This is a genomic window from Enterobacter cloacae complex sp. I2, from assembly GCF_014896205.1.
Lineage (GTDB): Bacteria > Pseudomonadota > Gammaproteobacteria > Enterobacterales > Enterobacteriaceae > Enterobacter > Enterobacter quasihormaechei.
Genome location: NZ_JADBRA010000028.1, coordinates 1 through 52,050, shown reverse-complemented (window position 1 = coordinate 52,050; position 52,050 = coordinate 1). Strand labels below are relative to the sequence as shown.

General features: G+C 54.5%; 46 protein-coding genes. 31 read left to right on the top strand and 15 right to left on the bottom strand.

Annotated elements, in window-relative coordinates; translation table 11 throughout:
- Positions 1-183 precede the first annotated feature (183 nt).
- The 6 genes from IM300_RS20700 to IM300_RS20675 all read right to left on the bottom strand — a co-directional run bounded on the left by IM300_RS20700 (position 184) and on the right by IM300_RS20675 (position 6,203).
- Positions 184-936 carry a DNA-binding transcriptional regulator YciT gene (locus tag IM300_RS20700; RefSeq protein WP_107535470.1) on the bottom strand — a complete coding sequence of 251 codons (753 nt, stop codon included), beginning with the start codon at positions 934-936 and terminating at the stop codon, positions 184-186.
- Between the two features lie 37 nt (positions 937-973).
- A complete protein-coding gene (locus tag IM300_RS20695; RefSeq protein WP_063867062.1) occupies positions 974-1,156 on the bottom strand; it encodes a hypothetical protein in 183 nt (60 codons plus the stop codon).
- A 419-nt stretch (positions 1,157-1,575) separates the two neighbouring features.
- Positions 1,576-3,510 (bottom strand): exoribonuclease II, encoded by a 1,935-nt coding sequence (locus IM300_RS20690; RefSeq protein ID WP_063866567.1) that lies wholly within the window; start codon positions 3,508-3,510, stop codon positions 1,576-1,578.
- A gap of 88 nt (positions 3,511-3,598) precedes the next feature.
- Positions 3,599-4,585, bottom strand: coding sequence for a CMD domain-containing protein (locus IM300_RS20685; protein WP_193038145.1), 987 nt, complete (start codon positions 4,583-4,585; stop codon positions 3,599-3,601).
- 152 nt (positions 4,586-4,737) lie between these two features.
- On the bottom strand, positions 4,738-5,526 hold the full coding sequence (fabI, locus tag IM300_RS20680) for an enoyl-ACP reductase FabI (protein WP_193038144.1): 789 nt from the start codon (positions 5,524-5,526) through the stop codon (positions 4,738-4,740).
- Between the two features lie 260 nt (positions 5,527-5,786).
- Positions 5,787-6,203 (bottom strand): RidA family protein, encoded by a 417-nt coding sequence (locus tag IM300_RS20675; RefSeq protein WP_063866569.1) that lies wholly within the window; start codon positions 6,201-6,203, stop codon positions 5,787-5,789.
- A gap of 133 nt (positions 6,204-6,336) precedes the next feature.
- On the opposite strand from IM300_RS20675, the gene IM300_RS20670 reads away from it, so the two are divergent.
- The gene (locus IM300_RS20670) at positions 6,337-6,927 is read left to right on the top strand and encodes a TetR/AcrR family transcriptional regulator (RefSeq protein WP_193038142.1); all 591 of its coding nucleotides are present in this window, start codon (positions 6,337-6,339) and stop codon (positions 6,925-6,927) included.
- Here the strand turns inward: IM300_RS20670 and sapF are convergent.
- The 6 genes from sapF to pspF form a co-directional block, all read right to left on the bottom strand.
- Positions 6,924-7,730: a putrescine export ABC transporter ATP-binding protein SapF gene (sapF, locus tag IM300_RS20665; RefSeq protein WP_003856838.1), complete on the bottom strand. Its 807-nt coding sequence runs from the start codon at positions 7,728-7,730 to the stop codon at positions 6,924-6,926. The two genes, IM300_RS20670 and sapF, sit on opposite strands and share 4 nt — an antisense overlap.
- Before the next feature lies 1 nt (position 7,731).
- Positions 7,732-8,724: a putrescine export ABC transporter ATP-binding protein SapD gene (gene sapD, locus IM300_RS20660; protein ID WP_193038140.1), complete on the bottom strand. Its 993-nt coding sequence runs from the start codon at positions 8,722-8,724 to the stop codon at positions 7,732-7,734.
- A complete protein-coding gene (gene sapC, locus IM300_RS20655) occupies positions 8,724-9,614 on the bottom strand; it encodes a putrescine export ABC transporter permease SapC (protein ID WP_063452289.1) in 891 nt (296 codons plus the stop codon). The genes sapD and sapC overlap by 1 nt, the downstream gene beginning before the upstream one ends.
- Positions 9,601-10,566 carry a putrescine export ABC transporter permease SapB gene (sapB, locus tag IM300_RS20650; protein WP_063452290.1) on the bottom strand — a complete coding sequence of 322 codons (966 nt, stop codon included), beginning with the start codon at positions 10,564-10,566 and terminating at the stop codon, positions 9,601-9,603. The genes sapC and sapB overlap by 14 nt, the downstream gene beginning before the upstream one ends.
- The gene (gene sapA / locus IM300_RS20645; RefSeq protein WP_193038138.1) at positions 10,563-12,203 is read right to left on the bottom strand and encodes an ABC transporter substrate-binding protein SapA; all 1,641 of its coding nucleotides are present in this window, start codon (positions 12,201-12,203) and stop codon (positions 10,563-10,565) included. The genes sapB and sapA overlap by 4 nt, the downstream gene beginning before the upstream one ends.
- An 88-nt stretch (positions 12,204-12,291) precedes the next feature.
- The gene (gene pspF / locus IM300_RS20640) at positions 12,292-13,284 is read right to left on the bottom strand and encodes a phage shock protein operon transcriptional activator (RefSeq protein ID WP_180979062.1); all 993 of its coding nucleotides are present in this window, start codon (positions 13,282-13,284) and stop codon (positions 12,292-12,294) included.
- A 151-nt stretch (positions 13,285-13,435) separates the two neighbouring features.
- On the opposite strand from pspF, the gene pspA reads away from it, so the two are divergent.
- The 15 genes from pspA to IM300_RS20565 all read left to right on the top strand — a co-directional run bounded on the left by pspA (position 13,436) and on the right by IM300_RS20565 (position 27,856).
- Positions 13,436-14,104 (top strand): phage shock protein PspA, encoded by a 669-nt coding sequence (gene pspA / locus IM300_RS20635; protein ID WP_063452293.1) that lies wholly within the window; start codon positions 13,436-13,438, stop codon positions 14,102-14,104.
- A gap of 49 nt (positions 14,105-14,153) precedes the next feature.
- Positions 14,154-14,378, top strand: coding sequence for an envelope stress response membrane protein PspB (pspB, locus tag IM300_RS20630; RefSeq protein ID WP_063452294.1), 225 nt, complete (start codon positions 14,154-14,156; stop codon positions 14,376-14,378).
- The gene (gene pspC / locus IM300_RS20625; RefSeq protein WP_193038135.1) at positions 14,378-14,737 is read left to right on the top strand and encodes an envelope stress response membrane protein PspC; all 360 of its coding nucleotides are present in this window, start codon (positions 14,378-14,380) and stop codon (positions 14,735-14,737) included. The genes pspB and pspC overlap by 1 nt, the downstream gene beginning before the upstream one ends.
- 12 nt (positions 14,738-14,749) lie before the next feature.
- Entirely contained in the window at positions 14,750-14,974 is a 225-nt protein-coding gene (gene pspD / locus IM300_RS20620; RefSeq protein WP_063866575.1) for a phage shock protein PspD, read from the top strand.
- A gap of 184 nt (positions 14,975-15,158) precedes the next feature.
- Positions 15,159-16,856, top strand: coding sequence for a sugar phosphorylase (locus IM300_RS20615; RefSeq protein ID WP_193038133.1), 1,698 nt, complete (start codon positions 15,159-15,161; stop codon positions 16,854-16,856).
- 13 nt (positions 16,857-16,869) lie between these two features.
- Entirely contained in the window at positions 16,870-18,162 is a 1,293-nt protein-coding gene (locus tag IM300_RS20610) for an ABC transporter substrate-binding protein (RefSeq protein ID WP_193038131.1), read from the top strand.
- Positions 18,163-18,183: 21 nt separating this feature from the next.
- Positions 18,184-19,065: a carbohydrate ABC transporter permease gene (locus IM300_RS20605; protein WP_102750156.1), complete on the top strand. Its 882-nt coding sequence runs from the start codon at positions 18,184-18,186 to the stop codon at positions 19,063-19,065.
- On the top strand, positions 19,052-19,894 hold the full coding sequence (locus tag IM300_RS20600) for a carbohydrate ABC transporter permease (RefSeq protein ID WP_063866579.1): 843 nt from the start codon (positions 19,052-19,054) through the stop codon (positions 19,892-19,894). Before IM300_RS20605 ends, IM300_RS20600 begins: the two co-directional genes overlap by 14 nt.
- 28 nt (positions 19,895-19,922) lie before the next feature.
- On the top strand, positions 19,923-20,975 hold the full coding sequence (locus IM300_RS20595) for a zinc-binding alcohol dehydrogenase (RefSeq protein ID WP_193038129.1): 1,053 nt from the start codon (positions 19,923-19,925) through the stop codon (positions 20,973-20,975).
- Positions 20,976-20,992: 17 nt separating this feature from the next.
- Positions 20,993-21,781: a sugar phosphate isomerase/epimerase gene (locus tag IM300_RS20590; RefSeq protein ID WP_193038127.1), complete on the top strand. Its 789-nt coding sequence runs from the start codon at positions 20,993-20,995 to the stop codon at positions 21,779-21,781.
- Between the two features lie 11 nt (positions 21,782-21,792).
- Positions 21,793-22,851: a Gfo/Idh/MocA family protein gene (locus IM300_RS20585; RefSeq protein WP_193038125.1), complete on the top strand. Its 1,059-nt coding sequence runs from the start codon at positions 21,793-21,795 to the stop codon at positions 22,849-22,851.
- Positions 22,845-25,124, top strand: a complete 2,280-nt coding sequence (locus tag IM300_RS20580; RefSeq protein ID WP_193038123.1) for a glycoside hydrolase family 65 protein — start codon at positions 22,845-22,847, stop codon at positions 25,122-25,124. The genes IM300_RS20585 and IM300_RS20580 overlap by 7 nt, the downstream gene beginning before the upstream one ends.
- The gene (pgmB, locus tag IM300_RS20575) at positions 25,114-25,779 is read left to right on the top strand and encodes a beta-phosphoglucomutase (RefSeq protein ID WP_193038120.1); all 666 of its coding nucleotides are present in this window, start codon (positions 25,114-25,116) and stop codon (positions 25,777-25,779) included. The genes IM300_RS20580 and pgmB overlap by 11 nt, the downstream gene beginning before the upstream one ends.
- Before the next feature lie 13 nt (positions 25,780-25,792).
- Entirely contained in the window at positions 25,793-26,875 is a 1,083-nt protein-coding gene (locus IM300_RS20570; RefSeq protein WP_063866585.1) for an ABC transporter ATP-binding protein, read from the top strand.
- Between the two features lie 66 nt (positions 26,876-26,941).
- Positions 26,942-27,856 (top strand): OmpG family monomeric porin, encoded by a 915-nt coding sequence (locus tag IM300_RS20565; RefSeq protein ID WP_193038118.1) that lies wholly within the window; start codon positions 26,942-26,944, stop codon positions 27,854-27,856.
- Positions 27,857-27,889: 33 nt separating this feature from the next.
- Here the strand turns inward: IM300_RS20565 and IM300_RS20560 are convergent, their stop codons facing one another.
- Positions 27,890-28,900, bottom strand: coding sequence for a LacI family DNA-binding transcriptional regulator (locus IM300_RS20560; RefSeq protein WP_193038116.1), 1,011 nt, complete (start codon positions 28,898-28,900; stop codon positions 27,890-27,892).
- A gap of 155 nt (positions 28,901-29,055) precedes the next feature.
- Here IM300_RS20560 and IM300_RS20555 point away from each other — a divergent pair, with 155 nt between their 5' ends.
- From IM300_RS20555 to tyrR, 3 genes are all read left to right on the top strand, one after another.
- On the top strand, positions 29,056-30,453 hold the full coding sequence (locus IM300_RS20555; RefSeq protein ID WP_112791805.1) for a YcjX family protein: 1,398 nt from the start codon (positions 29,056-29,058) through the stop codon (positions 30,451-30,453).
- A complete protein-coding gene (locus tag IM300_RS20550; protein WP_193038114.1) occupies positions 30,450-31,502 on the top strand; it encodes a YcjF family protein in 1,053 nt (350 codons plus the stop codon). The genes IM300_RS20555 and IM300_RS20550 overlap by 4 nt, the downstream gene beginning before the upstream one ends.
- Positions 31,503-31,613: 111 nt before the next feature.
- Positions 31,614-33,155 (top strand): transcriptional regulator TyrR, encoded by a 1,542-nt coding sequence (gene tyrR, locus IM300_RS20545; RefSeq protein ID WP_063452310.1) that lies wholly within the window; start codon positions 31,614-31,616, stop codon positions 33,153-33,155.
- Positions 33,156-33,189: 34 nt separating this feature from the next.
- Here tyrR and tpx read toward each other — a convergent pair whose 3' ends face one another.
- Positions 33,190-33,696 (bottom strand): thiol peroxidase, encoded by a 507-nt coding sequence (tpx, locus tag IM300_RS20540; protein WP_193038112.1) that lies wholly within the window; start codon positions 33,694-33,696, stop codon positions 33,190-33,192.
- 106 nt (positions 33,697-33,802) lie between these two features.
- Between tpx and ycjG the strand changes: the two genes are divergently transcribed.
- Positions 33,803-34,768 carry an L-Ala-D/L-Glu epimerase gene (ycjG, locus tag IM300_RS20535; RefSeq protein ID WP_193038110.1) on the top strand — a complete coding sequence of 322 codons (966 nt, stop codon included), beginning with the start codon at positions 33,803-33,805 and terminating at the stop codon, positions 34,766-34,768.
- On the opposite strand, the gene mpaA is transcribed toward ycjG, so the two are convergent.
- Positions 34,759-35,472 carry a murein tripeptide amidase MpaA gene (gene mpaA, locus IM300_RS20530; RefSeq protein WP_063452313.1) on the bottom strand — a complete coding sequence of 238 codons (714 nt, stop codon included), beginning with the start codon at positions 35,470-35,472 and terminating at the stop codon, positions 34,759-34,761. The genes ycjG and mpaA overlap by 10 nt on opposite strands.
- Positions 35,473-35,655: 183 nt before the next feature.
- On the opposite strand from mpaA, the gene IM300_RS20525 reads away from it, so the two are divergent.
- The 11 genes from IM300_RS20525 to IM300_RS22725 all read left to right on the top strand — a co-directional run.
- Positions 35,656-37,272: an ABC transporter substrate-binding protein gene (locus IM300_RS20525; protein WP_193038107.1), complete on the top strand. Its 1,617-nt coding sequence runs from the start codon at positions 35,656-35,658 to the stop codon at positions 37,270-37,272.
- A 610-nt stretch (positions 37,273-37,882) separates the two neighbouring features.
- Positions 37,883-38,374, top strand: a complete 492-nt coding sequence (gene tssB, locus IM300_RS20520; protein WP_063452315.1) for a type VI secretion system contractile sheath small subunit — start codon at positions 37,883-37,885, stop codon at positions 38,372-38,374.
- Between the two features lie 40 nt (positions 38,375-38,414).
- Positions 38,415-39,950, top strand: coding sequence for a type VI secretion system contractile sheath large subunit (tssC, locus tag IM300_RS20515; RefSeq protein ID WP_063867064.1), 1,536 nt, complete (start codon positions 38,415-38,417; stop codon positions 39,948-39,950).
- A 15-nt stretch (positions 39,951-39,965) separates the two neighbouring features.
- Positions 39,966-41,306 (top strand): type VI secretion system baseplate subunit TssK, encoded by a 1,341-nt coding sequence (tssK, locus tag IM300_RS20510; RefSeq protein WP_193038105.1) that lies wholly within the window; start codon positions 39,966-39,968, stop codon positions 41,304-41,306.
- Positions 41,303-41,995: a type VI secretion system protein TssL, short form gene (tssL, locus tag IM300_RS20505; protein ID WP_193038103.1), complete on the top strand. Its 693-nt coding sequence runs from the start codon at positions 41,303-41,305 to the stop codon at positions 41,993-41,995. The genes tssK and tssL overlap by 4 nt, the downstream gene beginning before the upstream one ends.
- Positions 41,992-43,698, top strand: coding sequence for an OmpA family protein (locus tag IM300_RS20500; protein ID WP_193038101.1), 1,707 nt, complete (start codon positions 41,992-41,994; stop codon positions 43,696-43,698). The genes tssL and IM300_RS20500 overlap by 4 nt, the downstream gene beginning before the upstream one ends.
- Positions 43,699-43,703: 5 nt before the next feature.
- On the top strand, positions 43,704-44,195 hold the full coding sequence (gene hcp / locus IM300_RS20495; protein ID WP_009653685.1) for a type VI secretion system effector Hcp: 492 nt from the start codon (positions 43,704-43,706) through the stop codon (positions 44,193-44,195).
- A gap of 172 nt (positions 44,196-44,367) precedes the next feature.
- The gene (gene tssH, locus IM300_RS20490; protein WP_193038099.1) at positions 44,368-47,013 is read left to right on the top strand and encodes a type VI secretion system ATPase TssH; all 2,646 of its coding nucleotides are present in this window, start codon (positions 44,368-44,370) and stop codon (positions 47,011-47,013) included.
- The gene (locus IM300_RS20485) at positions 47,010-49,442 is read left to right on the top strand and encodes a type VI secretion system Vgr family protein (protein ID WP_226842391.1); all 2,433 of its coding nucleotides are present in this window, start codon (positions 47,010-47,012) and stop codon (positions 49,440-49,442) included. Before tssH ends, IM300_RS20485 begins: the two co-directional genes overlap by 4 nt.
- A 14-nt stretch (positions 49,443-49,456) precedes the next feature.
- On the top strand, positions 49,457-51,625 hold the full coding sequence (locus IM300_RS20480) for a M23 family metallopeptidase (protein WP_193038097.1): 2,169 nt from the start codon (positions 49,457-49,459) through the stop codon (positions 51,623-51,625).
- Positions 51,626-51,634: 9 nt separating this feature from the next.
- Positions 51,635-52,050, top strand: a 416-nt coding sequence (locus IM300_RS22725) for a hypothetical protein (RefSeq protein WP_226842390.1), incomplete at its 3' end; no start/stop codon positions are given.

Genomic DNA, 52,050 nt, shown 5'->3' with positions numbered 1-52,050 from the left:
CCGTGAAAGCTGGTCGCGCAGGCGTTTCATCATCACGCAGGTGATAGTCACTTCCTGTTATATCGCTAATATTAATTGTACGTATTTAGAAAGGTTTCAACAGGTAAAAACTCTTAAAGGAGGGATCGGAATAATCTCAGAGAAAGGTTTAAGTGCGCCCTTTATTCGGGCGCAGCAGGATAATCAGGCCGTTTTTTTCACAATATCGACAGTCAGGCCGTCCTGTTCTAATTGCTGGCGGTATTCCTCGCGCAAACGCTCATCCGTAATTACGCGGCTGAAGCGCGAAGCAGGCCCCATCGTATACGGGTGCACTGCTCCAAACTTAGAGCTGTCGGTCAGCACAATCGCTTCACACTCTTTGGCGAGCACGGCGTTAACCACATCGGAGCGCATCATGTCGCGGCCGGTAAAACCGGTGTCAGGCTGCCAGCCGTCAATACCAATAAAGGCTTTGCTGAAGTGAACCTGCTGAACGTATTGACGCGTTAAAGGCCCGACCATGCTTTCGCTTTTCTTCTGGTAAATACCGCCCAGCAGGATCACCTCGCAGCGAGTTTCCTTCAACAGGTGGGCGATATAGCTGCTGACGGTGATGATGGTAATATCTTTTTGATCGGCAAGCGTGCGTGCCAGAAGGGCGTTACTGCTGCCATTTTCAATAAAGACGGTCTCACCGTTATTCACTAAGGATGCCGCAAACTCCGCCAGCTCCCGCTTGAGCGCATAATTGTTCATCATACGGGTTTCGACGTCGTCACTGTCCAGTGGAACGGCATAACCGTGCGCACGACGCAGGTAGCTCTGTTTTTCCAGAAGATTCAGATCCTGACGGATGGTGACTTCAGAAACGCCGGTGGCTTTAGCGAGATCGACCACGCTAACGCGTCCCTGATCGATCACCATCTGCAAAATGATTTGTTGTCGGGAATTCATAGCATCCATTTAAAAGACAAAGGCGGAAACGACGTGGTTACACTTCCCACGGGGCTTTTGGTTGAGTGGAGTCTGGTGCGTTATCGGCGCCGTTCTCAGCCAGCAGTTCAGACTTGAGGATCTCAAGATTACGGATAGCAGAGTGATAATCGCCCGCGACAAGAATATCCAGCACGGTATCGATACGCTGTGCCACGGCTGCTGCATCAATGTTAGACATAAACTCACCCTGAAGCGAAAAGTTAATATTATCAATGATGCAGAAAATTGATTCAAAAGAGAAGGTAAAAAATGCAATAACCAAATTCGTTAAATGAAAGTGAGAAATGTAAATCCCGCAGGCTGCGGGTTGTAGGGGGGATTAGTCTAAAATTGCCCTAACGGGCATTCCTGGCCTGATAGTGCTTTAGCCATCGCTCGAATTCGGCAGCAGGCATGGGCTGAGCTAAAAGATAACCCTGCCGTTCGTTGACGCCGTTCTTCGTCAGAAAGGCGTCTTCTTTCGCGCTCTCCACCCCGCGGTATACATGGCGGTGGGAGACTGAAAAGTGTGAGTAAAAACGATGATTTTGCGGGAGATACTACGGGAGAGAAGTATCGGCCATCCATTAAGAAGATGGCCGATATTCCAGGTGATTATCAGGCGACAGGGCGCGCGATAATGCTGCGGGTTTCCATACGAACTTCAGCGATGGTGACATCAATCACGTCAGTGACCTTGTAAACCGTTTCGCCTTTAATTTGCACGGTCCCGTTTTCCTGGCTGCAAACCAGCTCGTCGCGAACGGCATGCAGGAACGGGGCAGGGATAAAGGCTACGGCGCCATTATCCACCAGACGTACGCGCATACCGCCTCGGCTGATGTCGATAATTTCAGCCGGGAAACGGGTGTCAGTTCCTGCCTTATCATTCAGGAAGCGCGCGTATAACCAGTCACCGACATCACGCTCCGCCATACGGTTCAGACGGCGACGCTCTGCCATCTGCAACGTCGTATCATCCTGTGGGCGGGCAACGGATTCCCCTTTAACGATCGCTTTCAGCAGACGATGGTTAACCATGTCGCCGTACTTACGGATCGGGGAGGTCCAGGTGGCGTACGCCTCAAGACCGAGACCAAAGTGCGGGCCTGGCTCGGTGCTGATTTCCGCGAAGGACTGGAAACGGCGAATACGGCTGTCAAGGAACCCTGACGGCTGCGCGTCCAGCTCGCGGCGCAGTTTGCAAAAACCTTGCAGGGTCAGCACTTCTTCAGGATCAACGTGTACGTCATGGGTTTTCAGCAGGGCAGCCAGCGCTTCGGTGTTTGCCGGATCGAACCCGGTGTGCACGTTGTAAATGCCAAAGCCTAATTTGTCGCGCAGCACGCGTGCGGCACAAATGTTGGCGGAAATCATCGCTTCTTCAACGATGCGGTTGGCAATACGGCGTGGCTCAGCGACGATGTTCAGCACTTCGCCTTTTTCACCCAGCACGAAACGGTAGTCAGGGCGATCCTTGAAGACCAGCGCGTGGGTCTGACGCCATTCGCTGCGGCTCAGGCAGACGCGGTGCAGCAGGCGAATTTGCGCGGCAATATTCTCAGAGTCAGGTGTCCAGTTACCGGTGTTCTCCAGCCAGTTGGAGACGTTGTCATAGGCAAGCTTGGCTTTGGATTCGATGGTGGCGGCGAAGAATTCGATATCTTCTTCAATGGTACCGTCAGCCGCGATGGTCATGCGGCACGCCAGTACTGGACGCACTTCATGGGGACGCAGGGAGCAGAGGTCGTCGGAAAGTTCGCGCGGCAGCATCGGGATGTTGAAGCCCGGCAGGTAGTTGGTGAATGAACGCACTTTGGCCATCTCGTCCAGCTTGCTGCCTTCGACAATCCATGCGGTAGGGTCGGCGATCGCAACGGTCAGATGCAGTTTGCCATCCGCGGCTTCTTCCGCGTACAGCGCGTCGTCCATATCCTCGGTGCTGGCGCTGTCGATGGTGACAAAGTCCAGCCCGGTCAGATCGCGACGCTCCAGTCCCTCGTCCTGCATTTCTGTCGCCACGCCATCCGGCGCCTCTTTTTCCAGGTTATGGCGCGCCAGCGTCACCCACCACGGCACGAAGTGGTCGTCGCCAAAGGTGATGAACTGGGTCAGCTCGGCGTAAAAGCCGCGATCGCCTTTTAACGGATGACGGCGCATCTCAGCAACGGCCCAGTCACCCTCTACGAAATCATGCTCAACGCCACGCGCGGCGCGGCACGGAATAGCCTCTTTCAGGAGAGGATGATCCGGCACGATAGAGAGACGATCGTCTTTTTTATGCACTTTCCCGACAAAGCGGGTCAGGAAAGGCTCGATCAGTGCTTCCGGCTCGGCAGACTCTCGTTCCTTTTCGGTATGAATAACGGCCGAAATGCGGTCGCCATGCATCACTTTCTTCATCTGAGGAGGCGGAATGAAGTAGCTCTTTTGTCCGTCAACTTCCAGAAAGCCAAAGCCCTTTTCCGTGGCTTTTACGACCCCTTCTGCACGCGGCGTCTGGGAATGCAGTTGCTGTTTAAGCTGCGCAAGCAGCGGGTTGTCCTGAAACATAATGTTCTATTTTCGTAGCCATTGAGCGGCTGACAGTTTTACGCGATTCTCACTGCTACAGCAAGCGCTCTTTAGGTAAAGAGTACGGTTATTCCTCTCTGCCGAGCGCCACGCGCAGGCGGTCCAGCCAGCCGTAAAACGCGTGCCGGGTGAGCAAATTAATGGCGATTTCTGGCGGGATACCCGACTCGGTTAAAGGCGTTAACTGGGCGGCGCTAAAGCGATCCGGCGAAGCGGCGAGCAGCGTATGGGCGGCTGAGAGCATCGAAGAGGAGGGGCCTTCGCTTTGCGGATGGTTAACCAGAATGTCGCCCGTCAGATTAAGCAGCATCGGTTCATGGCACAGCACCGGCGTGAGCGCCTGTAGCGCCGGTTCCGTCTGCCAGCGTGAGAGTGCCTCAAGCTGAAGCGCGCTGGCATATTTTAGTTCAACCGCAGGTAGCGTGGCGGCCCATCTGCGGAAGCTGACCGGTAGCGTATGGGGCTGAATGTGGTGTCCGGGCAGCCAGCGTACCGGGTGGCCGAGCAGCGCCTGAAACACCGCGACTACGCGTGCCTGAAAACCGATAAAACCGATGATCTGGTTGATAAGCACAATGTCATACGTCGTGAGTCCAACCTCATCAAGCTGGTATTGGGCTTTATCGTCGATGACATCGGGCGAGCTGGATAACTGGCGGGCATACTGGGTGATTTCTGCAAGGCGTCGATTGCTTTCCCGGGAAGAGTCGGGGCCCGGAAGGGGGGCGAGCAGCGCCGCGTAGTGGTTACAGAGCCGCTGGACGCCACACGCCTGCGCAACCGTTAAGGCCGTACTCAGCCTGTCGTAGGCGCTAAGCGTGTGCAGACGGTTAACAGGAGTATCAAGCGGGAACAGGAGGTGACAGAGAGCTCGGGCAGGCGTGAGCCAGCCAGCGCAGCTTGCGAGGATGTCATCAGGCAGGGCTAAATCGAGCAAAAAACGATCGTCGACGTTAGCGGCTTCAGGCACCAGCGGCAGAACATCCGTCTGCGAATGATTCGACTGGGTTTCATGATACCAGTGGCCTTTGCCGGAAAAACGGCGTTGTTCCATGGGCGTTCCTTGATCTCAAAATGGCGATCAATATCCTGGCGTAAGGCGGATGAGGGGAAAAATATTGTTAGGTGATAACAAATAGCAGAACGGAATAACGACGTGCGGGGAGGGAGAAAACTCTCTTCCCTGGCGGGAAGAGAGTTACAGGCTTATTTGATTTCCAGCTCGTTCATTGCAGCGATGTTGAAGCCGCCGTCAACGTGAACCACTTCGCCGGAGATACCCGCGGAAAGGTCAGAGCACAGGAATGCCGCAGAGTTACCCACATCTTCAATGGTAACGGTACGACGAATCGGGGTAACCGCTTCGCAGTGTGCCAGCATTTTACGGAAATCTTTAATGCCGGAAGCGGCCAGGGTACGGATTGGACCCGCAGAAATGGCGTTAACACGCACGCCTTCAGGACCCATTGCGTTCGCCATGTAGCGTACGTTGGCTTCCAGAGACGCTTTCGCCAGACCCATCACGTTGTAGTTAGGGATAGCACGTTCTGCGCCCAGGTAGGACAGGGTCAGCAGGGCTGCGCCCGGGTTCAGCATTGCGCGGCAGGATTTTGCCATCGCAACAAAGCTGTAAGAGCTGATGTCGTGCGCGATTTTGAAGCCATCACGGGTAACCGCGTTCACGTAGTCGCCGTCCAGCTGGTCGCCTGGAGCGAAGCCGATGGAGTGAACAAAACCGTCGAATTTCGGCCATGTTTTTGCCAGTTCAGCAAACATGCCATCAATGCTTTCGTCTTGTGCAACGTCACATTCCAGAACAATGCTGGAACCCAGCTGCGCGGCAAATTCTTCAACACGGCCTTTCAGCTTGTCGTTCTGGTAGGTGAACGCCAGCTCAGCGCCTTCGCGATGCATAGCCTGTGCGATGCCGTATGCGATGGACAGTTTGCTGGCAACGCCAGTCACCAGAATGCGCTTACCGGAAAGAAAACCCATAGCTTTAATCCTTATATTCATTGCTTATTTTGCCTTGTAATTCATAGCGTTACAGGCAGTATTTCAAAATCATTCGAAATTAGCTCGAAATTATAGCCCACTCACAGCCCCTTGTGTCACGATATTTCTCGCTTCAGGGCGTTGACTGGGCTCATGGAAGACGTTGAACTGACGCTTCATCAGGCTGTTTCGTGCGTATTCCAGCAGTATATCACCGGGTGCTGGGTTCGCCTCATCCAACCAGAAGCTGGCCTTCACGCTTACAGGGGCGGATATTCATTCGCTGGCGAGGGGATTCGGGCAATAACCTTAATTTCAAAATCAAATCCGGCCAGCCAGTTAACGCCGATAGCCGTCCAGTTGGGGTAAGGTGGCTGCGGAAAGGCCCGTTTTTTCGCCTCCATGATGACGGGGAACTGGTTTTCAGGATCGGTATGAAACGTTGTGACATCAATCAGATCGTCAAACGTGCATCCTGCGGCGGCCAGAGTCGCCTGTAAATTATCGAATGCGAGCTGCACCTGAGCGGCGAAGTCAGGTTCAGGCGTGCCATCGCTGCGGCTGCCGACCTGACCGGAAACAAATAACAGATCGCCAGAGCGAATGGCAGCCGAATAGCCATGCTCTTCATAAAGGGCATGTCGACTGGCAGGGAAGACAGGATTACGTGGAGGCATGGCATTTCCTTTTCTGTCAGAGGTGTTGTTGTGGTTACTTAAGAGAAGTAACATACGCGATGTATGTGAAAAAAAGGTAATTCACATACGCCGCGTATGTCAAATTAAAAATACCGCTTTTATAGGAAGTTCTATGGCTACAAAACGTCGTGCTGAAACGGCTCAGGAAAATCGCGAAAAAATGATTCAGGCGGCGCGGAAGGCTTTTGCTGAAAAAGGCTATGCCGCAGCGTCGATGGATGAACTGACGGCAAGCGTGGGGTTAACGCGCGGCGCGCTGTATCATAATTTTACCGATAAGAAAGGATTACTGGCGGCGGTGGTCGCGCAGATAGACAGCGAAATGGCGGCCAACGCGAAAGCCGTTGCCGCAGCCGCAGACGATGACTGGGAGCGCCTGCTGGCGGAGGGTATCGCCTACATCAACATGGCGCTCGTTCCGGAAGTTCAGCGCATCGTGCTGCTTGACGGCCCGTCCGTTCTGGGCGATCCGGCGCAATGGCCCAGCCAGAACAGCTGTCTTGAGTCGACTCGCCAGACCATCGAAACATTAATCGAACGCAACGTGCTTAAAAAAATGGATGCGAAAGTCGCAGCCCATTTGCTAAACGGCGCTGCGCTGAATGCTGCTTTGATGATTGCCGCGAGCGATGAGCCGCAGAAGACGCTGCCGCATGCCATTGAGGTGTTTACTCTGCTGGCAAGCGGGTTACGCAACGGCTAACGATCTTTCCGCCACGCGTCCGCCGTCAACGCTTCACCAAAGTGTCCGGCAATCAGGCGTTTTGTCAGATCGTGGAGCGGGGAGGCCAGCACGTCAGCGGTACTGCCGCGCTCAACCACTTCACCCTGGTGCATCACCAGCACCTGATCGCTGATGTGCTTCATCATGCCCAGGTGCTGGGTCACGTAGATATACGAGATCCCCTGCTTTTCCTGTAGCTCCAGCATCAGGTTGATGAGTTGCGAACGCATCGACATATCCAGCGACGCCAGCGCTTCGTCGGCGATAATCACCTTCGGGCGCAGGATCAGCGCGCGGGCCAGACCGAGACGCTGCTTTTGGCCCGGGGCCAGCATGTGGGGGTAATAGCTCACGTGGTCGGGCAGGAGGCCTACCAGACGCAGGGTTTCGACAATGCGCTTGCGACGCGCTTCCGGCTCCAGGTCAGTATTCAACCGCAGCGGGAAGTCCAGGATCTGGGAAATACGCTGGCGCGGGTTGAGGGACGTCGACGGATCCTGAAAAATCATCCGAATGCGCTGACTGCGGAAAGAGTAGTCGCCAAATTCCAGAGGATGATCGTCAATCAGTATTTCACCGCCGCTCGGCTCTACCATGCCCGCGAGCATTTTTGCGAGGGTCGATTTGCCCGAACCATTTTCACCGATAATCGCCAGCGTCTGCTTTTCGCGCAGCGTGAAGCTCAGCGGTTTAACCGCCTCGACGGTCTGACGGTGAAACAGGCCTGTACGATAGCGAAAGGTCTTACTCAGGTTACGCACTTCCAGTAAGGTTTCGACCATTTCACTCTCTCTCCATGTTCAGCGGGAAATGACAGGCAAACAGATGGTTTTTCGGCCCTGTCAGGCGCGGTGTTTCAATACATTTACGCTGAGCATACGGGCAACGCGGACCCAAACGGCAGCCAATGGGCAGCGACTCCAGCAGGGGGATCGCGCCGGGCAGGGTATTCAGACGGCTCTTGTGCGGCATCGCGCTGCCAAAGTCAGGGATCGCCCGAATCAGCGCCTGCGTGTAGGGATGATGCGGCGTCGTCACCAGGTCTTCACTTGGCGCGGTTTCTACCGTCTGTCCGCAATACATCACGTCAATTTTATCCGCCCACTTGCTGAGCATTTGCAGGTCATGGCTGATCAGCAAAATGGTGGTGTTGTTATTCTGATTCAGACGCGTAAGAAGGCGGAAAATCTGCGCCTGGGTCGTTGGCTCCATCGCGTTCGTGGGTTCATCCGCAATCAGCAGACGCGGCTGATTGGCCAGGGCGATAGCTATCATCACTTTCTGGCATTCACCGTCGGTCAGCTCATACGGAAAGCTACGCATTGCGTCTTTATGATCTTTGATCCCGACGCGGTGCAATAGCTCAACGGCACGGCGCTTACGCCAGCCGATACGCTGCCACCAGCGGCCTTTATAGGTCCAGCCGGGGATGTTCTGCATCAGCTGTTTGCCCACGCGCTCGGACGGGTCAAGACAGGATTGCGGCTCCTGGAAAATCATCGAGACGTTATGGCCCACCAGCTTGCGGCGTTCGCGGGGTGAGAGACGCAACAGGTCGATGTCGTCGAAGCGCATACGGTCGGCGGTGACGCGCCAGTTGTCTTTCGACACGCCGCAAATGGCTTTGGCGATCAGGCTTTTACCTGAACCCGATTCGCCCACCAGACCGCGGATTTCGCCTTCTGCAAGGGTAATGCTGATGCGATCCACGGCTTTAACCCAGCCTTCACCCGTTTTGATTTCGATGGTGAGGTTACGGATATCAAGTAACGGCATTATTGCACCCCCGCATTGATTGCGCGGCGGATCCCGTCGCCCAGCAGATTGATAAGCAGAACGCTCACCATAATGGCCGCGCCCGGCAGCATGACCGTCCACGGCGCAACGTAAATCAGCTCCAGCGCATCGCCGAGCATAGCGCCCCATTCCGGAGAAGGGAGCTGCGCGCCCAGGTCAAGGAAGCCCAGCGCCGCGATATCCAGAATCGCCATCGACAGGGCGCGGGTGATCTCCGTCACCAGCCCAGCGGCAATATTAGGCAGCACGGCAAACCACAGAATATTGAACGTGGTGGCACCGTCCAGACGGGCGGCGACGACATACTCTTTCTCCAGTTCGTCATGAACCAGGCTGTAAACCGAGCGCACCATACGCGGCAGAATCGCCAGCCAGACGGCAAACATCGCGTGCGTCAGGTGCGGCCCCGCGAAGGCCACGACGATTATTGCCAGCAGCAGCGAAGGAATAGAGAGCAGGGTATCCAGAATATGGTTAAGCACGGCTGAGCGCAGCCCGTGGGTTGATCCGGCAAAAATACCCAGCGCCAGGCCGCAGATCGCTGCGGCAAGCGTTACCACAAATGCACCGCCCACCGTAGGGGCCGCGCCGCTCAGCAGACGGCTTAGCACGTCGCGTCCGAGATCGTCAGTACCGAGGAAGAAGGAAACCTCCCCGTAGCGCGACCATGACGGCGGTAAAAGCTGGTAACCAAGGAACTGTTGATCGATGCCATACGGCGCAAACCACGAACCCAAAACGCACAGCAACACGAGGCCAATGCAGCCGTAAAAGCCGATCATTGCCGTGGTGTCGCCGTAAAAATTACGCCACACGGTACGTAGCGCACCGGGCGTGCGCTTTTCGCTGTAGACGTTATCGTAAGGCATACCATTCCTTATGCTTCAACGGGTTGGCCATGGCACCCAAAATATCGGAAACAACGTTAACAATAATAACCAGTGAGCCAATCACCATCACGCCGGCGGAGATAGCCGCATAGTCCTGCTGGCGAATCGCGTTGATCATCCAGCGCCCAAGGCCCGGCCAGCTGAAGACCATCTCGGTGATCATCGCCAGCGTCAGCATGGTTGAGAATTGCAGCCCAAGACGGGGGATCACCGGCGGCAATGCATTGTGCAGCACGTGGCGGCGCAAAATCGTCAGACGAGACAGTCCGCGCGTGGCCGCGGCTTTAACATAGTTTTGCTCGAAGACTTCGATGGTGCTGATACGCATCAGGCGGATCACTTCTGTCGTGGGCGCGACGGCCAGCGTGAGCACCGGCAGCACCATGTGGCGCAACGCGCTTACGATCATTTCGTCGCGCCAGACGGAATCAGAAAGCCAGGCGTCAACGATGGCGAAGCCGCTCACCGTTTGCACGTTATACAGCAGATCAAAACGCCCCGACACCGGCAACCAGCCCAGCGTCAATGAGAAGAAGAGGGTTAGCAGCAGCGCCAGCCAGAAGACTGGGATAGAAAAGCCAATTAAGGCAAGCGCGCTGATGAATTTATCCTGCCATTTATTGCGATAAATTCCCGCCAGCATCCCCACCGGGATCCCCACCATAAGGGCAAAGCCGAAGGCGAGTATACACAGCTCCATGGTGGCCGGGAACACCACCTTAAGCTGCTCGGAGATGAGCTGTCCGTTGATGCTGGACACGCCAAAATCCCAGTGCAGCAGGCCGTTAAACCAGAACAGCCAGGCGTCCCAGAGGGAAGAGCCCTGAAGCGGAGCGTGCGGCGTAAAGTAGCTAAGGCTAAAGCCGACAAAGGTCAGCAAGAACAGGGTGACCAGCAGTAACAGCAGCCGACGCAAGGTAAATATAATCATGGCTTTTTCACCTCTTGCTCTTTCTCACGGGTCACGCCCGCGAAGGAGGCGTTACCAAACGGGCTAAGTACCAGCCCTTTAATATCGTAACGGTAGGCCTGAAGGCGCAGGGAAGAGGCAAGCGGCAATACGGGAAGCTCTCTGGCCAGAATATTTTGCGCCTCATCGTAGGCTTCAATGCGTGACGCAAGCTGCTGGGACGCCAGCGCTTTTTGCAGCACGGCATCAAATTCACGGTTACACCAGTGGGCATAGTTGGTCTGGGAATTTATCGCTGCACAGCTCAGTAGCGGACGGAAGAAGCTGTCCGGATCGTTACTGTCGGTAGACCAGCCAGCCAGCGTTAAGTCGTGGTTCATGTCCATCAGCCGCGCCTCCTGGAAACGGCCTTCGACCGGAACGATGATCACCTTAACGCCCACCTGCGCCATATCTGCCTGCAACAGTTCGGCGGTTTTCAGCGGGCTTGGGTTCCACGCCTGAGAGCTGGTAGGCACCCAAAGCTGTAGCGTCAGGTTTTCTGCCCCCAGCGCTTTAAGCTGCTCGCGCGCTTTGGCCGGATTATATTCCGTGATCTTCGCCTCGCCGTCATAGGCCCATGAGGCACGCGGCAGAATCGAGGCGGCGGTTTCCGCGGTACCGTAGTAAATCGACTGCATCAGACGCTGATTGTTGATCGCTAACGCCAGCGCATGGCGCACGGCCGGATTATTCAGCGGCGGCTTATCGGTGTTAAATGCCAGATAAGCGATGTTCATTCCCGGGCGCAGGGTCAGGCGCAGGCGAGGGTCGTCGCGCAAAATCGTTAACTGGCTGGCCGCAGGCCACGCAAGGACGTCGCACTCGCCGGTCAGCAGCTTGGAGAGGCGGCCTGTTCCTCCTGAACCCAGATCAACGATAACCTGCGGCATCAGCGGCTTGCCGCGCCAGAAATTATCGTGACGTTGCAGGCGAATGTATTGTCCGGCGCGGTACTCAGCCAGCTGGAACGGCCCTGTGCCCACGGGCTCTCGATCGAGGCGTTCCTGACGATCCTTTTTCGTCAGCTGATCCGCGTACTCCGCTGACATGACGGAGGCGTAGTGCGTCGCCAGGTGCCAGAGGAAGGAGGCGTCCGGGTGCGTCAGGAGAAACTCAACGGTGCGGTTATCCAGCTTGCGCACGCTTTTGACCGTGTCCGCGAATTGCAGACTGTCGAAATAGGGGAAGTTGCTGCCGTTGACGTTATGCCATGGATGATTGCGGTTGAAGATGCGCTGGAAGGTGAAAACCACGTCATCCGCGTTGAGCTTGCGGGTTGGCGTAAACCACGGGGTGTGCTGAAAAGCAACATCATCGCGTAGACGGAAGCGGTACGTTGCGCCGTTATCCATCACTTCCCAGCTTTCGGCAAGCTCCGGAACCAGCCGATAGGTATAAGGATCGACATCGAGCAGGCGATCGTAGAGCTGTGCGGCCAGCGTATCAACAATCAGGCCGCTCCCCGCTTTTTGCGGATTAAAGGTATCAACTTGCCCGCTGACGCAATAGACGAAACCACTCTCACGGATATCAGGGGGCACAGCGCGATCGGGCGCAGCAAAGGCCAGATTGCTGAACAGACCGAGTGCAAACAGGGACGATAAAACCAGGCGCATAGTTTTTAAGGTTTTTAGATTCGATCTGCAAAGTGTATCGCACTTACGCCTGCTTCGTAAAAATGTCTGGGGGTAAGTGCTGATAATGTCAGCGCATTTGATGTTTTTTGAGCAATGCCCTTAACTGATGGTAGGTCAGACCCAGCAGTTCAGCCGCCCGTTTCTGATTATATTTCGCCTCTTTCAGGCTCTGCTCGAGCAGCTGCTGCTCCTGCTGATGCTGGAACTGGCGTAAATCGAGCGGCAACGCCGGACCCTGCTGGCGCGCTGCCGGGGCAGGGGCCTGTTTAACCTCGCGCCGAAACGGATCGAGTATAATGTTGTCCAGCTCGGACTCGCTGCTGCCATGACGGTAAACGGACCGTTCCACCACGTTTTTGAGTTCACGAATATTTCCCGGCCAGTGGTAACCGAGCAGGGTCTCGGTGGCCTGTTCGCTAAAGCCCGGAAAGAGCGGCAGGCCCAGTTCCCGGCACATCTGAATGGCAAACTGATCGGCCAGCAGCATGATATCGCTACGTCGCTCCCGCAGCGGCGGCAGCTGAACGACATCGAAAGCCAGCCTGTCCAGCAGGTCGGCGCGGAATTTGTCTTCTGCCACCATCGCGGGCAGATCGGCGTTAGTGGCGCACACCAGGCGAACGTTGACCTGGAGCGGCTGACTACCGCCAACGCGTTCCAGTTCGCCATACTCTATGACGCGCAGCAGCTTTTCCTGCACCAGCATCGGCGCTGTGGCCAGCTCGTCGAGGAAAAGCGTTCCACCATCGGCGCGCTCAAAACGGCCAGGATGGCGTTTTTGTGCGCCGGTAAAGGCGCCGGCTTCATGACCGAAAAGCTCCGTGTCGAGCAGATTTTCATTCAGTGCCGCGCAGTTAAGCGAAATAAAGGGACCGTCCCAGCGGCCAGACAGGAAGTGCAGGCGGTTAGCAATGAGTTCTTTACCGGTTCCACGCTCCCCGATGATTAGCACCGGTTTATTCAGCGGCGCGAGGCGTGACACCTGTTCAAGCACTTCCAGGAAGCTGTTCGCTTCGCCAAGCAAATTGTCTTTGTATTCAGCCATGATGAAATTAACCACTCCTTAGTGATATTCACCAGGTGAGAATAGTCTCTGGCAGGATAAATATCAATCAGATTCAATAAAATCAATAGGATAAAAAGTTGGCACGGGAATTGTATTTACTACACAGCAGGGCATCGCCCGATAACAGAACTATGAGGATTGAATTATGGGTATTTTTTCTCGTTTTGCCGACATCGTGAACGCCAACATCAACTCGCTGCTGGAGAAAGCGGAAGATCCGCAGAAGTTGGTGCGCCTGATGATTCAGGAAATGGAAGACACGCTGGTTGAAGTACGCTCCACCTCCGCCCGCGCGCTGGCAGAGAAAAAGCAGTTAACGCGTCGTATTGAGCAGGCGACTGCCCAGCTCAACGAGTGGCAGGAAAAAGCTGAACTGGCGCTGCGCAAAGATAAAGAAGATCTGGCCCGCGCTGCGCTGATTGAGAAGCAGAAGCTGACCGAGATGGTTGCCACGCTGGAACATGAAGTGACGCTGGTGGATGATACCCTGACCCGCATGAAGAAAGAGATCGGTGAGCTTGAAAATAAACTCAGCGAAACCCGTGCGCGTCAACAGGCGCTGGCGCTGCGCCATCAGGCTGCAAGCTCGTCCCGCGACGTGCGTCGCCAGCTGGACAGCGGCAAACTGGATGAAGCGATGGCGCGTTTCGAATCGTTCGAACGCCGTATCGACCACATGGAAGCGGAAGCCGAAAGCCACAGCATCGGTAAGCAGAAAACCCTCGATCAGCAGTTTGCTGACCTGAAAGCCGATGATGAAATTAGCGAGCAGCTGGCTGCGCTGAAAGCCAAAATGAAACAAGATAATCAATAATAATTCCTGCGGCACCTGAGCGTGCCGCATCGCAAAACAAGGAGTACACATGAGCGCGCTTTTTCTGGCAATACCCCTGACAATTTTTGTGCTGTTTGTTCTGCCCATCTGGTTATGGCTGCACTACAGCAACCGCACTTCACGCGGTGAGCTGTCGCAGAGTGAACAGCAGCGGCTGGCGCAGCTCTCTGCTGAGGCAAACAAAATGCGCGAACGTATTCAGGCGCTGGAAGCTATCCTGGATGCGGAACACCCAAACTGGAGGGAGCGTTAATGGCTGGACTGAATCTGAATAAAAAACTGTGGCGCATTCCACAGCAGGGCATGGTACGGGGCGTTTGCGCCGGGCTGGCACACTATCTGGATGTCCCGGTAAAACTGGTGCGCGTGGTCACCGTATTGTCGATTTTCTTTGGCCTGGCCTTTATTACTCTGGTGGCATACATCATTCTGTCGTTTGTACTCGATCCTATGCCGAACGGTGAACTGGATGCAGAGAACACGCCAACCAGCAGCGATCTCCTCAATGCGGTAGACGAGCAGCTGAGCGCAGGGGAGAAGCGATTGCGCGAGATGGAACGTTACGTCACCTCCGATACCTTTACGCTGAGAAGTCGTTTTCGTCAGCTTTAAGAGAGAACATACATGAAACAAAACTGGCAACAGGCCGGTCAGAAGGTAAAACCCGGCCTGAAAATCGCAGGTAAACTGGTTCTGATGACGGCATTACGTTATGGTCCGGCGGGTGTGGCTGGCTGGGCGATCAAGTCTGTTGCCCGTAAGCCGGTCAGAATGGTGCTGGCGGTCGCACTGGAGCCGCTATTAAAGAAACTGGCGAAACGCGTTTCCCGCCGCTACCTTTCACGCTAATCCCTCGCGCAAAAGCCCTTTCTCGCTCAGAGAGAGGGCATGAATTTCCCCTCTGCTTTTTCTCGTTCTTTGCGGCAGCTCACATTACTGCGTTGCGCTGCTTTGAGAATGCCTTTTTCAGCCCACAGGTGCGTTGACAGATATTTTTCATGGGAGTAGATTGCCAGTCCGTGGGACCGCTACCATGGAAAATAAAGTGAACGCAAAAATTAAAAAACTCATCAATCATATTTACGGTGAATCATTTTCAGATGCACACCTGAACGTGTTATTAACGAAGCTTGAACAGGCGGCGGTTAATATTACGGAAAAGCGTAAGTCAGGCTGGGATGAAAAAGACGTCGTTCTGATTACCTATGCCGATCAGTTCTCCGCGAAAGGGGAGAAAGCATTGCCAGTATTTACCCGGTTCTATAATGAATGGCTTTCTCGCACGTTTTCCCATGTCCATCTATTACCTTTTTATCCGTGGTCGTCAGATGATGGATTTTCCGTTATCGATTATCACAACGTTGCACCTGAAACGGGTACCTGGCAGGATGTCGCGGAATTAAAACAGTCAGCCAGCTTAATGTTTGACTTCGTTTGCAACCATATGTCAGCGAAAAGCGAATGGTTTGCTCATTATCTGGCGCAGAAGCCCGGCTATGAAGATTTCTTTATTTCAGTCGACCCCGAAACCGATTTATCCGCGGTGACGCGTCCACGTGCCTTGCCGCTGCTGACGCCGTTTACGCTGCATGATGGCAGCGTTCGTCATCTGTGGACCACATTCAGTGAAGACCAGATCGACCTCAACTTCGCCTCGCCGCAGGTGCTGATTGCCATGGTGGACGTACTGCTCCATTACCTCTCAGAAGGGGCGCGTTACATCCGACTGGATGCGGTCGGTTTTATGTGGAAGATCCCTGGCACGAGCTGTATCCATCTGGAACAAACCCATTGTCTCATCCAGTTGTTCCGCGCCATTACGGATGCCGTTGCACCCGGAACGGTGATCATCACTGAGACAAATGTTCCACACAAAGACAATATCTCTTACTTCGGTGATGGTGAAAATGAAGCCCAGATGGTCTATCAGTTCTCCTTACCTCCGCTGGTGCTGCATGCCGTTCATTGTCAGGACGTTAAAGCCCTCAGCCAGTGGGCGGGATCGCTGGCGCTGCCTTCAACGCACACCACCTGGTTTAACTTCCTGGCCTCGCATGATGGTATCGGTTTGAATCCGCTGCGCGGCATTCTTCCGGAATCAGAGATCCTCTCGCTGGTCGAGAAGCTTCAGCAGGAAGGCGCGCTGGTCAACTGGAAAAATAACCCTGATGGAACGCGAAGCCCCTACGAAATTAATGTCACCTATCTTGATGCCTTAAGTTTACAAGACATTTCAGATGATGAGCGTATTGCCCGGTTCATCCTCGCGCATGCCGTGTTGTTAAGTTTTCCAGGTGTACCGGCCGTTTATATTCAGAGCATTCTTGGTTCGCGTAACGATTATGAAGGTGTTGAACGCCTTGGCTATAACCGCGCGATTAACCGGAAAAAATACACGGCGGGGCAGGTCGATAGCGAACTGAATAATAAGAAGAGTGTTCGTTCTCAAATTTATTCTCGTTTGAGTGAGCTTATCGCTATTCGTCGCGGGGAAAGTGCATTCCATCCAGACAGTCAGGCTGTTTTCGACGCAGTGGGTGAACAAATTCTTAAAATTATCCGCGTTGCTGAAAATGGCGAACGTATTACAGCATTATTTAATTTTAGCAATAAAATGCAGACCGTTTATGAGCAAACGCTATCTGGTAAGGAATTATTATCAGGACAACATATTAGCGGTACGGATCTGACCCTCAATCCATGGCAGGTAATGTGGATTAAAGAAAACTAAAAAGGACCCTAAAATGAAAATGCCCAAAATTGTGCTGTTATCAGCACTGGTTTCGTGCGCCCTGTTATCAGGCTGTAAGGACGATAAAGCATCTCAGGTCACCATTGAGTTTATGCACTCGTCGGTGGAACAGGAACGCCAGGCGGTGATAACGAAACTGATCGAGAAATTCGAGAAAGAAAACCCGACGATTACGGTGAAGCAGGTACCCGTTGAAGAAGATGCCTACAACACCAAGGTCATTACGCTGGCCCGTACCGGTGCGCTGCCGGAGGTGATTGAGATCAGCCATGATTACGCCAAAGTCATGGATAAAGAGCAACTGCTGGATCGTGACGCCATCGGCCGCGCCATCAAGTCGGTGGGCGAAGAGACATTTTACGACGGCATTTTACGTGTGGTTCGCACGGAAGATGGCAGCGCATGGACGGGGGTGCCGGTTAGCGCCTGGCTGTCCGGCATCTGGTATCACAAAGATGCGCTCGGAGCCGCGGGTATTGAAGAGCCGCACAACTGGGAGCAACTGCTGAAAGCCAGTCAGGCACTCAACGATCCGGCTAAAAAACATTACGGTATTGCGCTTCCAACCGCAGAAAGCGTTATGACCGAGCAGGCCTTCTCGCAGTTTGCCTTGTCGGGCGGCGCCAACGTCTTTGATGCAAACGGCAACGTGGAAATCGATACCCCTGAAATGTCGAAAGCGCTGGCATTTTATAAGGCACTGGCCGCGACCACGATGCCGGGTTCGAACGATGTCATGGAGATCAAAGACGCCTTCATGAACGGCTCTGCGCCTATGGCCGTGTATTCCACCTATATCCTGCCTGCGGTCTACAAAGATGGCTCGCCGGCCAACCTTGGCTTCGTGGTCCCGACGGAAAAATCCTCCGCCGTCTACGGCATGATCACCTCGTTGACCATCACCACCGGTCAGACCGAAGAAGAAACGCAGGCCGCCGAGAAATTTGTCACCTGGATGGAGCAGGCTCAGAACGCCTCTGACTGGGTCATGATGTCTCCGGGCGCCGCGCTACCGGTCAACAAACTCGTGGTGGGCACAGATTCCTGGAAAAACAACGACGTTATCAAGGCCTTTGGTCAACTGCCATATGAGCTGATTGCGCAGTTCCCGAACGTCCAGGTGTTTGGTGCCGTGGGCGACAAAAACTTTACCCGCATGGGAGACGTTACCGGGTCCGGCATTATCAGTTCCATGGTGCATAACGTGACGGTGGGACAAAAAGATCTCAATGCGACGTTAAGCAACAGCCAGAAAAAACTGACTGACCTGATATCACAACGATAGGAGCGCTTTGCGAAGGGAATTATGAAGACGTTGTTTTCTGGTCGTTCAGATATGCCTTTCGCCATGCTGCTGTTGGCCCCCAGCCTGATTTTGCTGGGGGGCCTGGTGGCCTGGCCAATGATTTCCAACATTGAAATCAGTTTTTTACGTTTACCGCTGAACCCGCGTATTGATGCGGCGTTCGTCGGCCTGGATAACTACATTCGCATTCTGGGCGATGCCGCATTCTGGCACTCCCTGTGGATGACGTTCTGGTACACGGCGCTGGTGGTGATCGGCAGCACCGGGCTGGGGCTGGCCGTGGCGATCTTCTTTAACCGTGAATTCCGTATGCGGAAAACGGCGCGTTCGCTGGTGATTCTGTCCTACGTGACGCCGTCTATTTCCCTGGTGTTTGCCTGGAAATACATGTTCAACAACGGCTACGGGATTGTGAACTATCTGGGCGTTGACCTGCTGCATCTCTATGACCAGGCACCGCTGTGGTTCGACAATCCGGGCAGCAGCTTTGTGCTGGTGGTGCTGTTCGCCATCTGGCGCTACTTCCCGTATGCCTTTATCTCGTTCCTCGCGATTTTGCAGACCATTGATAAATCACTGTACGAAGCGGCAGAGATGGATGGCGCCAACGCCTGGCAGCGTTTTCGCATCGTCACGCTGCCCGCCATCATGCCGGTGCTGGCTACGGTGGTTACGCTGCGAACCATCTGGATGTTCTACATGTTCGCGGATGTTTATCTGCTGACCACGAAGGTCGATATTCTGGGCGTGTATCTCTACAAAACGGCCTTCGCATTCAATGACCTGGGCAAAGCGGCTGCGATCTCCGTTGTGCTGTTTGTGATCATCTTCGCCGTCATTCTGCTGACCAGAAAAAGGGTAAACCTCAATGGCAACAAATAAACGCGTACTGGGCCGCATCGGTTTTTACCTGGGGCTGGCGGTATTTCTGATTATCACGCTGTTTCCGTTTTTTGTGATGTTAATGACGTCGTTTAAAAGCGCGAAAGAGGCGATATCGCTGCATCCGACCATTCTGCCGCAGGAGTGGACGCTTCAGCATTACGTCGACATTTTTAACCCGCTGATTTTCCCGTTTGTGGATTACTTCCGTAACAGCATGGTGGTGTCGCTGACCTCCTCGGTCATTGCGGTGTTTCTCGGCACGCTGGGCGCTTATGCGTTGTCCAAACTGCGCTTTAAGGGGCGCACGACGATCAATGCGAGCTTTTACACCGTCTATATGTTCTCCGGGATCCTGCTGGTGGTGCCGCTGTTCAAAATCATCACCGCGCTCGGCATTTATGACACCGAGCTGGCGCTGATCGTCACCATGGTGACTCAGACGTTACCGACAGCGGTCTTTATGCTGCGCAGCTACTTCGACACCATCCCGGACGAAATTGAAGAAGCCGCCATGATGGACGGCCTGAACCGCCTGCAAATTATCTTCCGCATCACCGTGCCGCTGGCGATCTCTGGCCTGGTGTCGGTCTTTGTTTACTGCTTCATGGTGGCGTGGAATGACTATCTGTTCGCCTCCATTTTCCTGTCCAGCTCCAGCAACTTCACGTTGCCGGTTGGGCTGAACACGCTCTTCAGTACGCCAGATTACATCTGGGGCCGAATGATGGCGGCATCGCTGGTGACGGCGCTCCCGGTCGTCATTATGTATGCCCTGTCTGAACGTTTTATTAAAAGTGGTTTGACCGCCGGCGGCGTGAAGGGCTGAGGCGGCCGATTTTAACAAGGAGTGAGTCATGAAAAAATTAGTTGCGACAGCGCCTCGTGTAGCGGCGCTGGTGGAATACGAAGATCGTCCCGTTGCTGCGCATGAGGTGAAAATTCGCGCCCGTTATGGCGCACCGAAGCACGGCACCGAAGTCGTGGATTTTCGCGCGGCAAGCCCGTTTATCGATGAAGAGTTCAACGCCGAGTGGCAGATGTTTACCCCACGTGAAGAAGGGGCAGCGCGCGGCATCGAATTTGGCAAATTTCAGCTGGGGAACATGATCGTCGGCGACATCATCGAGTGTGGTGCAGACGTGACGGAATACCAGATCAGCGACAGCGTCTGCTGCTACGGCCCATTGCAGGAGACGGTCATCGTCAACGCGGTGAACAACTATAAGCTGCGCAAAATGCCGCAGGGTGCGTCCTGGAAAAACGCCGTTTGCTACGATCCGGCGCAGTTCGCCATGAGCGGCGTGCGTGACGCAAACGTCCGCGTGGGGGATTTCGTTGTGGTTGTCGGGCTGGGCGCGATTGGCCAGATCGCCATTCAGCTGGCGAAAAAGGCCGGTGCGTCCGTGGTGATTGGTGTCGATCCTATCGAACATCGCTGTGACATCGCCCGCCGTCACGGTGCTGACCACTGCCTGAACCCAATCGGTACCGATGTCGGTCTTGAAATTAAGAAACTGACCGGCAAACAGGGTGCGGATGTGATCATCGAAACCAGCGGTTTTGCGGATGCGCTGCAATCTGCGCTGCGCGGGCTCGCCTACGGCGGCACGATCTCTTACGTGGCGTTCGCAAAACCGTTTGCGGCGGGCTTCAACCTGGGCCGCGAAGCGCATTTCAACAACGCGAAGATTGTCTTCTCCCGCGCGTGCAGTGAACCGAACCCGGACTATCCGCGCTGGAGCCGCAAGCGCATTGAAGAGACCTGCTGGGAACTGCTGATGAACGGTTATCTCAACTGTGAGGATCTCATCGACCCGGTCGTCACCTTCGCCACCAGCCCGGACAGCTATATGAAGTATGTCGATCAGCACCCGGAACTGAGTATCAAAATGGGCGTCACTTTTTAAGCTAAGGACAGCAAATCATGAAGATCGCAACACAAAACCAGGCCTTTTTCCCGACTAACATCATGGAAAAATTCAAATATATCAAAGTGATGGGATTTGATGGCTATGAAATTGATGGCCGCCTGCTGGTGGAAAATCTCGATGAAGTTAAAGCCGCTATTAAAGCCACTGGCCTGCCGGTGACCACGGCATGTGGCGGATACGACGGCTGGATCGGGGATTTCATCGAAGAACGCCGTCTGAACGGTTTACAGCAGATTGAACGCATACTGGGAGCCCTGGCTGAAGTGGGCGGAAAGGGGATCATCGTGCCGGCGGCCTGGGGGATGTTTACCTTCCGTCTGCCGCCAATGACCTCGCCACGCAGCCTGGACGGTGACCGCAAAGCGGTTAGCGCCTCCCTGCGCTGGCTGGATGAGGTCGCCGCGCGTACCGGGACCACCGTCTACCTGGAGCCGCTGAACCGTTATCAGGATCATATGATCAATACCCTGGCCGACGCGCGTCGTTATATCGAAGAGAACGGCCTGAAGCACGTGCAGATCATCGGTGATTTCTATCATATGAACATTGAAGAAGACTCGCTGACGGATGCGCTGCATCACAATCGCGATCTGCTGGGCCATGTGCATATTGCTGATAACCACCGCTATCAGCCGGGCAGCGGCAGCCTCGATTTCGCCAGCCTGTTCGATCGGCTGCGTGCCGATAACTATCAGGGTTATGTAGTGTACGAATGCCGGGTTCGTGCCGACGATCCGGCCAAGGCCTATCAAGACTCACTCAATTACCTGCGTGAATGCTAAGGATGACGAGCGTGATGAGTGCTTCTACACCTTTGCCTCTGCGCGTCGCCATCATTGGCGCCGGGCAGGTTGCAGACAAAGTGCATGCCTCGTATTACGCCACGCGCAGTGATGTTCAAATGGTGGCTGTCATGGACAGCCGCCCTGAACAGGCACAGGCGTTCGCGGAACGTTATGCTATTCCATCGGCATGGCAGGACGCTCACGAGATGTTGCAAACAGTAAGACCGGATGTGGTGAGCGTCTGTTCGCCTAACCGGTTCCATTTTGAACACGTCATGGCGGCCCTCGAAGCGGGTTGTCATGTGATGTGTGAAAAGCCGCCGGCGATGACGCCGGAACAGGCCGACCAGATGCGCATTGCGGCGCGTAAGGCTGGAAAAGTCCTCGCGTATGATTTTCATCATCGCTTTGCCCTGGATACCCAGCTGCTGCGTGATGCGGTGATGAACGGCACGCTCGGCGAAGTTTACTTTACCTCGGCGCAGGCGCTGCGCCGCTGCGGTGTACCGGGTTGGGGCGTATTTACCAACAAATCGCTCCAGGGCGGTGGACCGCTTATTGATATTGGCATTCATATGCTGGATGCCGCCATGTACGTCCTGGGTTTCCCGGCGGTGAAGCGGGTGACCGCGCACAGCTTCCAGAAGCTCGGAAACCAGAAACACAGCGGCCAGTTTGGCGAGTGGGATCCCACGCAGTTTACCGTAGAAGATGCCCTGTTTGGCACGATCGAATTCTGCAACGGCGGCGTTCTGCGTCTGGATACCTCCTTTGCGCTTAACATCCGCGAGCAGTCCATCATGAACGTCTCTTTCTGCGGTGAAAAGGCGTGCGCAACGCTGTTCCCGGCGCATATCTATAACGACGAAGCCGGTATTTTGGAAACCCTTGCCCAGCGTGAAGAGGCGGACGATCGGCGCCATCTGCGCAGCATGGATGCCTTCGTACGGCATGTGCTGGGTGAGCCTGTGATGATCGCTGACGCAGAGCAGGGACTGGTTATTCAACAGCTCGTCGCCGCGCTTTATGAATCCGCAGAAACAGGGGAAAGCGTGACATTATGCTGAACATATCTGTATTAACCGATCCGGGATTTTGTCCTCACAGCCTGAATAAATATGCCTCAGTCATGACCTGCGGTAATGGCTACATGGGCATTCGCGCTGCGCATGAAGAAGATTACACCCTGCAAACCAGGGGCATGTATCTTGCCGGTCTTTATCATCGCGCGGGTCGCAACGAGACCACTGAACTGGTCAACCTGCCGGATATCACCGGTATTGATGTTGAGCTGGACGGCATCAATTTCACCCTCCTTTCAGGGGAAATACTTGAGTGGCAGCGCGAGCTGGCCTTTGCAAACGGCGAACTGCATCGCAACGTTGTCTGGCGTTCACCCAACGGCAAACGCTATCGGCTGGAGAGCCGTCGTTTTGTGTCGCTGGACCAGCTGCCTTTAGTGGCTATGCAGCTTGCAATCACCCCCCTTGATGCCCCCGCGCAGGCCGTGCTGAAAACCGGTATTGATGCGACGCAAACGAACAGCGGCAGACAGCATCTGGATGAAATCTCGGTCAGGGTCTTTGACCAGCATTACATGCAGGGCGTGTATGAAACGCAGGACCGGGCGTCTGAGATTGTGGTTTCGGCGTTTTGCCAGCTCTCGACGAAGAGCGACAGCTGCTTCACCGCCAAAAATCGTCGGCTCAGCGTGCATCATTCGCTGACGATTGCTCAGGGTGACACTGTCACGCTTGAGAAAATCGTCTGGGTAACGCATCGCAGCGATAAAGCGCTATCGCAGGAAACTTTCGCGCGCAACGCGCTGGCCGATCTCAAAGTCTGTGCGGCAAGAGGCTACGAGGCGTTGCGTGAGAGCTCAGCGTATGCCTGGAAAGACGTCTGGCGCGACGCCCGTGTGGAAGTGACTTCCCCGGCGCAACAGGATCAACTGGCGCTGGATTACGCCGTCTGGCACCTGACGACAATGACGCCTGCCCATCATGAGCGAAGCAGTATCGCTGCAAAAGGGCTGACGGGTGAGGGGTACAAGGGGCACGTCTTCTGGGATACCGAAATTTTCCTGCTGCCGTTCCATCTGTTTACCCGTCCAAAAATTGCCCGCAGCCTGCTGCGCTTTCGCTGGCTTAATCTCTCAGGCGCCCGTGAAAAAGCGCGTCGTAACGGCTGGCCGGGCGCGCTGTTCCCGTGGGAAAGCGCCGCCAGCGGACAGGAAGAGACGCCTGAGTTCGCGGCAATTAACATTCGTACCGGGGTTCGCCAGAAGGTGGCTTCCGCACTCGCTGAACACCACATCGTGGCAGATATCGCCTGGGCTGTCGTCGCTTACTGGCAGGCGACGCATGATGATGCCTTTATGCGTCACGAAGGCCTGACGTTGCTGATGGAAACCGCTTCGTTCTGGATGGGACGCGCGACGGACGTCAATGGTCGTCTGGAAATCCATGATGTGATCGGACCGGACGAATACACCGAGCATGTCAACAACAACGCCTACACCAACTACCTGGCCTGGCACAACGTGGCCTGTGCGCGCCAGTTTATGGCGATGTTTGGGCGTGACGATGCGCGTTTTACGGAAAATGCCGAGACGTTTCTGGCGCGTTTGTGGTTACCGGAGGCCAATGCAGAGGGTGTGATCCCGCAGGATGACACCTTTATGACAAAACCGGCCATCGATCTGAGCCGCTACAAGGCCAAAGCGGGTAAACAGACCATTCTGCTCGATTACTCCCGCGCGGAAGTGAACGAGATGCAGATCCTGAAGCAGGCCGATGTCGTGATGCTTAACTACCTGCTGCCGGAACGGTTTACGCCGCAGCAATGTGCCGCCAATCTGGCGTTCTACGAGCCGCGCACGATTCATGATTCGTCACTGAGTAAAGCCATTCACGGCATTGTGCTCGCGCGCTGCGGTGACACCGAGGGGGCGTATGCCTTCTGGCGTGACGGTATCGCCATCGATCTGGGGGACGACCCGCACAGCAGCGATGACGGTATACATGCTGCGGCCACCGGCGCGATCTGGTTGGGGGCGATTCAGGGGTTTGCCGGGATGCACATTAGCGACGGGGAACTGCATCTTGCGCCGAAGCTGCCCGCTCACTGGCGGAAACTCGCCTTCCCGCTACGGTGGCGGGATGCAACTATGCACATCACCTTTGAAGATGATCTGTTAACCATTGAAACTACCGCCCCCGTCACGTTGACGCTGTGGGGTCAAACGCTGAACGTATCGGGGCGGAAGGTATGTGCGCATCAGGATTTTCTTGTACCTGTTAATGGGACCGCTACCACGGAGGGGCGCCATGATGCTTAACGCTGTTGTATTCGATCTGGACGGGGTGATCACCGATACCGCGCACCTTCACTTTCTGGCCTGGCGTGCCGTGGCCCAGGAGATCGGGATCACCTTCGACGAAGTGTTTAACGAACAGCTGAAGGGGATAAGCCGCATGGATTCTCTTCAGCGCATCCTGAAGCACGGCGGGAAAGCGGGGATGTTCAGTGAAGAGCAGTGTCTGGCGCTTGCAGCCAGGAAAAACGCGCTCTATGTCCAGTTGCTGGCGTCTCTTACGCAGGATTCGCTGCTTCCGGGTATTCGCGAGGTGCTGGCCGATATTCGTGCTGCGAAGGTCAAAATTGGGCTGGCATCCGTATCGCTTAACGCCCCGGGGATTTTGCATGCGCTGGGTATTCATCAGGCCTTCGATTTTTGCGCCGATGCCTCCCGGATCCGCCGCTCAAAGCCGGACCCGGAGATCTTCCTCGCGGCATGTAAAGGACTGAACGTGCGTCCTGAAGAGGCCATCGGTATTGAAGATGCCGCCGCGGGTGTGGATGCGATCAACGCCGCAGGAATGCTGTCGGTCGGGATTGGACCTGGCCTGGACCATGCGGGATTACAACTTCATTCAACGCAGGAGCTGACCTGGGAACGCCTGACGGCGTTCTGGGCATCCCGGGCGTATTGATAAGGAATTTATAATGGCTCAACTGTCACTGAAACACATTCAGAAAATCTATGATAACCAGGTCCACGTGGTTAAGGATTTCAATCTCGAAATTGAAGACAAAGAATTTATTGTTTTCGTCGGTCCATCGGGCTGTGGTAAATCCACGACGCTGCGAATGATTGCCGGCCTCGAGGAGATCAGCGCAGGTGAACTGATTATTGACGGGGTTTGCATGAATGATGTTCCCGCCAAATCCCGTGATATCGCGATGGTTTTCCAGAACTATGCGCTCTATCCGCATATGACGGTCTACGATAACATGGCGTTTGGCCTGAAGATGCAAAAAATTGCCCCCTCCATCATTGAAGAACGCGTTAGCTGGGCGGCCCAGATCCTGGGCTTACGCGACTATCTCCAGCGTAAACCCGGCGCGTTGTCCGGCGGTCAGCGCCAGCGCGTGGCGTTAGGCAGGGCGATAGTGCGCGAAGCCGGGGTTTTCCTGATGGATGAACCGCTGTCAAACCTTGATGCCAAGCTTCGTGTGCAGATGCGCGCTGAAATCAGCAAGCTGCACCAGAAGCTTAATACCACCATGATTTACGTGACGCACGATCAGACGGAAGCCATGACGATGGCGACCCGCATCGTGATTTTAAAAGACGGCATCATCCAGCAGGTGGGCGCGCCGAAACAGGTCTACAACGAACCCGCGAATATGTTCGTGGCAGGGTTCATTGGTTCACCTGCGATGAACTTTATTCGTGGCGCGATCGACGATCGCTATTTCGTGACGGAAACGCTGCGCCTGGAGATCCCGGAAGACAAGCTCGCCATACTGAATGCGCAGGGTTACCAGCGTAAAGCGGTCGTCTTTGGGATCCGTCCTGAAGACATTCTTACTCTACAGCGTAGCGGTGAAAACGTTACGGCGAAAATCAGCGTCGCTGAACTCACCGGGGCAGAATTTATGCTGTATGCCACCGTGGGTGGGCATGAACTGGTTGTCCGTGCGGGTGCGGCGGATGATTACGTTGCAGGGGATATTATCGGCATCCAGTTCGATATGAGTAAGTGCCATTTCTTCGATGCTGAAACTGAAGCAGCAATTAGATAAGAAAGGTGTTCGCCGGAAATGAAAATTTCCGGTTTTTTTGTGAGTTAATTATAAAGGAATATTTTAATGAGTACTCTACTAAGAAGTGCTGCGCTCGTTCTGTGCGCAGGGGTTAGCTGCGCGCAAGCAACAGAAACAGCAAAACACTGGGAGTTTAATATTGGTGCCATGTATGAAATTGAAAACGTCGAAGGGCAGGGTGACGATAAAGATGGATTATATGAACCTTCCGTGTGGTTTAACGCCACGTATGATGCGTGGACCATTTCACTGGCCATGTATCAGGAAGGCCCGGTTGATTACAGCAGCATGACGCGCGGCACCTATTTCGATCGCCCTGAATTCGAATTACGGTATCGCTTCATTGGCACCGATGATTTTACGCTGGGTCTTACGGGCGGTTTCCGTAATTATGGATATCATTTTAAAAATGAACACGGTGCGAAAGACGGCAGTGCTAATATGCAGCGCTACAAAATTCAGCCAGACTGGGATCTGAAATTAACCGATGACTGGCGTTTTAGCGGTTGGTTTGCCATGTACCAGTTTGCGAATGACCTGGGAAAAACCGGTTATTCTGACAGCCGTGTTGAAACGGAAACCGGTTTTACCTGGACAATAAACGAAACCGTCTCTGCAAAAGTTAACTACTATTTAGAGCGTGGTTTCAATATGGACAGTTCACGTAATAACGGTGAATTCTCGACCCAAGAAATTCGTGCCTACCTGCCGGTTTCATTAGGCCAGACAACGCTTACGCCTTACACCCGTCTGGGGCTCGATCGCTGGTCAAACTGGGACTGGCAGGACGATCCAACCCGTGAAGGGCATGACTTCAACCGACTGGGGCTGCTCTACGCTTACGACTTTGCGAATGGGCTTTCCATGACGCTCGAGTATGCCTACGAATGGGAAAATCATGACGAAGGTGACAGCGACCGCTTCCACTATGCGGGTGTCGGCGTGAATTACGCGTTCTGATGACGTGATACCAGGGGCGTTTGCCCCTGGTTTTTAGCGTAACGAAGCCGCATCTGTAAAGTGGGTTTCAACCAACACTTTATGCGGCGCAGGTTTATTTGCAATGCACTTGAATAAAAGAGTGCAGCTCTCTTCGCCGAGCTTTCTCGTTGGGATATCAAAGCCGCCGGGTGCAGGGGTCAAGATGAGAGACAGCATCGGGTCGCTGTATCCTGCCATGGCAACCTGCTCCGGGATCGTCAGATTTAGCGTATCTGCGGCACGGTAAAGACTCAGCAATTTCATGCTGTCAGTTGCAAAAACCGCATCGGGCGGGTTGTCTGAGGAGAGGAGCTGGCTGGCCGCCTGAAGCGCGCTTTCATGGGTATATCCGCCATCGATAACCCAGGCCGGGTTAATTTCGATGCCGTGTTTCTTAAGACTGGACTTATAGCCCGCCAGACGATCGATAGAAACGTGATAATCGAGCGGGGCATGCAGGCAGGCAATTTTGGTGCGGCCATGCTTGATAAACGAGTCTGTTAATATGGCGCTGTCGCGGAAATTATCCGTATCGACAGAATAGATATTCTGGTAATTCCCTTCCACTTTACCAATAACAACCACGGGCACACCGTATTCATCCAGCGTCGAGAAAAAAGACTCGTTCGCCGGCGAGCTTAGCATGATGATCCCTTTAATCATCTTTTGCTTTATTTTACCCACGCATTTTTGCAGATCGTCTTCACTGCTTTTGGACGTTTGTAAAATAACATCAAAACCTTCCTCTTCTGCTTTTGCCGTTATGGCATGCAGTACATCAGAGAAAAAGGGATTTCCAGCAGTGGTTTTGGTTGAGCGGGTCGAAATAACCATAATGGCGTCGAAGCCAGATGAGGTGAGTGCGCGGGCAAGTTTATTAGGCTGGTAATTTAATTCATCTATCGCCTTCAACACCTTTTCACGCGCTTCAGGAGAAATATTCGTTTGTTTATTCAGAACGCGTGACACGGTTGATTTCGAAACGCCAGCAACGCGGGCAATATCATAGATGGTGGGTGACATACACCTTACTCACTCCAGACGGACAGCAATTGCGCCCATCTTACTGGAGAGAAAACGGCAATAGCAATAATTAAGAATTGATAATCAACGATCTGCCCCAATTTACTGTATTCTGAAGTGACTCTTTTCAGGGTTCCAGGCAATGAAGGACGGCGATGAAGCGACTTAAAAACGAATTCAATTCTCTGGTGAACCGTGGCGTTGATCGCCACCTGCGTCTTGCCGTGACGGGGCTGAGCCGCAGCGGTAAGACGGCATTCATTACGGCGATGGTCAATCAGCTGATGAACCTGCATGCGGGAGCGCGGCTGCCGCTGCTAAGCGCGGTGCGTGAGGAGCGGCTGTTGGGCGTGAAACGCGTACCGCAACGTGATTTTGGCATCCCCCGTTTCACCTATGATGAAGGTCTGGCTCAGTTATACGGGGAGCCTCCCGCCTGGCCCACCCCGACGCGTGGCGTGAGCGAAATTCGCCTTGCGCTTCGTTTCCGCTCGAATGAATCCCTGATGCGTCACTTCAAAGAAACGTCCACGCTGTATCTCGAAATTGTGGATTATCCGGGTGAATGGCTGCTTGATTTACCCATGCTGGCGCAGGATTACCTGAGCTGGTCCCGACAGATGACCGGCCTGTTGCAGGGGCAGCGGGCAGAGTGGTCGACCAAATGGCGCCAGCTTTGCGAAGGGCTGGATCCGCTGGCGCCGGCGGATGAAAATCGTCTGGCCGTCATAGCCGAAGCCTGGACGGATTACCTGCACCAGTGCAAACAGGAGGGGCTTCATTTTATCCAGCCAGGCCGTTTTGTGCTGCCGGGTGATTTAGCCGGCGCCCCCGCGCTCCAGTTTTTCCCGTGGCCGGACGTTGACAGCATCGGCGAATCGAAGCTGGCGCAGGCGGACAAGACCACCAACGCCGGTATGCTCCGCGAGCGATACAACTACTACTGTGAAAAGGTGGTTAAGGGCTTTTATAAAAATCACTTTTTGCGCTTTGATCGCCAGATCGTGTTGGTGGACTGCCTGCAACCGCTCAACAGCGGGCCGCAGGCGTTCAATGATATGCGGCTGGCGCTGACGCAGCTGATGCAGAGTTTCCATTACGGACAGCGTACCCTGTTTCGCCGTTTGTTCTCTCCGGTCATCGATAAGCTGTTATTTGCCGCCACAAAAGCCGACCATGTGACGGTCGATCAGCACGCCAATATGGTTTCCCTGCTGCAACAGCTGGTGCAGGATGCCTGGCAGAATGCGGCTTTCGAAGGGATCGGCATGGATTGTCTGGGGCTGGCGTCCGTACAGGCTACGCAAAGCGGTTTGATTGACGTTAACGGCGAGAAAATTCCGGCCCTTCGGGGCAACCGCCTCAGCGACGGGGAGCCGCTCACGGTCTATCCAGGGGAAGTTCCCGCGCGTCTGCCGGGCCAGGCCTTCTGGCAAAGCCAGGGGTTTCAGTTCGAAGCCTTCCGTCCGCAGAGGATGAACGTTGACCAGCCACTGCCGCACATCCGTCTGGATGCGGCGCTGGAGTTTTTGATTGGAGATAAATTGCGATGACGGAACCGTTGAAACCACGCATTGATTTTACCGGTCAGCTTGATCAGACCCCGCATGAAGCGTTCAAAACGGCGCAAACCTTCAGCGGCCCGCAGGCCGACAACTTTGCTCCCGTGCTGACAGAGGAACCGCTGGTTGAAGAGGGGCAGGCGGAAGCGGTCGTTGACGCGGCACTGCGCCCGAAACGCAGCCTGTGGCGCAAGATGGTCACCGCCGGGCTGGCCCTTTTTGGCGCGAGCGTAATCGGGCAGGGCGTGCAGTGGGGCATCAATGCCTGGCAAACCCAGGATTGGGTGGCGCTTGGTGGCTGTGCCGCCGGAGTGTTGATCGTTGGTGCGGGCGTAGGCTCAGTCGTCACCGAGTGGCGTCGCCTCTGGCGTTTGCGTCAGCGCGCGCACGAACGCGATGAAGCGCGGGATCTGCTGCACAGCCACGGCACGGGAAAAGGGCGTGCATTTTGTGAAAAACTGGCGGCTCAGGCCGGGATAGATCACTCTCATCCGGCGCTACAGCGCTGGTATGCGGCGATCCACGAAACCCAGAATGATCAGGAGGTGGTCACGCTGTATGCCCATATTGTCCAGCCGGTACTGGATGCGCAGGCTCGCCGTGAGATCAGCCGTTCGGCGGCGGAATCCACGCTGATGATCGCCGTTAGCCCGCTGGCGATGGTGGACATGGCCTTTATCGCCTGGCGCAACCTGCGCCTGATTAACCGCATCGCCAGGCTGTACGGCATTGAGCTTGGCTATTACAGCCGTCTGCGCCTGTTCAAACTGGTGTTGCTGAATATCGCCTTTGCCGGGGCCAGCGAACTGGTGCACGAGGTCGGAATGGACTGGATGTCGCAGGATCTCGCGGCGCGTCTCTCCGCGCGGGCGGCGCAGGGGATAGGTGCCGGTCTGCTGACGGCACGCTTAGGTATTAAAGCGATGGAGGTCTGTCGTCCGCTTCCCTGGATCGACGGCGACAAGCCGCGATTGGGCGATTTCCGCCGCGAGCTGGTAGGTCAGCTTAAAGAGACGCTCAGTAAAAAACCTGTGCAGTGAGGATTTGTTTACTAATCGTGCGGGCTGTCAATATTTGTTGACAGCCACCTTCCCGAACACCGTGATCTGACATATCATTTTACTGTTAATGGCTTAAACGGTGAATTTCCCATGCGTCTGGAAGTCTTTTGTGAGGACCGTCTCGGTCTGACCCGCGAGTTACTCGATCTTCTTGTTTTACGTAGCATTGATTTACGTGGCATTGAGATCGACCCTGTCGGGCGAATTTACCTCAACTTTGCCGAAATTGAATTCAATACCTTCAGTAGCCTGATGGCGGAAATCCGCCGTATCGCTGGCGTTACGGATGTTCGCACCATCCCCTGGATGCCGTCCGAGCGAGAACATCTCGCGCTGAGCGCGCTGCTGGAAGCGATGCCGGAGCCGTTTCTGTCTCTCGATCTGAAAAATAAAGTCGAGCGCGTTAACCAGGCCAGCTGCCAGCTGTTTGCGCAGAGCCAGGAAAAGCTCATCGGTCACCACGCTACGCAGCTGATCCCGGGGTTTAATTTCCAGCGCTGGCTGGACAGCAGCCCGCAAAATACCCATAGCGAGCACGTCGTCATTAACGGACAGAATTTCCTGATGGAGATCACGCCGGTCTACCTGAAAGGCGAAAATGCCGCGCGGGTGCTGACCGGCGCAGTGATCATGCTGCGCTCCACGGTGCGCATGGGCCGCCAGTTGCAAAATCTGTCCAGCCAGGACGTTGGCGCATTCAGCCAGATTATTGCGGTAAGCCCGAAGATGCGTCACGTGATCGACCAGGCGCGCAAGCTGGCTAATCTGACCGCGCCGCTGCTGATTACCGGTGATACCGGCACGGGGAAAGATCTGCTGGCGCATGCTGTGCACATGGCCAGCCCGCGCGCGGCAAAACCGTATCTGGCGCTGAACTGTGCATCGATTCCGGAAGATGCGGTGGAAAGCGAGCTGTTCGGGCATGCGCCGGAAGGCAAAAAAGGCTTCTTTGAACAGGCAAACGGCGGTTCGGTGCTGCTGGACGAGATTGGCGAAATGTCGCCCCGCATGCAGGCGAAGCTGCTGCGCTTCCTGAATGACGGCACGTTCCGTCGCGTGGGGGAAGATCATGAAGTGCACGTGGATGTGCGCGTCATCTGCGCCACCCAGAAAAACCTGGTGGAGCTGGTGCAGAAAGGGGTGTTCCGCGAAGATCTCTACTATCGTCTGAACGTTCTGACGCTCAATATCCCGCCACTGCGCGATTGCCCGCAGGACATCATGCCGTTGACGGAGCTGTTTGTCGCCCGTTTTGCCGACGAGCAGGGCGTGCCGCGTCCGAAGCTTTCTGCCGACCTCGGCACCGTGCTGACGCGTTACGGCTGGCCGGGCAATATTCGTCAGCTAAAAAATGCGGTTTATCGCGCATTAACTCAGCTTGAAGGGTATGAACTGCGTCCTCAGGATATTTTGTTGCCGGATTACGATGCCGGGACGGTATCGGTAGGCGAAGAGGCAATGGAGGGCTCGCTGGACGACATCACCAGCCGTTTCGAGCGTTCGGTGTTAACGCAGCTCTATCGTAGCTATCCGAGCACGCGCAAGCTGGCGAAACGTCTTGGGGTCTCACATACCGCGATTGCGAATAAGCTGCGCGAATATGGGTTGAACCAGAAGAAGGGTGACGAATAAACAAAAAAGCCTCTTTGCAGAGGCTTTTTTACGTTTAGGCTTTAAGTGCCTCAAGTGCAGCGGTGTAATCCGGTTCGGTGGTGATTTCGTTAACCAGATCGCTGAAAACAACGTTGTCGTTTTCGTCGATGACCAGCACCGCACGTGCAGCCAGACCTTTCAGCGCGCCTTCTGAAATGGCAACGCCGTATTGCTCCAGGAAATCCGGGCTACGCAGAGTGGAAAGGGTGATGACGTTGCTCAGGCCTTCAGCGCCGCAGAAGCGGGACTGGGCAAACGGCAGGTCAGCAGAAATGCACAGCACCACGGTGTTGTCCATTTCGGTCGCCAGCTCGTTGAATTTACGCACGGATGCCGCGCAAACGCCCGTATCGATGCTTGGGAAAATGTTCAGGACTTTACGTTTGCCAGCAAACTGGCTCAGCGTGACGTCAGACAGATCTTTAGCCACCAGAGTAAAAGGCTGTGCTTTGCTGCCAGACTGAGGGATGGAACCTGCAACAGCAACCGGGTTGCCCTGGAAATGAACGAGTTGTGACATAGATATCTTCCTGTTTACAAATAGTTAACGTCGTGGCTAGTGTATGTCATCCGCAGTTAGCACGGCAAACCAATTTTATGCCTTACCGGCCTGCAAGGAGTCAGTGATGAGAAGCGTTAAGGTCTATGAAGAAGCCTGGCCATTGCACACCCCGTTTGTGATCTCGCGCGGCAGCCGTAATGAGGCCTGCGTGGTGGTGGTTGAATGTGAAGAGGATGGCGTAAAAGGCGTCGGTGAATGTACCCCTTATCCTCGCTACGGAGAAAGCCTGGCCTCAGTCATGGCGCAAATTATGACGGTGGTGCCCGACTTGCAGGCGGGGCTGACGCGTGAGGCCCTTCAGCAACGGTTGCCGGCCGGCGCGGCACGCAATGCGATCGACTGCGCGCTCTGGAGTCTGGAAGCGGCGAAGCAACACAAACCGCTGCCTTCACTGCTGGACGTTACGCTGCCGCAATCGATCGTCACCGCGCAAACGGTCGTCATCGGTGAACCCGAGCAAATGGCGGCCAGCGCTCAGGCGTTATATGCCACCGGTGCAACCTTATTAAAGGTGAAGCTCGACGATCGTCTGATTAGCGAACGCATGGTCGCCATTCGGGCGGCGGTACCTGATGCCACCCTGATAGTCGACGCGAACGAGTCATGGCACAGCGAAGGGCTGGCGGCCCGCTGTCAGCTGCTTGCCGATCTGGGCGTTGCCATGCTGGAGCAACCTCTCCCGGCAGACGACGACGCCGCGTTGGCGAATTTTATTCATCCGCTTCCCGTCTGTGCAGATGAAAGCTGTCATACGCGCGAGAGTCTTTCAGATCTCAAAGGCCGCTACGAGATGGTGAACATCAAGCTGGATAAAACAGGGGGGTTAACCGAGGCCCTGGCGCTGGCAAAGCATGCGCAGGCGCAAGGCTTTACCCTGATGCTGGGTTGTATGTTGTGCACGTCCAGAGCGATCGGCGCTGCACTCCCGCTGGTGAACAGCGTGCGTTTTGCCGATCTGGATGGCCCAACCTGGCTGGCGGTTGACGTTTCACCCGCCCTGAGTTTTACCTCTGGCGTTCTTCATCTTTGAGGCTGCCAGCGCAGAAGATCCGTCATCGCTCTGAGGTATTTTTCACTCGCTTCATCCGAGGAGATCGGCGGAAATTCTGCGGTGATACAGTGCAGGCCGAGATCGGCGCACCAGCTTCCAAACGACCCGGGAGTTTCATAGCCGACGCTGGTTACCAGCGGAAGAGCAAACGCATCCGCCAGCCACTGCCCGAGCGCCGTATGACGAGGATCTTCAATACAGGCGAGGGGATCGTGGAAAGAGACTACCCAGGCCGGGTGGATCTTATGAATAAGCTGGCACAACGCCTGAGTCTCGGGCTCGGAACCCGGTTTGTCGCCCGTGAGCAGAACCACATCGCGTTCCTGCGCCGAACTGTTCCAGCGATACACCGTTTCACCCGCGCGCCAGTTTGCTGCCGGAAAATTCCTGTTAAGGTCAACGCCTCGTGCATTTGCCCGTAATCCAAGCTGGCAACCGTCCGGGTTGACGCTCAAAATCACATGATGTCGTCGTAAATCGGGGGCCAGCGTACGTAGCGCGCACGAAAGCGTCACGATGGACGAGTTTTCGTCGCCATGCGTGCCCGCAATGATTAAGCCGCTAGTACGATCGGGCTCAGGTGCGGGAAACCAGATCAGTGGAGCGCCTAAAAATGAGCGGCCATAATGTTCAGTCCCTGGCGGGAAGGCGCCGCGTTCCGTTCTTGGTCGGGTGGTTGCCATAGTAAACCCTGATGATGAAGTCGCTTCTGGCAGTGTTGTGCAAAACCCGCGCTTAATCAAATAGTTTCCGTCTGGATGGAAAATTGCCTGACATCAACTTTCCAGAGGAAGCATTTGCATTTCTCCGTGTCGAAACAAATAATTACGCATCTGCCTGTTACCTGACATCATTAAGGGGATCGTATGAAGCATCCTGTTTCGCTTCTTTGTACTGCGCTGTGGCTGTGCGGGCTTTCTTCACTTGCATATGCCGCGGAGGTTCCCAAAGGAACGGTTCTGGCGCAAAAGCAGGAGCTGGTTCGACACATTAAAGATGAACCCGCATCGCTCGATCCGGCTAAAGCGGTGGGTTTACCCGAGATACAGGTGATCCGCGACCTTTATGAAGGGCTGGTGAATCAGAACGAAAAAGGGGAGCTGATTCCCGGCGTGGCGACGCGCTGGCAGAGCAACGATAACCGTGTCTGGACGTTCACGTTGCGGGATAACGCTAAATGGTCTGACGGTAGCCCTGTGACGGCCCAAGATTTTGTTTACAGCTGGCGTCGCCTGGTTGATCCCAAAACGACGTCACCTTTCGCCTGGTTTGCAGCGCTGGCGGGCATTAACAATGCGCAGGCCATTATTGATGGAAAAGCTGCTCCGGATACGCTCGGCGTGACGGCAGTTGATGCTAAAACGCTGCGCGTGCAGCTGGACAAACCGCTGCCATGGTTCAGCAACCTCACGGCGAACTTTGCGTTCTATCCGGTTCAAAAGGCAAACGTGGAAAGCGGTAAAGAATGGACGCGCCCTGGCGCGCTCATCGGCAACGGTGCATATGTGCTGAAAGATCGCGTGGTGAATGAAAAGCTGGTGGTTGAGCCGAACACTCACTACTGGGATAACGCCAATACGGTGATAAAAAAAGTCACATTCGTGCCGATCAACCAGGAGTCCTCAGCGACCAAACGCTACCTGGCGGGCGACATTGATATCACGGAATCATTTCCCAAAAACATGTACCAGAAGCTGCTAAAGGATATTCCGGGGCAGGTATATACTCCGCCACAGCTTGGTACCTATTACTACGCGTTTAACACGCAAAAAGGCCCAACCGCTGATGCGCGCGTGCGTCTGGCGCTCAGCATGACTATCGATCGGCGCATTATGGCGGAAAAAGTTCTGGGAACCGGTGAGAAACCGGCCTGGCATTTCACTCCTGATGTCACTGCGGGTTTTACGCCGGAACCCTCGCCATTTGAGCAGATGTCACAGCAGGAGCTGAATGCTCAGGCGAAAACGTTATTGCAGGCGGCAGGCTATGGTCCCCAGCGCCCGCTGAAATTAACGCTGCTGTACAACACGTCTGAAAACCACCAGAAAATCGCAATTGCCGTCGCATCTATGTGGAAGAAAAATCTGGGCGTTGACGTTAAGTTGCAGAATCAGGAGTGGAAGACCTACATCGACAGCCGCAATACCGGGAATTTTGACGTGATCCGTGCGTCGTGGGTAGGAGACTACAATGAGCCGTCGACATTCCTGTCGCTGCTGACGTCCTCACACACCGGCAACATCTCCCGGTTTAACGATCCTGCTTACGATAAGATTCTTCATCAGGCGACGCTTGAAACGACTGAAAAAGCGCGTAATGCAGACTACAACATGGCCGAGAAGATCCTCACCGAGAAAGCACCGATTGCCCCTATTTATCAGTACACCAATGGTCGTCTCATTAAGCCTTGGGTTAAAGGGTATCCGATAAATAACCCAGAGGATATTGCGTACAGTCGTACAATGTACATTGAAAAGCATTAAAAACCAGGTAAGGCGCTTAAGTGGCTATGGCAAATAGCCGTACATCGCTTAAGCGCCTGAACGCAGGGTTAATGCTATTTACAGGCGAGTTATTAGCAAAATCCTTCCATAAAAAACCGCATTCATTCTTTTGATGAATGCCACCAGCGATATTTCTCTTCCGGTTTATCGAAAAGCGCGTAACCATTAATTCATTATCTGTATAACAGCATGATTTCTGCTATTTAAAACCTGATTTTGTCCGGTATAGGACTTTTCCATATTCAGCAGATTTATTGGATAAGATGATATTAGATTGCGCTTCTGCGGCTGATGTTTAGAATCGCATTGATAAAAATCAATTATTCAGCGACAGGGGGCAATGAATTCAATATTCTCTGTCAACGCAGGCATTCCTGCTGGTTTATTGTGAATAAATGGTTAATACTTTTTACGTGCCACGTATGTCTGGTATTTATAAATACTAATGGTTAGTGGAAAATTCTTAAGAAAAGTCCAAATGTAGATCTTTGATCTGATTAGTTGATCTAGAATGGCCTTTTGTTCTAATATGGGTTTGTAAAGAACCGTCACTCACTTAACATTATTTCTTTTGAAGAAAGGGACTGCTATGGCCGATTCGTTCCAGAATGAGGTGCCCAAGGCACGCATAAATTTAAAGCTGGCGCTGCATACAGGTGGCGCGCAGAAGAAAGTTGAACTGCCGCTTAAACTCCTTACCGTCGGTGATTTCAGTAATGGAAAAGAGAATCGTCCATTATCCGAAAGGGAGAAAATCAACGTCAATAAAAATAACTTCAACAGTGTACTTTCGGAATTTAACCCGGGAGTTAATCTGACGGTTCCAAACACAATGGCAGGGGATGGTTCTGAAGAAAGTATAAAACTTAACTTCTCCGATATTAAGGATTTCGAACCTGAACAGGTGGCCCGCCAGATCCCTCAGCTCCGTGCCATGCTGGCTATGCGTAATTTATTACGCGATCTCAAATCCAATCTTCTTGATAACGCTACTTTCAGAAAAGAACTCGAGAAAATTCTTAAAGACCCAGCGCTGTCTCAGGAATTACGCGACGAAATGAGTGCACTGGCCCCGAAATAAGCGGCATGTGTAATTTAATGGATTAACCGGGAATATGCTGATGTCTGTGAATACTGAAACCGCCTCTGCGCAGGGGCAGACCACCGTACTGGAAAAAGAGGGCGTTTACGCCTCCCTGTTTGAAAAAATCAACCTGACCCCGGCCTCCAGCCTGGGTGATATCAATGCTTTTCTGGATGATGCCGCACTTTCTGATGCTCCGGCGGGTGAACGCCTGACGGCGGCGATGCAGGTATTTATGGACTGCATCCGCAAATCCGGTCAGCCCGTAGATAAGCTTGACAAGACGCTGATTGACCACCATATCGCCGAGCTGGATTTTCAGATTAGCCGTCAGCTGGATGCCGTAATGCATCATCAGGAGTTCCAGAAAGTGGAATCCCTGTGGCGCGGCCTGAAGCAGCTGGTGGACAGCACCGACTACCGCCAGAATGTGAAAACCGAGATTCTGGACGTCTCCAAGGACGACCTGCGCCAGGATTTTGAGGATGCACCGGAACTGATCCAGAGCGGCCTCTACTGGCACACTTATACCGCCGAATACGACACCCCTGGCGGCGAGCCGATTGGTTCAGTCATTTCATCCTATGAATTTGACGCCAGCCCGCAGGATGTGGCGCTGCTGCGCAACATCTCTAAAGTGTCTGCTGCCGCACACATGCCATTTATTGGTTCTGTCGGCCCGAAATTCTTCCTGAAAGATTCTATGGAAGAGGTCGCTGCGATTAAGGATATCGGCAACTACTTCGACCGCGCTGAATACATTAAGTGGAAATCCTTCCGCGACACTGACGATGCCCGCTATATCGGCCTGGTGATGCCGCGTGTGCTGGGGCGTCTGCCGTATGGCCCTGATACCGTGCCTGTTCGCAGCTTCAACTACGTTGAGCAGGTGAAAGGCCCGGATCACGAGAAATACCTGTGGACCAGCGCGTCATTCTCCTTTGCCTCTAACATGGTGAAGAGCTTCATCAATAATGGCTGGTGCGTGCAAATCCGCGGCCCGCAGGCGGGCGGAGCGGTGAAAGATCTGCCGATCCATCTGTACGACCTCGGTACCGGTAACCAGGTGAAGATACCGTCCGAAGTGATGATCCCGGAGACCCGCGAATTTGAGTTCGCCAATCTTGGCTTTATCCCACTGTCGTACTACAAAAACCGCGATTACGCCTGCTTCTTCTCGGCCAACTCCGCTCAGAAACCGGCGCTGTACGACACCGCAGATGCGACGGCCAACAGCCGCATCAATGCCCGTCTGCCTTACATCTTCCTGCTGTCGCGTATTGCGCACTACCTGAAGCTGATTCAGCGCGAGAACATCGGCACCACCAAGGACCGCCGTCTGCTGGAGCTGGAGCTGAATACCTGGGTGCGAAGCCTGGTGACTGAAATGACCGATCCGGGCGATGAGTTGCAGGCTTCTCATCCGCTGCGTGACGCGAAGGTGGTGGTGGAAGATATCGAAGACAACCCGGGCTTCTTCCGCGTGAAGCTGTATGCGGTTCCGCATTTCCAGGTGGAAGGTATGGACGTGAACCTGTCTCTGGTAAGCCAGATGCCGAAAGCGAAAGCGTAACGTAAGGCAGGAAGCATGAAAACGGAACAACCGTTATGGGGCAGGGGCCAGATGGTCTCTCCCCAGCACTTCCAGCAACAGGCCGCCTATGCGGCCTGGTCTGCGGAATGTGTCGCCCGGCTGGGTCTCACCCATCCCTGGGGGGTAATTAATGCCACTTTCGAATCGGATATTCTCAAGCTGGGACGTTTGCAGGCCCGTCATCTGCACATCCGGTTTCCTGACGGGACATTAATCGATACGGATAATGCTGACGACCTACCCCCGGTGCTGGCGTTGGAGAGTGAATCACAGGATGTGGTGGTGGTATTGGCCCTTCCGCTGCTACGCGCGAATGGTGGCAACTGCCTTAAGCCTGATGAGGTCGCAGGGCGTCCTGTTCGCTATCGTCAGCGCTGGCAGGATGTCCGCAACCTTTTTGGGGATGACACTCGCCAGATTGCGGTGATGCGGCCAGAACTGACGTTGCGTTTCGCTCATCAAAATAACAGCGATTACCTGACCTGTCCGGTCGCTCACCTACAGCGGGATTCACAGGGAAACTGGGCACTTGATGAGACGTACCTTCCACCACTTTTGGCGCTGCTGGGCAGCCGCTGGTTGGTGACTCAGCTGGAGCAACTGTTGACGCAACTGCGCGCTCGTCTGGGCCGTCTGATGGACATGCGCCGGGAAAGTAATGAGCGTATGGCGGATTTTGCCGTAGCCGATGTCTCCCTGTTCTGGTTGCTTAATGCCCTTAACAGTGCTGAGCCTGTGCTGGGGCAGTTTCAGCGCAATCCACAAAGCCCGCCTGAGCGTCTGTATCCAGAGTTGGCTCGGCTTGCAGGAAGCCTACTGACCTTCTCGCTGGAGCACCAGGTCAGCGCGATCCCAGTATGGCAACATGAGCAACTAAATAACGTCTTCCCGCCGCTCTTTGATTTATTAGGTGACCTGCTCGAAGCTAGCCTGCCATCGCGTGTGGTAGCGATTGAACTAGAGCATGATGCCCGGCTTCACTTCTGGCAGGCTCGTCTGCACGATCCGCGTTTGCGCGAAGAAGCTGATTATTACCTCTCCGTGCGTTCACCGTTGCCGGTGGCACAATTGCAGGAGCAGTTCCCGCGCCAGTGCAAGGTCGGCAGCCCCGATCATGTCAGGAGTATCGTCAACTCATCGCGGGTAGGTGTTCCTCTGACGCCGCTGCGTCATGTGCCGGCAGCCATACCACTGCGTCTGGAAAATCAGTATTTCAGCCTTGATGTCTCTCATCCCCTGGCCATAGAAATGTTCCAGAGCGGCACCTGTATGTTTTACGTTCCTGGAATGCTTGCCGAGCCTGAACTTGAACTCTTTGCGGTACTGAGAACATGAGTGATCGTAAACGCGCTAATGCCGCGTTCATTGATATTGATGATCTCCTCCAGGACACCTGGCTACAGGTGATAAGCCTGCGTCACGGCCCGATATTCCAGGAAGGCGAAGGGCGAATCCTTTGGGAGCGCTGTATTGCTGATGTGGAACGTGTGCAACGTGAACTAAAAGCGAGAGAGCTCGATGAAGCCAGCTGCCAGCATATTCTCACGGCACAATGCGCGCTACTCGATGAGGCGGTCAAAGGTCGGGGTGTGGAGGATGACGCCTGTATACAGTGGTATGACATTCCTCTGCAAGGGTACTTCCTCGGCACTATGGATGCTGGTGACACGCTGTGCGATCGGATGCGTGATGTGTTGCGTGAACCGGCGCCAGACCACGCTGTCGTGACCTGTTTCCAGCGGGTCATGATGCTGGGTTTTCTCGGCAGTTACCGTTCACCGAATGACCCGGAGCGCCAGAAACTTGTCAACGTCCTCAACGAATATGTCACGCCGTTCAGCTATCCACAGTCCCACCCCGTACTTGCGGAGAGCCATACCGGGCGGGGAATTATGGGCGGCTGGCTGGCGTCATGGCCCGTACGTATTGGTCTGAGCGTGATGGTGGTCGTTGCACTCTGGTGGGGGCTGGATCGCTGGCTGGATCAGATGCTGCTGACCCTGTTGCCGGAGGCCGTGAAATGAGTCCTGCACAACAGCGCTGGCTTGCGTTGTGGGCCGTCCTGCTGAGTTCTGTGGTCTGCCTGGGTTTTCTGCCGGTATCCTGGCTGTTTTCTGTGCTCATTCTGCTGGCGGTAGTGGGGCTTATACTGGTGTTCTGGACTGTCGCCAGTCGCCGTGAACAGCATGATTCCACCCTTCGTCTGGAGGAACTGCCTGACGCCGCTTACCGTCAGCCCGTGGTGCTGGTTTGTGGTGATCTGCCGCTAGCCTGGCCGCAACCGTCACCGGTACTCACTGTCACGCAGGGATGCTGGATCCGCGTGGAAGATCATCAGGATCTGGTGCAGGCTGCCCGTCAGATACTGTGGTTACGTCCTGACTGGGGTCGTCAGCTGTCGGTGATGGTCAGCGTCTGCCCCCAGCAGCACCCCGACAGCGAAGCCCTGACCAGTCGGCTGCTGACCCTGCGCTGGGAAATCAGCCGGTTGCGTAAAGAAACCGGTCATTCTATACCGCTGGTGCTGAATGGTCAGGTCGGCAGCGCGATGACGAATGACATACTCTGGCAGGCTGCTTTACCAGGAGAAGGCGTGAGGGTTTGGCGTGAATCTTCAGCCCCAGCTTCTGTTGCTGCATGGGTTACTACCGGCGGAACGCCTGCGGTGCAGCAGCAGGTGCTGATGAACAGTCTGATGAGCTGGTTCCAGCAGCACGTAGAGGCTGTATTTATAGATGAAAACCCCGATATTCCTGTGATTGCACCTGTTGCGATGCTTTGGGGAATGGGGCCGTTCCTCGCCGGAAGCCTGGCCACATCGGCCTGGACAATGTGGCTTTCCCATCACACAGCGATGCAGCAGGTGTCTGGCTGGCAGCCGGTGGGAACGAACAGTACGGTTATCTCCCTGTACCCGGATTTTATCCTGCCATTACTGCCGGAAGGGCGAGGTCTGACACCGCGTGAGCGAACCTGGCGCTGCGCGCTCGGGATCTTCACGCTGGCGACTATCGCTGCGCTGCTCAGCAGTGGCTTGAATAATCGCCAGCTAATGCATCATGTGAGCTTCGATATTGTCCGTTACGACCGCATTTCTATGGACAACTACGGTCCGAAAGCCGACGCCGTTGCGGTACTGCGCGAGGATGCGGCATTGCTGGACGACCATGCACGTAACGGCGTACCGGCCCGGCTGAGCCTGGGGCTTTATCAAGGCGGGCGTCTGCGCATGCCCGTGCTGGATGCGATCCGCTCGTATGTGCCCCCACCTCCGCCGCCTGAACCGAAGCTCAAACCGATACCGAAAATTGTGCGGCTCGACAGCATGTCGCTGTTCGATTCCGGCAAATTTGAGCTCAAAGCGGGCTCCATCCGAATGCTGGTAAATTCACTGGTTGGCATCAAAGCGAAGCCGGGCTGGCTGATTGTCGTGTCCGGGCATACCGATAACACCGGTAATCCACAACTGAACCAAACGCTGTCCCTGAAGCGTGCTGAAGCGGTGCGCGACTGGATGCGTGACACCGGCGACGTGCAGGAAAGCTGTTTTGCGGTGCAGGGCTATGGTGAAAGCCGTCCTGTCGCAACCAACGACACCCCGGAAGGGCGTGCGCTCAACCGCCGTGTCGAAATCAGTCTGGTGCCGCAGGCGAATGCCTGCCAGGCACCGGGCACTACCCATGCGTCATCGCAGGATGATGACGCTGATAATAATGTAACGGAGTAATTAACATGGCAATTCCAGTCTATCTGTGGCTGAAGGACGACGGCGGCGCGGACATTAAAGGGTCTGTGGACGTTCAGGATCGTGAAGGTAGTATCGAAGTGGTGGCCCAGGAGCACAACCTGTACATCCCGACCGATAACAACACCGGCAAGCTGACCGGCACGCGTATCCACACGCCATTCCTGTTCACCAAGGAAATCGACTCCTCCAGTCCGTACCTGTACAAGGCGGTGACCACTGGCCAGACCCTGAAATCTGCCGAGTTCAAATGGTACAGAATCAACGACGCGGGTCAGGAAGTGGAGTACTTCAACACGAAGCTTGAGAACGTGAAGCTGGTGAAAGTGAATCCGAAGATGCATGACATCAAGGATCCTGCTTTCGAGAAGCATAACCACCTTGAGCAGATTGAGCTGCGCTACGAAAAAATCACCTGGACCTACAAAGACGGCAACATCATTCATTCCGATTCCTGGAACGAACGCGCCACTGCGTAAGTGACCGAGCAGACGGTCAGCCGTCTGCTTTTTTTGCTGAGCGCCTGCACTGACGGGCGTTCAGCAAAAAACTACACAATCTGCCTGCCTGACCTGATGCGCTTTGGGTTCCTGAATAACAGGGAACAGCGACGGGCGGTAGCGTGTCCGGAACTGATAAAGAGAGAGTCTCATGGAAAATCCAGCCATCCTGTTACGCCGTCTTAATCCATACTGTGCCCGCGCGATGGAAGGCGCCGCGTCCCTCTGCCAGACCCGCGCCCATGCGGAAATTTTGCCCGAACACTGGCTACTGAAGCTGCTGGAACAGGGCGAGGGCGACCTGACCGTGCTGGCGCGACGCTATGAATGGGATATGGATGCGATATGGCAGGATCTGCTGGGTTTTCTGGACCGTCTGCCACGTTCGGTGCGCAGCCGCCCGCAGCTGTCGGACAGCGTTCAGGCTCTGATGCAGGGGGCCTGGCTGCACGCTTCGCTGGCGGGGGAAGAGCATATCCGCAGCATTCACCTCCTGATGGCCATGGTGGAAAAACCAAAACTGGTGCGCTGCGACGGCCTCTGGCCGCTGCTGACGCTGGCGCAGAGCCAGCTTGAACGCCTGCGGGGGCTTCTGGATGCGCAGTCGGATGAGCGCCCGGAGGTGCAGCAGGAAGCGGAGCTTAAACAGGGCGGTGAGGTGGAGTTTGTTGGCCGTCCGGTGAATGCGGATATAAAAGGAGAGCTGAACCCGGCCTTGCAGAGTGCGCTGGACAAGTTCACCCTCGACGTTACCGCCCGCGCCCGTGAAGGGAAGATCGACCCGGTCTTTGGCCGTGATAATGAAATCCGCCAGATGGTGGATATTCTTTCCCGCCGCCGTAAAAATAATCCGATTCTGGTCGGCGAGCCGGGGGTCGGTAAGACCGCGCTCGTTGAAGGACTGGCACTGCGAATTGCGGAGGGCAATGTGCCGGACGCGCTGAAGCCGGTCTCGGTGCGCACCCTCGATCTCGGTCTGCTACAGGCAGGAGCGGGCGTGAAGGGGGAGTTCGAGCAGCGCCTGAAAAACATCATCGAAGCGGTGCAACAGTCGCCATCACCGGTACTGCTGTTTATTGACGAGGCGCACACCATTATCGGCGCGGGCAACCAGGCGGGCGGCGCCGATGCGGCAAACCTGCTGAAACCGGCTCTCGCCCGCGGTGAACTCAGAACCATCGCCGCCACCACCTGGAGCGAGTACAAACAGTATTTCGAGCGTGACGCTGCGCTGGAGCGTCGTTTCCAGATGGTTAAAGTTGACGAACCGGACGACGACACCGCCTGTCTGATGCTGCGCGGACTCAAGTCACGCTACGCAGAGCACCACGGCGTGCATATTACCGATGAAGCGGTAAAAGCCGCCGTCACGTTGTCCAGGCGTTATCTGACCGGACGCCAGCTCCCGGACAAGGCGGTTGATCTGCTGGATACCGCTTCTGCCCGTATCCGCATGAGCCTGGATACGGTGCCGGAGCCGCTGACCCGCATGAAGGCGCAGCTTACGGCACTTGCCATGGAGAAACAGGCGCTACTGGAGGATATCGCGGTGGGCAATACCGCCCACGGCGAACGTCTGGCCGCCATCGAACAGGAAGAAGTCCGCATCATTTTGCAGCTCGACGAACGGGAAAACCAGTACGGTCAGGAGCTGAAGCTGACGGAAGAACTGCTCGCCTGCCGCACTGATAACTCACATCAGGGGGAGATAGCAGACCTACAGATGCAGCTTACTGCAGTGCAGAAAAATATGCCGCTGCTGGGGCTGGACGTGGACGCGCGTACCGTCGCAACCGTTATCGCCGACTGGACCGGCGTACCGCTCTCTTCATTAATGAAGGATGAGCAGACGGAACTGCTGAGCCTGGAGCAAAACTTCGGCGGGCGGGTGGTTGGCCAGGACGCGGCGCTTAACGCTATTGCGCAGCGTCTGAGAGCAAGTAAAACCGGCCTTGCACCAGAAAACGGCCCGCAGGGCGTGTTCCTGCTTGTGGGGCCGAGCGGCACCGGCAAGACGGAAACGGCGCTGGCACTGGCGGACGAGTTGTTCGGCGGCGAGAAATCCCTTATCACCATCAACCTCTCGGAATACCAGGAGCCGCACACCGTCTCTCAGCTTAAGGGCTCCCCTCCGGGCTACGTTGGTTACGGTCAGGGCGGCATTCTGACCGAAGCCGTCCGCAAGCGCCCATACAGCGTGGTGCTGCTGGATGAAGTGGAAAAGGCGCACCGGGATGTGATGAACCTGTTCTACCAGGTCTTTGACCGGGGATTCATGCGCGACGGCGAGGGGCGGGAAATTGACTTCCGCAACACGGTGATTCTGATGACCTCGAACCTCGGCAGCGATCTCATCATGCAGATGCTTGATGAACAGCCGGAAGCGACAGAGCCGGACCTGCATGAGCTGCTGCGCCCGGTACTGCGCGAACACTTCCAGCCCGCGCTGCTGGCGCGCTTCCAGACGGTGATTTACCGTCCGCTGACTCAAGCTGCAATGCGAACGATTGTTGGCATGAAGCTGAGCCAGGTGAGCCAGCGCCTGACGCGTCACTACGGTATGACGACCACCATAAATGAATCCCTGTACGACGCGCTGACCGCCGCCTGCCTGCTGCCGGATACCGGGGCGCGCAATGTCGACAGTCTGCTGAACCAGCAGATTTTACCGGTCCTGAGCCAGCAGCTGCTGAGCCAGATGGCGGCGGGGCAGAAGCTGCAGCATCTTACGCTTGGCTGGGATGAGGAAGAGGGCATAGTGCTCGAGTTTGACCGGACAGAAGGTGAGCATGCATGAGCAGTAATCTTCCCTTACGATTCAGCCACAGCCATCACCTGCTTTCGGTGAAGGGCTGCGATGCAGGGCTTGATGTGCTGGCATTTGAGGGCGATGAAGCCCTGAGTACACCGTTCAGCTACCGTACTGAATTTACCAGCGCGGACCATGCCATCAGCAAAGAGATGATGCTGATGAAAGCGGCTTCCCTGACGCTTCAGGCCCCGGTTGACCAGGGTTATGGCATCAAAATACAGCAGCCGGTGCGGGTGATTCAGGGCGTGGTGACCGGTTTTGAACGCCTCAGCACGTCAAAAGATGAAACCCGCTACGCCCTGACGCTTGAGCCGCGTCTGGCGCTGCTTGACCGCTCGCACCAGAACGCAATTTACCAGGACATGTCGGTTCCGCAAATCGTGGAAAAAATCCTGCGCGAGCGCCACGGCATGCGCGGCCAGGATTTCCTGTTCTCACTGTCAAAAGAGTACCCGCGCCGTGAGCAGGTGATGCAGTACGCTGAGGACGACCTGCACTTTATCACCCGCCTGCTGGGTGAGGTCGGTATATGGTTCCGCTTCACCACCGATACGCGGTTGAACATCGACGTGGTGGAGTTTTACGACAGCCAGCAGGGGTATGAGAAAGGCCTGACGCTGCCGTCGGTACCGCCGTCAGGGCAGCACTCACAGGGTGTGGACTCGGTGTGGGATATGGAAAGCCACCATAACGTGGTGCAGAAGGAGGTCAGCACACGCGACTACAACTACCGTCAGGCCACGGAGGATATGAACACCCGGGTTGACGCGACCGGCGGGGATACCACCACCTGTGGTGAGGCCTATCATTACGGCGATAATTTTCTGACGCAGGGAAGTGCGTATGACCGCAACCCGACAGCGGAGTCCGGGGCGTTTTACGCCCACATCCGTCATGAGCGCTACCTGAATGGCCAGACGCAGACCGTTGCCTTCACCAGCTGCCCGATCCTTTCACCGGGTATGCTGCTGAAAGTCACCGGCGGGTACGAAGTGGCGGAGGTGTTTACCCAGGGCGTGGTTGTCACGGCGATGCACAGCCATGCCCGGCGTGATGCAGACTTTTGCGTCAGGTTTGACGGCATCCCGGACAGCGCGGACTTTTGCTTTCGCCCGGAACCCGGCAGCCGCCCGGTAATGGCCGGCACCTTACCGGCCCGCGTCACCAGCACCACCGAAAATGACACCTACGGGCATATCGACAAGGACGGTCGCTATCGCGTCAATATGCTGTTTGACCGTGAGAACTGGGAGACCGGGTTCGAAAGCCTGTGGGTCCGTCAGTCCCGCCCGTATGCGGGGGACACCTACGGCCTGCACCTGCCGCTTCTGGCGGGCACCGAAGTGGCGATTGGCTTTGAAGACGGCAACCCGGACCGGCCGTACATCTCCGGCGTGCTGCATGACTCTGCGCACGGCGACCACGTCACCATCCGGAACTACAAACGTAACGTCCTGCGCACCCCGGCGAACAACAAAATCCGCCTCGACGACGAGCGCGGGAAAGAGCACATCAAGGTCAGCACGGAGTACGGCGGCAAGAGCCAGCTGAACCTCGGCCACCTGGTCGACAGCGAGAAGCAGCAGCGCGGCGAGGGGTTTGAGCTCAGGACGGACAGCTGGGGTGCGATACGGGCGCAGAAAGGGATATTTATCAGCGCGGACGCGCAGGCGAAGGCGCAGGGTCAGGTCCTTGATATGAAGCCGGCGGTGAGCCACCTGGGTGATGCCCGGGCGCAGATGCAGGCGATATCAGATGATGCGAAGACGGCGACGGCGAATCCGGCAGACCTTCAGGCGCAAATCACCCTGCTGGAACAGCATCTGACGGACCTCAAAAAATCGGTGCTGCTGATGAGCGCACCGGACGGTATGGCGCTGACCAGCGGACAACACCTGCAGGTGTCTGCCGGGCAGAACCTGATTGCCACGGCCGGTAAAAATGCGGACGTCAGCGTGGTGAAAAATCTGTTTATCGGGGTGGGCAACGCCCTGAGCCTGTTTGTCCGCAAGCTGGGTATCAGGCTTATCGCGAACCAGGGACCGGTGCAGGTACAGGCGCAGAACGATCTGATGGAACTGCTGGCACGCAAGGAAATCAGCATTGTCAGCACGGAAGATGAAATCAGGATCCTTGCGAAGAAGAAGATCACGCTGAACGGTGGCGGAAGCTATATCACGCTGGACGCGAATGCGATTGAAGCGGCGACGCTCGGGGATTACCGGACACGGGCAGGATTTTATGACCGGCTGCTAAAGGCAAATAAACCAGAAGATTTTCCGAGTATTGCCCCGGTAGCATCAGAGCCTGTCAGCTCTGATAGCAAACCTCAAGAAAATCCAGACAACGCTGAAGATGCCCCTGATGCTGGTCCGGAAGCTCCTGGGCCAGCCAGCTATTTCCTATTTTCCTGACACGGAGTCATAACATGATTATCAGCCCGCCGTTTCTGAGAAACAGAACTGCATCCCAGACTGATGCCGACTGGACTGGTGCAATGATGCCGGTAAATTCAGTTCAGGGATTTCCTTTAAACGGAGCAGAATCCTGGCATGGTGGTGTTCACATTACACATACAGATAGTGGAACGCCGCCTGGAAAAATACGGGCAATTGCTGATGGCGTGGTGGTTTCGTTCCGCCAGCCATCGTCGTCTAAAGATGCAGAACCACTCAATTATCTCGGACCGACAGATGACGGCTATGTGTTGCTGAAGCATGAAACGGAGACAGGAAGCGGAGAAGACGGGAAGGTCGTATTCTATTCACTGTATATGCATATGAAATTTCTGGAGGCAGAAATCAAACAGGATGCAAAAATATACCGTAAAGCCCCCCTGGGCTCTTCAGGAATGTGCAGTGGTCAGAATGAATTCCATTTCCAGATTTTTTGTGATGACGACAATATCAGCAAGCTGGCGGGCAGAACGACCCGTGAACTGGATGTGTCGAAAGATGGCCGAACCGATGCAGTTTACGGCGATATTCACTTTTATCTTCCGGCCGGAACGAAGTTTTATGACAAGGCACCCGCAGATAACAGTACTTCCATAACCGGTCTTTCGGAGCTGTATACCAGCAGTGCGCCGCTGTATGTCAGTATGACTCTGGCACAAGGCAGCTGCACGATGGTGACCCGCCAGAAAAATACACAGACTGACGGGAAGTATGATCTGCTGGGCGACCCTCTGGTGAATGCTGACGGTGAAGACTACGAATATAATCTCTATAAAACCGCGATGCGGAATTATAAGGAAAGCCCCAGCGCGGGGTTTGAACTGCTTCGTTTTGGCCGGGTGATCAATACGGAGCACGAAACGCTGGCACCGGCAGATGCGCCATTATGGATGACCGTGAATTACCCGGGTGGCAAAGGGATGGTTAATCTTGCTGACGCGAATATCAAAAAGTTCAGTGACGCTGATTTTCCTCACTGGACGGGCTGGCAGCTGGTCGATGACGATGCTGACAGTAACAGTCAGTGTAGCTCAGCCATAATCAGGAAGCTGCAGGAGGACGGTGAGTACAATAATCAGTGTGGAAAGTTAATCTGTCATTTCCCGTTCGAATGGGAAAAAAGTACGATCGATACCCGTTTTTCATGGCTGAAAACGGGGGATGATAAGCGTGCTCCGATGACGGAAGCAGATTATGCAAAATTCAAGGCCCATGCAGAAGCGTTGTGCTTTGATTCCGGAGCATTCAGTAGTGGCAGGCTGTGGCATTTTGAGCCAAAAGCATTCATTGAACAATTTAGAAAATGTAGTTGGATGAATCTTGATGAGCTAGCTGCCACATTTCCGAAATATTTATTTTACTCATCAAGCGGTAATCCAAGAACTGCTCAAAAGCAGCCCGCAAGTGTATATTCAATAGATCATGAGCAAGCTAAAGCTAGGATTGAGTCGCATTATGAATCGTTGAATTTATGTATTAGAAAATATATTGGAAGCGATAAGAAAAGAATATCATTTTTCCTACCACAAACATTGCTAGAAACTGCTCAGTGGAGAGATTTAGGTGGAAGTAAGAGGTTATTACATGAGTGGGGGTTTGGACGTTATAATTCAGTGAATCCTGCCACGGAGTATTATACTGTTTTTTATGGTAGAGGGATCATGCAACTTACATGGGCAGGACTGTATAAAACCTACGGTGAATACCGAAAATTTCCAAATCATTCAGGTTCATATATGGATCGATTACGCCCTGATGTTCCGCGGCTTACCTCAGTCTCAACCCATTATGCAACCCATCCCGATGATGGGGGGACTTTGTTTCGGTGGTCTCCAAGATTCGATCCTGATATCGTAGCTGAAGATAAATACAGCTCTTGTGATTCTGGTGGATTTTACTGGGCTTCAAAGGTATATAAACGAAAAACCTCAATAAATAGAGTCGCGGATGAAGATTTTACAGCAGATAATGTCGGGTTAATCAATCGTTTGGTTAATGGAGGCTCGAATGGGTACTATGAAAGACAAGCCTATTCGAAATTTATTGGTTTTTATTTAATGGATGAGATGAATACTGATATAACTGTCAGTCTAAACCCTACTGGAAAATCGCGTATTGTTGTGGACTTAACAAAATCATAAGGGGTTATCATGAAGTATATTATTTTTATTATTTGTGTTTTTTCAAGTGTTGTATTAAGTTGCAATAACACATATTTAGACGTTAACAATACTGAAGGGATTTCTGCGAAAATTTGTCTGGAAGATAATGATTCGTTGCCAGTATCGGTGTTAGGTAATGGTAAAATTCTTAGCACAAAGGATATAGATGTTTCATCCGAGAAAAAGAACCATATTATTATCGAGGATTATAATCGTGATAACTATAAGGACTTCAGTGTATGGCATGTAGATGAAGGAATGGGTAAGTTTAAAATTTATAGATTATTCATCTTTTCTCCAACTGAAAATAAATTCAATGAGATCAAATCTACATGCGGCGATGATTTTATTGATATTCGAATCAATGGTGAGTATTTAATTAATACGTTTTATGATGATAATGC

Excerpts from the sequence above, each read along its gene's own strand:
- IM300_RS20700 (WP_107535470.1), bottom strand. The coding sequence starts at position 936 with ATGAATTCCCGACAACAAATCATTTTGCAGATGGTGATCGATCAGGGA.
- IM300_RS20695 (WP_063867062.1), bottom strand. The coding sequence starts at position 1,156 with ATGTCTAACATTGATGCAGCAGCCGTGGCACAGCGTATCGATACCGTG.
- IM300_RS20690 (WP_063866567.1), bottom strand. The coding sequence starts at position 3,510 with ATGTTTCAGGACAACCCGCTGCTTGCGCAGCTTAAACAGCAACTGCAT.
- IM300_RS20685 (WP_193038145.1), bottom strand. The coding sequence starts at position 4,585 with ATGGAACAACGCCGTTTTTCCGGCAAAGGCCACTGGTATCATGAAACC.
- fabI (WP_193038144.1), bottom strand. The coding sequence starts at position 5,526 with ATGGGTTTTCTTTCCGGTAAGCGCATTCTGGTGACTGGCGTTGCCAGC.
- IM300_RS20675 (WP_063866569.1), bottom strand. The coding sequence starts at position 6,203 with ATGCCTCCACGTAATCCTGTCTTCCCTGCCAGTCGACATGCCCTTTAT.
- IM300_RS20670 (WP_193038142.1), top strand. The coding sequence starts at position 6,337 with ATGGCTACAAAACGTCGTGCTGAAACGGCTCAGGAAAATCGCGAAAAA.
- sapF (WP_003856838.1), bottom strand. The coding sequence starts at position 7,730 with ATGGTCGAAACCTTACTGGAAGTGCGTAACCTGAGTAAGACCTTTCGC.
- sapD (WP_193038140.1), bottom strand. The coding sequence starts at position 8,724 with ATGCCGTTACTTGATATCCGTAACCTCACCATCGAAATCAAAACGGGT.
- sapC (WP_063452289.1), bottom strand. The coding sequence starts at position 9,614 with ATGCCTTACGATAACGTCTACAGCGAAAAGCGCACGCCCGGTGCGCTA.
- sapB (WP_063452290.1), bottom strand. The coding sequence starts at position 10,566 with ATGATTATATTTACCTTGCGTCGGCTGCTGTTACTGCTGGTCACCCTG.
- sapA (WP_193038138.1), bottom strand. The coding sequence starts at position 12,203 with ATGCGCCTGGTTTTATCGTCCCTGTTTGCACTCGGTCTGTTCAGCAAT.
- pspA (WP_063452293.1), top strand. The coding sequence starts at position 13,436 with ATGGGTATTTTTTCTCGTTTTGCCGACATCGTGAACGCCAACATCAAC.
- pspB (WP_063452294.1), top strand. The coding sequence starts at position 14,154 with ATGAGCGCGCTTTTTCTGGCAATACCCCTGACAATTTTTGTGCTGTTT.
- pspC (WP_193038135.1), top strand. The coding sequence starts at position 14,378 with ATGGCTGGACTGAATCTGAATAAAAAACTGTGGCGCATTCCACAGCAG.
- pspD (WP_063866575.1), top strand. The coding sequence starts at position 14,750 with ATGAAACAAAACTGGCAACAGGCCGGTCAGAAGGTAAAACCCGGCCTG.
- IM300_RS20615 (WP_193038133.1), top strand. The coding sequence starts at position 15,159 with ATGGAAAATAAAGTGAACGCAAAAATTAAAAAACTCATCAATCATATT.
- IM300_RS20610 (WP_193038131.1), top strand. The coding sequence starts at position 16,870 with ATGAAAATGCCCAAAATTGTGCTGTTATCAGCACTGGTTTCGTGCGCC.
- IM300_RS20605 (WP_102750156.1), top strand. The coding sequence starts at position 18,184 with ATGAAGACGTTGTTTTCTGGTCGTTCAGATATGCCTTTCGCCATGCTG.
- IM300_RS20600 (WP_063866579.1), top strand. The coding sequence starts at position 19,052 with ATGGCAACAAATAAACGCGTACTGGGCCGCATCGGTTTTTACCTGGGG.
- IM300_RS20595 (WP_193038129.1), top strand. The coding sequence starts at position 19,923 with ATGAAAAAATTAGTTGCGACAGCGCCTCGTGTAGCGGCGCTGGTGGAA.
- IM300_RS20590 (WP_193038127.1), top strand. The coding sequence starts at position 20,993 with ATGAAGATCGCAACACAAAACCAGGCCTTTTTCCCGACTAACATCATG.
- IM300_RS20580 (WP_193038123.1), top strand. The coding sequence starts at position 22,845 with ATGCTGAACATATCTGTATTAACCGATCCGGGATTTTGTCCTCACAGC.
- pgmB (WP_193038120.1), top strand. The coding sequence starts at position 25,114 with ATGATGCTTAACGCTGTTGTATTCGATCTGGACGGGGTGATCACCGAT.
- IM300_RS20570 (WP_063866585.1), top strand. The coding sequence starts at position 25,793 with ATGGCTCAACTGTCACTGAAACACATTCAGAAAATCTATGATAACCAG.
- IM300_RS20565 (WP_193038118.1), top strand. The coding sequence starts at position 26,942 with ATGAGTACTCTACTAAGAAGTGCTGCGCTCGTTCTGTGCGCAGGGGTT.
- IM300_RS20560 (WP_193038116.1), bottom strand. The coding sequence starts at position 28,900 with ATGTCACCCACCATCTATGATATTGCCCGCGTTGCTGGCGTTTCGAAA.
- IM300_RS20555 (WP_112791805.1), top strand. The coding sequence starts at position 29,056 with ATGAAGCGACTTAAAAACGAATTCAATTCTCTGGTGAACCGTGGCGTT.
- IM300_RS20550 (WP_193038114.1), top strand. The coding sequence starts at position 30,450 with ATGACGGAACCGTTGAAACCACGCATTGATTTTACCGGTCAGCTTGAT.
- tyrR (WP_063452310.1), top strand. The coding sequence starts at position 31,614 with ATGCGTCTGGAAGTCTTTTGTGAGGACCGTCTCGGTCTGACCCGCGAG.
- tpx (WP_193038112.1), bottom strand. The coding sequence starts at position 33,696 with ATGTCACAACTCGTTCATTTCCAGGGCAACCCGGTTGCTGTTGCAGGT.
- ycjG (WP_193038110.1), top strand. The coding sequence starts at position 33,803 with ATGAGAAGCGTTAAGGTCTATGAAGAAGCCTGGCCATTGCACACCCCG.
- mpaA (WP_063452313.1), bottom strand. The coding sequence starts at position 35,472 with ATGGCAACCACCCGACCAAGAACGGAACGCGGCGCCTTCCCGCCAGGG.
- IM300_RS20525 (WP_193038107.1), top strand. The coding sequence starts at position 35,656 with ATGAAGCATCCTGTTTCGCTTCTTTGTACTGCGCTGTGGCTGTGCGGG.
- tssB (WP_063452315.1), top strand. The coding sequence starts at position 37,883 with ATGGCCGATTCGTTCCAGAATGAGGTGCCCAAGGCACGCATAAATTTA.
- tssC (WP_063867064.1), top strand. The coding sequence starts at position 38,415 with ATGTCTGTGAATACTGAAACCGCCTCTGCGCAGGGGCAGACCACCGTA.
- tssK (WP_193038105.1), top strand. The coding sequence starts at position 39,966 with ATGAAAACGGAACAACCGTTATGGGGCAGGGGCCAGATGGTCTCTCCC.
- tssL (WP_193038103.1), top strand. The coding sequence starts at position 41,303 with ATGAGTGATCGTAAACGCGCTAATGCCGCGTTCATTGATATTGATGAT.
- IM300_RS20500 (WP_193038101.1), top strand. The coding sequence starts at position 41,992 with ATGAGTCCTGCACAACAGCGCTGGCTTGCGTTGTGGGCCGTCCTGCTG.
- hcp (WP_009653685.1), top strand. The coding sequence starts at position 43,704 with ATGGCAATTCCAGTCTATCTGTGGCTGAAGGACGACGGCGGCGCGGAC.
- tssH (WP_193038099.1), top strand. The coding sequence starts at position 44,368 with ATGGAAAATCCAGCCATCCTGTTACGCCGTCTTAATCCATACTGTGCC.
- IM300_RS20485 (WP_226842391.1), top strand. The coding sequence starts at position 47,010 with ATGAGCAGTAATCTTCCCTTACGATTCAGCCACAGCCATCACCTGCTT.
- IM300_RS20480 (WP_193038097.1), top strand. The coding sequence starts at position 49,457 with ATGATTATCAGCCCGCCGTTTCTGAGAAACAGAACTGCATCCCAGACT.